This is a genomic window from Methanomethylovorans hollandica DSM 15978, assembly GCF_000328665.1.
GTDB classification, from domain to species: Archaea; Halobacteriota; Methanosarcinia; order Methanosarcinales; family Methanosarcinaceae; genus Methanomethylovorans; species Methanomethylovorans hollandica.
On sequence record NC_019972.1, the window covers coordinates 115,343 to 173,013 of the forward strand.

General features: G+C 36.9%; 35 protein-coding genes (2 of these 35 running past the window's edge). 22 read left to right on the forward strand and 13 right to left on the reverse strand.

Going from position 1 to position 57,671, the window contains the following annotated elements; all coding sequences use genetic code 11:
• The 8 genes from METHO_RS12365 to METHO_RS12400 form a co-directional block, all read left to right on the forward strand.
• On the forward strand, positions 1 to 449 hold the end of the coding sequence (locus METHO_RS12365; RefSeq protein ID WP_015313849.1) for a helicase-related protein. Its footprint begins 2,782 nt before the window's first position; only the last 449 of its 3,231 coding nucleotides appear in the window; its start codon lies off the left edge, out of view; the stop codon is at positions 447 to 449.
• Complete coding sequence (locus METHO_RS12370) at positions 446 to 1,264, forward strand: DUF4391 domain-containing protein (RefSeq protein ID WP_015313850.1); 819 nt, start codon at positions 446 to 448, stop codon at positions 1,262 to 1,264. The genes METHO_RS12365 and METHO_RS12370 overlap by 4 nt, the downstream gene beginning before the upstream one ends.
• Before the next feature lie 257 nt (positions 1,265 to 1,521).
• Positions 1,522 to 2,259 carry a hypothetical protein gene (locus METHO_RS12375; protein ID WP_015313851.1) on the forward strand — a complete coding sequence of 246 codons (738 nt, stop codon included), beginning with the start codon at positions 1,522 to 1,524 and terminating at the stop codon, positions 2,257 to 2,259.
• An 80-nt stretch (positions 2,260 to 2,339) separates the two neighbouring features.
• Positions 2,340 to 4,232 carry a site-specific DNA-methyltransferase gene (locus tag METHO_RS12380; protein ID WP_015313852.1) on the forward strand — a complete coding sequence of 631 codons (1,893 nt, stop codon included), beginning with the start codon at positions 2,340 to 2,342 and terminating at the stop codon, positions 4,230 to 4,232.
• Positions 4,233 to 4,241: 9 nt separating this feature from the next.
• A complete protein-coding gene (locus METHO_RS12385) occupies positions 4,242 to 7,244 on the forward strand; it encodes a type III restriction-modification system endonuclease (RefSeq protein ID WP_015313853.1) in 3,003 nt (1,000 codons plus the stop codon).
• 153 nt (positions 7,245 to 7,397) lie between these two features.
• Positions 7,398 to 8,720 carry a restriction endonuclease gene (locus METHO_RS12390; RefSeq protein WP_015313854.1) on the forward strand — a complete coding sequence of 441 codons (1,323 nt, stop codon included), beginning with the start codon at positions 7,398 to 7,400 and terminating at the stop codon, positions 8,718 to 8,720.
• Positions 8,721 to 8,828: 108 nt separating this feature from the next.
• Positions 8,829 to 9,026, forward strand: coding sequence for a hypothetical protein (locus METHO_RS12395; RefSeq protein ID WP_048831368.1), 198 nt, complete (start codon positions 8,829 to 8,831; stop codon positions 9,024 to 9,026).
• Positions 9,023 to 9,286 (forward strand): type II toxin-antitoxin system RelE family toxin, encoded by a 264-nt coding sequence (locus tag METHO_RS12400; protein WP_015313856.1) that lies wholly within the window; start codon positions 9,023 to 9,025, stop codon positions 9,284 to 9,286. Before METHO_RS12395 ends, METHO_RS12400 begins: the two co-directional genes overlap by 4 nt.
• A gap of 66 nt (positions 9,287 to 9,352) precedes the next feature.
• Here METHO_RS12400 and METHO_RS12405 read toward each other — a convergent pair whose 3' ends face one another.
• The 7 genes from METHO_RS12405 to METHO_RS12440 all read right to left on the reverse strand — a co-directional run bounded on the left by METHO_RS12405 (position 9,353) and on the right by METHO_RS12440 (position 23,871).
• On the reverse strand, positions 9,353 to 10,483 hold the full coding sequence (locus tag METHO_RS12405; protein WP_015313857.1) for a hypothetical protein: 1,131 nt from the start codon (positions 10,481 to 10,483) through the stop codon (positions 9,353 to 9,355).
• Positions 10,484 to 10,704: 221 nt separating this feature from the next.
• Complete coding sequence (locus tag METHO_RS12410; RefSeq protein ID WP_015313858.1) at positions 10,705 to 14,046, reverse strand: sacsin N-terminal ATP-binding-like domain-containing protein; 3,342 nt, start codon at positions 14,044 to 14,046, stop codon at positions 10,705 to 10,707.
• Positions 14,047 to 14,051: 5 nt separating this feature from the next.
• A complete protein-coding gene (locus tag METHO_RS12415) occupies positions 14,052 to 17,189 on the reverse strand; it encodes a DEAD/DEAH box helicase (RefSeq protein WP_015313859.1) in 3,138 nt (1,045 codons plus the stop codon).
• 355 nt (positions 17,190 to 17,544) lie between these two features.
• The gene (locus METHO_RS12425; RefSeq protein ID WP_015313860.1) at positions 17,545 to 18,165 is read right to left on the reverse strand and encodes a hypothetical protein; all 621 of its coding nucleotides are present in this window, start codon (positions 18,163 to 18,165) and stop codon (positions 17,545 to 17,547) included.
• 122 nt (positions 18,166 to 18,287) lie between these two features.
• A complete protein-coding gene (locus METHO_RS12430; protein WP_015313861.1) occupies positions 18,288 to 21,335 on the reverse strand; it encodes an ATP-dependent helicase in 3,048 nt (1,015 codons plus the stop codon).
• A gap of 20 nt (positions 21,336 to 21,355) precedes the next feature.
• Complete coding sequence (locus METHO_RS12435; RefSeq protein ID WP_015313862.1) at positions 21,356 to 22,330, reverse strand: tetratricopeptide repeat protein; 975 nt, start codon at positions 22,328 to 22,330, stop codon at positions 21,356 to 21,358.
• A 110-nt stretch (positions 22,331 to 22,440) separates the two neighbouring features.
• Positions 22,441 to 23,871, reverse strand: a complete 1,431-nt coding sequence (locus METHO_RS12440) for a cold-shock protein (RefSeq protein ID WP_015313863.1) — start codon at positions 23,869 to 23,871, stop codon at positions 22,441 to 22,443.
• Positions 23,872 to 24,217: 346 nt separating this feature from the next.
• Between METHO_RS12440 and csa3 the strand changes: the two genes are divergently transcribed.
• A complete protein-coding gene (csa3, locus tag METHO_RS12445) occupies positions 24,218 to 24,817 on the forward strand; it encodes a CRISPR-associated CARF protein Csa3 (protein ID WP_015313864.1) in 600 nt (199 codons plus the stop codon).
• Between the two features lie 299 nt (positions 24,818 to 25,116).
• On the opposite strand, the gene METHO_RS12450 is transcribed toward csa3, so the two are convergent.
• Together METHO_RS12450 and METHO_RS12455 are read right to left on the reverse strand one after the other, a co-directional pair.
• The gene (locus METHO_RS12450; protein ID WP_015313865.1) at positions 25,117 to 27,669 is read right to left on the reverse strand and encodes a disaggregatase related repeat-containing protein; all 2,553 of its coding nucleotides are present in this window, start codon (positions 27,667 to 27,669) and stop codon (positions 25,117 to 25,119) included.
• 266 nt (positions 27,670 to 27,935) lie between these two features.
• A complete protein-coding gene (locus METHO_RS12455; RefSeq protein WP_015313866.1) occupies positions 27,936 to 28,589 on the reverse strand; it encodes a BPSL0067 family protein in 654 nt (217 codons plus the stop codon).
• Between the two features lie 549 nt (positions 28,590 to 29,138).
• Between METHO_RS12455 and METHO_RS12460 the strand changes: the two genes are divergently transcribed.
• The 3 genes from METHO_RS12460 to METHO_RS14185 are packed head-to-tail and all read left to right on the forward strand — an operon-like array spanning position 29,139 to position 31,663.
• A complete protein-coding gene (locus METHO_RS12460; protein WP_015313867.1) occupies positions 29,139 to 29,642 on the forward strand; it encodes a hypothetical protein in 504 nt (167 codons plus the stop codon).
• 30 nt (positions 29,643 to 29,672) lie between these two features.
• Positions 29,673 to 30,230, forward strand: coding sequence for a hypothetical protein (locus METHO_RS12465; protein ID WP_015313868.1), 558 nt, complete (start codon positions 29,673 to 29,675; stop codon positions 30,228 to 30,230).
• Between the two features lie 44 nt (positions 30,231 to 30,274).
• Positions 30,275 to 31,663: a formylglycine-generating enzyme family protein gene (locus tag METHO_RS14185; protein ID WP_015313869.1), complete on the forward strand. Its 1,389-nt coding sequence runs from the start codon at positions 30,275 to 30,277 to the stop codon at positions 31,661 to 31,663.
• A 137-nt stretch (positions 31,664 to 31,800) separates the two neighbouring features.
• Here the strand turns inward: METHO_RS14185 and METHO_RS12475 are convergent, their stop codons facing one another.
• Positions 31,801 to 37,569: a disaggregatase related repeat-containing protein gene (locus METHO_RS12475; protein ID WP_172635213.1), complete on the reverse strand. Its 5,769-nt coding sequence runs from the start codon at positions 37,567 to 37,569 to the stop codon at positions 31,801 to 31,803.
• 475 nt (positions 37,570 to 38,044) lie between these two features.
• Here METHO_RS12475 and METHO_RS12480 point away from each other — a divergent pair, with 475 nt between their 5' ends.
• Together METHO_RS12480 and METHO_RS12485 are read left to right on the forward strand one after the other, a co-directional pair.
• The gene (locus METHO_RS12480; RefSeq protein ID WP_015313871.1) at positions 38,045 to 38,383 is read left to right on the forward strand and encodes an LVIVD repeat protein; all 339 of its coding nucleotides are present in this window, start codon (positions 38,045 to 38,047) and stop codon (positions 38,381 to 38,383) included.
• A gap of 49 nt (positions 38,384 to 38,432) precedes the next feature.
• Complete coding sequence (locus tag METHO_RS12485; RefSeq protein ID WP_015313872.1) at positions 38,433 to 41,105, forward strand: disaggregatase related repeat-containing protein; 2,673 nt, start codon at positions 38,433 to 38,435, stop codon at positions 41,103 to 41,105.
• 116 nt (positions 41,106 to 41,221) lie between these two features.
• On the opposite strand, the gene tnpA is transcribed toward METHO_RS12485, so the two are convergent.
• Positions 41,222 to 41,638, reverse strand: a complete 417-nt coding sequence (tnpA, locus tag METHO_RS12490; RefSeq protein ID WP_015313873.1) for an IS200/IS605 family transposase — start codon at positions 41,636 to 41,638, stop codon at positions 41,222 to 41,224.
• A gap of 53 nt (positions 41,639 to 41,691) precedes the next feature.
• Here tnpA and METHO_RS12495 point away from each other — a divergent pair, with 53 nt between their 5' ends.
• Positions 41,692 to 42,837 carry an RNA-guided endonuclease InsQ/TnpB family protein gene (locus METHO_RS12495; RefSeq protein WP_015313874.1) on the forward strand — a complete coding sequence of 382 codons (1,146 nt, stop codon included), beginning with the start codon at positions 41,692 to 41,694 and terminating at the stop codon, positions 42,835 to 42,837.
• Positions 42,838 to 43,080: 243 nt separating this feature from the next.
• On the opposite strand, the gene METHO_RS13465 is transcribed toward METHO_RS12495, so the two are convergent.
• Positions 43,081 to 43,281, reverse strand: coding sequence for a DUF4357 domain-containing protein (locus METHO_RS13465; protein WP_083885822.1), 201 nt, complete (start codon positions 43,279 to 43,281; stop codon positions 43,081 to 43,083).
• A gap of 8 nt (positions 43,282 to 43,289) precedes the next feature.
• Between METHO_RS13465 and METHO_RS12500 the strand changes: the two genes are divergently transcribed.
• The 6 genes from METHO_RS12500 to METHO_RS12530 all read left to right on the forward strand — a co-directional run bounded on the left by METHO_RS12500 (position 43,290) and on the right by METHO_RS12530 (position 53,667).
• Positions 43,290 to 44,234: an IS5 family transposase gene (locus METHO_RS12500; protein WP_015313875.1), complete on the forward strand. Its 945-nt coding sequence runs from the start codon at positions 43,290 to 43,292 to the stop codon at positions 44,232 to 44,234.
• A gap of 51 nt (positions 44,235 to 44,285) precedes the next feature.
• The gene (locus METHO_RS12505) at positions 44,286 to 45,131 is read left to right on the forward strand and encodes a formylglycine-generating enzyme family protein (protein WP_245546402.1); all 846 of its coding nucleotides are present in this window, start codon (positions 44,286 to 44,288) and stop codon (positions 45,129 to 45,131) included.
• A 674-nt stretch (positions 45,132 to 45,805) separates the two neighbouring features.
• Positions 45,806 to 46,519, forward strand: coding sequence for a hypothetical protein (locus METHO_RS12515; protein WP_015313878.1), 714 nt, complete (start codon positions 45,806 to 45,808; stop codon positions 46,517 to 46,519).
• 446 nt (positions 46,520 to 46,965) lie between these two features.
• Positions 46,966 to 51,666, forward strand: a complete 4,701-nt coding sequence (locus METHO_RS12520; RefSeq protein ID WP_015313879.1) for a PGF-pre-PGF domain-containing protein — start codon at positions 46,966 to 46,968, stop codon at positions 51,664 to 51,666.
• Positions 51,667 to 51,780: 114 nt separating this feature from the next.
• Complete coding sequence (locus METHO_RS12525) at positions 51,781 to 52,398, forward strand: tetratricopeptide repeat protein (RefSeq protein WP_015313880.1); 618 nt, start codon at positions 51,781 to 51,783, stop codon at positions 52,396 to 52,398.
• Positions 52,399 to 52,761: 363 nt separating this feature from the next.
• Positions 52,762 to 53,667, forward strand: a complete 906-nt coding sequence (locus METHO_RS12530; protein WP_156811306.1) for a hypothetical protein — start codon at positions 52,762 to 52,764, stop codon at positions 53,665 to 53,667.
• A gap of 94 nt (positions 53,668 to 53,761) precedes the next feature.
• Here METHO_RS12530 and METHO_RS12535 read toward each other — a convergent pair whose 3' ends face one another.
• Positions 53,762 to 55,843, reverse strand: coding sequence for an ATP-dependent nuclease (locus METHO_RS12535; RefSeq protein WP_015313882.1), 2,082 nt, complete (start codon positions 55,841 to 55,843; stop codon positions 53,762 to 53,764).
• 170 nt (positions 55,844 to 56,013) lie between these two features.
• Here METHO_RS12535 and METHO_RS12540 point away from each other — a divergent pair, with 170 nt between their 5' ends.
• Positions 56,014 to 57,671, forward strand: the 5' portion of a protein-coding gene (locus METHO_RS12540; protein WP_015313883.1) for a HEAT repeat domain-containing protein. It continues 724 nt past the right edge of the window; the window shows 1,658 of its 2,382 coding nt (coding positions 1-1,658); it begins with the start codon at positions 56,014 to 56,016; its stop codon lies beyond the right edge, outside the window.

A 57,671-nucleotide genomic window follows, 5' to 3' on the forward strand; every position in this document is an offset into this window, starting at 1 on the left:
GCTTGGATGATATAGGTGAGGAAGGGCTGAAGCCTGGTGTGATATTTTGTATGCGTAATGAGAACAATGCAATTAAAACTGACAGTACTTATGCATTATCACCTATTTACCTCGTATATGTTTCTGATAATGGTGAAGTGTTATTGAACTTCACACATGCAAAAAGGATACTGGACCTTTTCAAGAAGATCTCTATTAACAGATCGATACCAGATAGAACTGCTGTTTCATTGTTCAATGGCTATACACACAATGGAACCAATATGAGCCATTATAGGAATTTATTTGGGAAGGCTGTTGCAGCAATCACTGGCAAAGCAGAGGAGTATGGTGTTGAGAGTCTTTTCCACAGGGGAGGGACCGTGATCAACAAGGATTCTTTCAAGGGTATTGATGATTTTGAGGTAATTGCTTATTTGATAATACTTGATAAGGAGGTTTTAAAATGAATGATATACTGGTTAGTATGATTGACCTTCCTGAATCTGCTTATCTGGGTAAGCGGGTATCAAAGAAACTTTTTTTTGATAATGGTGCACTTACAACAGCTGATAAAAAGCTCTTTCAGGATGATGTAGAATCGATTGTGTGGCAATATGGTCTTAAACCTAATAACATTCAAGTAAAACCATATACTGATGAACAAAGAGAATATCTTGAAGTGGCTATACTGGATATAGTGCTACGTTCACCGAAAAGCTATAAACGATTGGCTGAGGTGATCCATCGAACAATACCCTATCCTTTATTATTGGTATTTTCTCTAAATCAGGTTGCTTCTACACAAGATTTGCAAGTGGAAGATGATCTGGAGTCACGTTTTATAAGCAATGGATCAAAAATATCGTTAAGTGTAGCTCCTAAAAGATTCAGTTTGGCAGAAAAAGGAGCAATAGTGGCTGAAGAGTTCTTCACAACTGAATGGATGGACATGGAATCACTAACTGACATCGAACGGTTGTTCCTTGAGAATCTGAACATCAAAGATCTTCCACATACTGATTTCTTTGACTTGTATGATGCACTTATCGACCGTTTCATTGCATTTGATTGTGCTTCTTTCAGCGGTGAATTCCGGCTTAATGGCAAACATGACCCTGAAATGCTACGGGAGCAACTTGCTATGTGTCACGAACTCAAAGGAAAGATATCTGACATGCGTAAAAAGTTGAGTTCTGAAACGCAATTCAATAACAAACTTGAAATTAACATGAAAATAAAACAAATGGAGACGCAATTAAAGGCTATATCAATAGGACTTTGATGGAGGAAATAGAGGATGCAAAAACTTGACGCAAAAACAGATGGTAAAAGCATGGATGTTGTTGAAGGTATTGTCAAATGAAGGAAGAATTGCAGCCTGAGACAGTGCGGGTCGTGTTCAAGGATTCGGGATTCAAAGGAGACATGCAAGACTAACTTCACAGTAGTACTGCTCAAATATGAATATTAGATAAAACTTGAGCATAACAGAGAATTTTTTCAAAAGCAGTACCATACATTAACACCTAGAGTGATTTGATGGAGATAAAAGAATATAGAGTCCCTTTCAATGGGAAGATATTTCGCAGTATTGAATTTAATTTTAGAAATAATCCATCCGATAAGTTGACATTGGATAGTTTAATTGAAAAGGGTATAATTTTGGCTAAAAAAGTAAATCCAATACTTGCACGCGATTCAAGCTTAGCTAGAGATAATAATATGAAAATAAAGGATTGTATAGGAGGAGCTATTGCTGAATATTGTTGGAGAACTTGGCTAAATCAGTATTTCGAATTAAATAGGATAGATATGAAAGCACAAGAAACTTCTTTTGAAAATGCTAAAAACCAAATTGATATCCAAATTATTAATAACAGAGGAGATATTAAAACCGTTGAAGTACGTTCATCTTTTGCCTATAAAGGTGTGGATGCTGCAATTAGTCATAATTTTAAAATTTTGGGACCATATTATAACGAAATTAAAAAATATGAATATACAAAAGACTATCATGTTATGGTTGTTTATTCATTTTCTAAAGATTTATTAAAATCACAATTGGAATCTGGTGATTTCAAAGTATACCTGGTAGGAGGCGCAACTCGAATTTTATTGCAAAATTCACCTTTTGCTTTCAATCGCGATTTAGCTCCTCAGGACGACATTACGGAAAGATTAAACCAGCGTGCTACTTACAGGGTCATCGAACCAATTGCGAATGGCTATGACACTATTAAAATTTCTGAATTAATCGCAAGTATGAGTCAATTATAATTCTATTTTGTAGAACTCAAAAAGAATACTCGGAGAACTAATTATAGGATATATCTACAGCATATGAATGGAGGATACTAATGATTCAAAAACTTGATTTAAAAATAGACAATAAAAGCATGAACATTGTTTCTGCAAATATAGAACAATTAAAGTATATCTTTCCGGAGGTGTTCACTGACGGAAAAATAGACTTTGATGTACTTAAAGCGCTACTTGGTGAATACATAGAAGACCGTGACGAGCGTTATGGTTTCAACTGGAATGGAAAGAGCAAAGCTCGTATGATCTCCCAGACTCCAAGCATAGGAACACTGCGCCCATGTCCTGCCGAGTCTATTGAATGGGATACCACTCAAAACCTCTTCATAGAAGGTGATAATCTCGAAATTCTTAAACTTCTCCAGAAGTCCTACTACAAAAAGGTCAAGATGATATTTATAGATCCTCCTTACAATACCGGTAACGAGTTTATTTATCCTGACAAGTATCAAGATAATCTCTCTACTTATCTCCACTACACCGGTCAGATAGACAATGAAGGTTTCAAATTCTCTACCAACTCCGAGACTTCAGGACGCTATCATACTAACTGGCTGAATATGATGTACCCACGTATGAAACTAGCAAAGAATTTGCTGAAGGATGATGGTGTGATTTTCATTTCTATTGATGATAATGAAGTTGCAAATTTGAGAAATATTTGCGATGAGATTTTTGGTGAGGAGAATTTTGTTGCAAAAATCCCATGGAGAAAGAGAACTGCAAAATCTGATGTACCATTTGGTGTTTCACAAGATTATGAATGGATATTATGTTATGCAAAAACCGATCAATTCAAAGCATCAAAAAAAGGATCACCAAGGAAATATTACGAATCGCCCGATTTTCCAAATAAACCGTGGCGCATACATGATATGACAAAACAAACAAGTGCAAGTGAAAGGCCTAATAGTTATTTTACAATGGTAAATCCAAAAACTGGTGAAGAATATCCTGCAAATCCTAATAATGTATGGAGAATTACGAAGGATACATTCCAGAAATATTATGAAGAAAGTAGAATTATATTCCCTGGCGATTATGCATTTTTAAAAATCTCAAACCCCGTACTAAGATATTTTAAAGAAGATGACCAAAAAAACGCTGGTGACTTGTTTGGATTTGTACCTTTAAGTACTCACTTACCAACAACTGTTGGTATGACCCAAGACGGAACAAAAGAAATGAATCAATTATTTCAGAGTAAGAATTTTCCATTTCCAAAACCTGTTAATTTGATTAAATATTTCATTGAATGTGTCAGCGCAATCGATAAATCTGCTATAATCTTTGACTTCTTCGCCGGTTCCTGTACCACAGCCCATGCAGTCCTGGACCTTAACAAAGAGGATGGGGGCAATCGCAAGTTTATCATGGTACAGCTTCCAGAGCCTTGTGATAAGGATTCTGAAGCATCCAAGGCAGGTTATAAGACAATAGCCGAGATTGGAAAAGAGCGTATTCGCCGTGCTATTAAGAAAATCAAAGAGGAATCTCCTGATTACAAAGGGGACCTTGGGTTCAAGGTATTCAAGCTGGATTCTACCAACATCAAGCCGTGGGATGTGGATGAGGATAACCTGCAAACTATACTTGAGGATTATATAAGTAACATCAAGGACGGACGCAGTGAACATGATGTGCTTTATGAGATCTTGCTTAAGTATGGGCTGGACCTAACGCTACCTGTAGAGGAAAGAAAAATTGCAGGAAAGAATGTGTTTGTGATAGGAGCAGGAGCACTTATCATTTGTCTGGATGATGACATTACTTTGGATGTTGTTGAAGGTATTGTCAAGTTGAAGGAAGAATTGCAGCCTGAGATTGTGCGGGTCGTGTTCAAGGACTTGGGATTCAAGGGCGATGTTGTTAAGACTAATACTCTGCAAATACTGAAGCTCGCAGGTATCGATGATGTGAAGAGCATATGAGGTGTTCACATGAAGATACATTTTGATCCGAACCTGGATTTTCAGCATGAAGCTATTAGTGCGATAACAGGTATCTTTGAAGGTCAGGAAATATGCAAGACAAACTTCACAGTAGCACCTTTGAAGTATGACCCTCAGATGAAACTGCCCAACGAACCACAGAAAGATCTTGGAATAGGCAATCGACTTCTATTGTTAGAAGAAGATATCCACAATAATGTAAGATCCATTCAGTTACGTAATGGTCTGGCTCCTTCGGAGTCTCTAAAATCGTTTGATTTTTCAGTGGAAATGGAAACAGGAACCGGGAAGACCTATGTATATCTACGCACGATCTTTGAACTGAACAAACTTTATGGCTTCACAAAATTCATTATCGTGGTCCCATCCGTGGCGATCAAGGAAGGTGTCTACAAATCTCTGCAAATTACTGAAGAACATTTCAAGGCACTCTATGATAACGTAGCCTTTGACTATTTTGTGTATGACTCTCAAAAACTTGGACAAGTACGTAATTTTGCTACCAGTGATACTATACAGATAATGGTCATAAATATCGATGCTTTCAGGAAGAGCTTCAGTGATCCTGAAAAAGAGGATAAGGCAAACATAATTCATCGTCCTCATGACCGCATGACCGGTTCACGTCCTATTGAGTTCATTCAAGCCACAGATCCTATTGTCATAGTTGATGAACCGCAAAGTGTGGACAGAACTCAAAAGAGTAAGGAAGCAATAGCTTCCCTTAACCCACTGTGCACATTGCGTTACTCAGCAACACACGTTGATAAACACCACATGGTCTATAAGCTGGATTCAGTGGATGCTTACGAGAGAAAGCTCGTCAAACAGATAGAGGTAGCCGGAATAGAGGTTCAGGACAGTCACAATAAAGCTTACATCAAACTGCTAAAAGTGGATAACACAAAAGGAAAGATCAATGCCCAGATAGAACTGGATATCCAGCAGAAAGATGGCTCTGTAAAGCGTACAAACAAGACAGTTCATCAGGGGGATGACTTACTTGAGATATCCAATGGGCGCAGTGTCTATGATGGATATATCATCAACGATATCTATTGTGAAAAAGGAAATGAATATATTGACTTCACAAGCAAGCCAGAAATTCTTCGCTTAGAGCAGATAGTCGGTAATGTTAATCCTGATGAATATAAACTCCTGCAGATCAGAAAGACCATAGAAGAGCATCTCGAAAAAGAATTGCGTTTGACATCTAAAGGCATTAAAGTACTGAGTCTTTTCTTTATAGACCGCGTGGCTAACTATCGATCCTACGATGAACACGGTAACCCTGAAAAGGGTAAATTTGCTAAGATGTTCGAAGAAGAATACATCAAGACGATCAGTAAACCTAAATTTAGAGCTCTTCTTAATGGAAATGATCCGGAAGTAGCCTGTCAGGGCGTACATAATGGTTATTTTGCCATTGATAAGAAGAAAGATTCTTCTGGAAATGAAATACTCAAGGATTCGTCAGGTGAAGGAAAGACCCAGGCCGATGAAAATGCATATCAATTGATAATGCGTGATAAGGAAAAACTACTTAGCTTTGATTCTAAATTAAAATTCATCTTTTCACATTCAGCTCTTAAGGAAGGATGGGATAATCCGAACGTCTTCCAGATATGCACCCTCAACGAAACGCAGTCTGCCATGAAAAAGCGACAGGAGATAGGACGTGGGTTACGCATTGCAGTGAATCAGAATGGTGAGCGTGTCCATGGTTTTGAAGTTAATACACTCACAATCATGGCTAATGAGTCCTATGAAAAGTTTGCTGAAGCCCTCCAGAAAGAAATAGAAGAGGAAGAAGGAATCAAATTTGGAGTAGTTGAAAAACATTTGTTTGCAAACATAATAATCCCAGCTGAGACCAATACAGTAACTCATCTTGGATTCGAGGCATCTGAACAGATATGGCAACATTTGAAATCCAAAGGTTACATTGATGTGAAAGGCAAGGTGCAGAATAAGCTGATTTCGGATCTGAAAACCGGTAGTCTTGATATACCGGAGAAATTCAAGGACAATGCAGACAAGATAGGTACAGCATTGAAGAAAGTAGCCGGGAATTTGAACATCAAGAATGCAGCTGATAAGAAAAAGATTAGTCTGAAACGTGCTGTCCTTGACAGCCAGGAATTCAAGGAATTGTGGGACCGCATTAAGTACAAAACCACTTTTAGGGTAGATTTTGATTCTGACAAGCTCATTCAAATATGTGCTGAGGAAATAAAAAAATCTCTCAGTGTTGGAAAAGCACGCTTCAAATTTAGAAAAGCAAAAACAGAGATTGATAGAGGAGGAGTTCATGCAAATCTGATATCTGAAACATCTCATACGTATGAATCTAAAGATTTTGTCCTTCCAGATATCATCACGTATCTGCAGAATGAAACGAATCTGACCCGAAAAACATTGGTTCAGATACTCTTGCAAAGTGAACGGCTTTCTGAATTCAGTAACAATCCACAAAAGTTCATTGAACAAGTATCTGCTATTATAAAAAATCAAATGAGATTGTTCATTGTTGATGGTATCAAATATGAAAAGATAGGCGATGAACATTACTATGCTCAAGAGCTGTTCGAAGAGAAGGAATTGTGTGGCTATTTAAACAAGAACATGCTTCAAAGTAAAAAGTCAGTCTATGATCATGTAGTTTATGATTCAGATGTGGAAGCTGAATTTGCAAAGTCCCTTGAACTTAATCAAGATGTAAAGGTATATGCAAAACTTCCAGACTGGTTCAAGATTGATACACCTTTAGGTAGCTATATTCCAGATTGGGCTGTACTTGTAGATAAAGATGGACAAATGAAGCTGTATTTTGTGGTTGAAACAAAAGGAAGTATTCTTAATAATGCTCTGAGGCCCACAGAGCAAGGTAAGATTGATTGCGGTCGTGAGCACTTCAAAGCATTAGGTACAAATGTAGGGTTCACTGTTGCTAGCAATTATGAGTCTTTTGAAAATGAACTTTCTAAGTGAAAGAATTGAAGTGAAAAACACTTCAATTCTCCCTCTGCTCTCATTTTCTATTTATGACTTAAATTTATCCAATTAAAAGTAATTATATAAATATATTAATATTTATCTACTATTGTTCCTATACTTCACTTATAATTCTACGGAGACACCCCAATGCCCATAACACTTGACAATTCTTCCAAAGAGATCCTGATCGAGAATATGACCATTTCAAATCCTGATGTCTTTAATTTTCTATGTGATAAGGATAACAGGGAAGAATGGATCGAGAGAGCCTTGATAGTCGGGTGTGCGGGACTCAAGCAGATGATCCTGACCGATAATGTGGACTATGTGGAAAAGAAGTTCAATGACTTTTTGCAGCAGGCCAGGGATGTTTTTAAGGAGCAGTCTGAAGAGGTCACGCAGAAGATCGATGATACTTTCAGCCTGGAGAAGAACACGAGTCCTCTCTACAAGCTTCAAAGCCTGATCCTGGATTATTTTGATGAGGATAACGGCAAGTTCAAGGTCCTGGTGGATGGATATTTCAATAAGGATGGTGGCGAGGTCCGCAAGCTTCTGGACCAGTCCTTTGACCTTAAGAACACTGACAGTCCTTTCTACCAGCTGATCAAGAACATTGAAGAGGCCACAGGCAAAGATGAGAATGCCATAAAAGAGCTCCTGGACCCTCACAAGACAGATTCCCCGGCTGAAAAGCTCAAAAGGGAGATATTCCTGAAATTCAAGGAACTCAAAGAGCAGGAAATGCAACAGCTGAATGAAAGGATCAAGGAGATGAGAGAGCAGGAGCTTAAAGATATCCGGGACGTAGTGCTCAAGGCAGAGGCGGTTGCAGAGGAAAAAGAAAGAGGAACTGCTAAAGGTTTTGACTTTGAAGAGCTTGTCTACAACTCGCTCCTGGAGATGAGTTCAAGCTTTGAGGATGAAGTAGAAGCGGTTGGCAGATCTGCAGGTAGGTCAGCCAAGAAAGGAGATATTGTCATTGATATCGATGGTGATGAAAAGTGCAGGATAGTTGTCGAATGTAAAGACGCCGGAGGCTATACTGCAAAAAAGACCATGGAAGAGATCAATGAGGCCATAGACAACAGGAACGCTGCCTATGGAATATTCCTCTTTGCCAAGCAAGAGCAAATGCCCAGCCAATTCAACTGTGTCAAGATCACAGATTCATACCTAATAACATACATGGATAATGAGAACCTGCACTTTGCCTACAGGCTTGCAAGAACGCTGCTAAAACATCAGCAAACACATACATATTCAGTTGAGACAGCCAAGATCTCCTCAGAGGTCCAGAAGATAGAGGAACTTATCAAGAATATCAACACTATGCAAGGCAAGGTTACCCAGATCATCAACTCAGGCGAGTACCTCAAGGTGGAGCTTAAGAAATTGTATGAGGGCGTGGACTTCAGTCTGAACAGGATAGATTCATATCTGGGGAGTGAGAAGGCTGTTGCGGAGTAAAAATATCATTAACAACTGATTTAGGTTACTTTATTTTATTCTTGAAAAACAAGTATTCATACAAAACATCAATATGTTTATATGCATAAGACTCGAAACTACTATAGTATGAAAAGTGCTCATATTTTCAAAAATCCTCGCAGATCAGGAAGTAAAAAGGATGCGCCAAAAACAATATATCCTTCAGAGGATTCTTTGGATCCGGCATTTGTTAAAGAGGTCGAGCACAGAAGACAAGAAGTCCAGAATGGAAAAGGTATTAGATTTGATACCGCAGAAGACCTTTTTACAAACCTTGAAAAATGACTTATCAGATCATCTTATCTCCTGATTTTGAGAAAGATACAAAAGTCTTATTTAAAAAGGATCCTGCTCTATATGATCGTTTTAAGAAAACGGTTTATAATATATTGGAAAATCCGTTTTGTGGAAAGCCACTACGCAATGTGCTAAAAGGGCTTCGCAGAGTTCATGTTGGGCACTTTGTACTCATATACGAACTCGATGAAACCCATAGGACTATCACACTTTTGAGCTTCACACATCACGATAAAGCATATAAATAACAAAAAACGCTATGCTTAAGTATGTTTTCACAAATTCGTATCTTCTCTATTTTTGATGGTGTAAAATCACATTATATTGTAAAACTTTGTATTATAGATCTCAGCTATTTCCTTTTCTGCTTCAGGTACCAGCAGTTTGGTCACCATGGAGATAGAGCAAGAATCCAGGTCCATGAAAATCTTTGCGTTTTCCACTGCGGTAGATTTTGCAGAAAAAGAGCTCATGATATCCGATAGGTTCTCTCTTGTTATTGTTTCGGTCTGATCAGAATAAGTCTTTGTTTCCAAAAGGACAACGCACGGTTTCTGCACAATGTGCACTGCGATTATTTCTGGTCTCAACCACCGGGAATGCCTTTGTCGCAGTTCATGTACGATATTGGATGACATGGGATAATCTTTCACAAAAGCAACAATCTTATTGACCTCATCCATGATGTTGTGGATAATTTGCATGCGCAGATTCACACTGCCCTCATATTCCAGAGCTTTTTCTATGGAAACTGCCCTGAAAACTGCATTATCCATCTCCTCAGATGCACTTTCGACGTGGGTGAAGAACAGTCTCCACAATGCAAGCAAAGAAAGTTCCGAGTTGTACGGGACGATCTCCATTACAGAAAGAGCGAATTTCAGGTATGCCTCCAGATCTTTAAGCGTTTTTGTAACTTCAACGATATCCGAGGAAATACCCAGGTTCATTTTGTTGCTCATCCTGTAATTCATCTCTTTGCCATACTCCTGCTCCATGCGAAGAAGGAGATTCTCAGTATCTGCTCCGTAGAATGCATTGAATACCTGTATTGCAGCTTTCCTGTAAGCTTCTGCCCACTCCTTAGCAGGAGTATCAAAATACCCCGGATAATGAGGATTAGGCACAAAGAACCATCCGGCGTGGACATGCATCTTTTTGAAATCATCAATGGTAAAGTCGCATTGCAGATCATTCTTCTGCAGATATTCAGCGAAGAATTCGAGCTTTTGCTCATGACTGCTCAGGTAAGTTTCATAGTTGTTGTCATATTGGATGTACTTTTCATCAGGCGAGTAGTCTTGCTGCAGGTAAGTGGTTATCGAGAACTCGATGGAATTGTCGAATGCTATACAGGCCATTGCCCTGTCAAAAGCAGTATCTTTTTTGAAATGCCATTCAGCCTGTGCTAATATTTCCAGAGAATCATATGGATATCTGTTCATTTTTAACCCTCCAGCCCTGAAAGAAAGACAATGTATGTTTTTCATCGTTTTTTTGGTAATGATTTATATTTATGAGTTAATAGATAGTATATTATAGTGAATAGTAAGTATATAATTTTATCTATTTGTGTTTACAATTTAAGAGTATATCTAAAACGAATGTATATGAAGACTACTCTAACATCAATAAAATTATACTGCAATAGGTTTAGTAATAAATCTTAATTATTTGTTTTTTCAACAAAAGCAGCTATTTTTTGCATATGTATGGGTTTATAATATAGATATTGCTTTTTGCCTCCAACAACAACATCGATTATATAATAATCTCCCTTTCTTTCTTTAACTTCTTCAGGTGCAACTTCATAATTCAGTATTTTTTTTGCAATTTTTAAAATATTGTCCAGATTTCTGTTTGGATGATTTTTCATTAAAGCATGGCAATTTGGACATAAACATATAACATTAAACTCCATATTAGTCCATTCATGAGCATTTTCGGTCTCAACGATTCTATAAATGGAAAAATACGGTTGATTGCTACCTATATTTAATTTTGTGTTACATAACTGGCAATGTCCTCTATATTGTTCAAATAAAAACTGTTTTGGATCGATGCTATCATATATTTCAGTTTTAATTAAGTGACTATTTTTTCTTTTGATTTTAATTCCATCAAGCCGTTTATGGAATTTATCACTATATTTTTGACGGATTTTCTCTTCCTCTTCTGGAGAAACACTATTATCCCACCCGGAGTTATTTGTATTTTTGAAATAAGTTTTTCCATGTTTACTAAGAGATTTTTCGAACTTCTTCCGAATATCGGATGGTGATGATTTCTTTGGTAAATTTTCTTGTTTCTCCAATGTGCTTTCATTTTGAGTTCCAGACAGATGAGAAAATGAGGATTTCTTTGATAATTGTTTATGTTCTTCTAGTGTGCTCTCAGTTTCGTTTCCAAGTAGACTATATATTGATGATTTCTTTTGGGACTGCTTTGTTTTTTTCAAAGATGCGATTAGTTCTGGAAGTTTCATTCTATCTTCTTCGTCAAGTGACTGGATTTCATTAATAATTCCCTCAAGTTCTGGACATTTTTCTTTTAAGTATTCAGCTACTTCTAACATAAATTGAGCCTTTAGTTTAAGTTTTTCTGCGAGAGTCTTAGCTTTTGGGCTTTTTATATTGAATTCATCTGGCAAATCTGATAACATTAAGTCTGATGGAAGATGGAAGTTATTTTCTTTGTCGGGAATCCATTGGTGTTCAGTTAGTAACTTACCTGCTTTTGAATACTCTTCTGATTTTGTAGAGTTCGAATAGTCTTGGCGACTTGAAGATTCAACTGTTCCAGAAATTATTTTGGAATTATTCTCTAAAATACTCCATAAGATATGTGCTTTCTGGACAGTGATATTTTTTAAAGCATGTTCTAATCCTTCAATCTCACTATCTGGATCAAATCCATTTAAACTTCGTTTATGCCAGCCATGCATACTAGAAATTGTAACATTTCCCCATTCGCTACATTTACAGGTAATATTTATTTGAGATTTACACCCCAACTTTTTAAATATAATTCTGTCTAAATTCAAATTGGAATATAAACTATCTAGAAGGTAAATATTAGAATTTTCTTCAAAAAAAGTCTCTATATCCCTGTGACCTGTATATTTTTCACCAAGATAGATTTCTAAAGGCTTCTTTAATAAAATTTCTCCTGTACAGATATTTTTTGCATATAATATTGGCGTTGTTCTTAATATCTCCAACAACTCTCTTTTTCGGTCTGAATTTATTGATGATAGTATCGTTTTTGAAATCCACTCTATATGTTGTAAATGTACTTCTTTGTCAATTGGCAAGTTTTTATCTTCTTTATAGAAAGGCAATATTATATCAATTATTTCTGCTATATCATCAGGTTTTTGTAATTCCAATTCTTCGAGAAATTCTTTTGCTTTTGGGTCGTTGGCAATGTTATCCTTTATAGTTGGAAAACGTTCTCTGAATTCGGATGGGAAATAAGCATTAGGTTTTCCTTCCTCACTAAAGGGAATAACATGGGAATTGTTGTCTAACCTTATGATTTCCTTTGATAGAAGAGGGCCTTTTTGATAATATTTCTTCCACAATGCTTTTTGATCTAAAAGAAAAATATAGAACTTTTTTACCCATTCATCTGACTGCTTCTCAATAAAGTCAACAGAAAAATCCCTCGCAAACTTGTCTGGGTCGATTTCAGGAACAGAAAGTTCAGTAATTAAATAAGATCGAAGTTCAGGAGTTTTATCTTTTGTAATAGTTCCATCAAGCCATTGAAGATTTTCACGATGCAACAAATCACTTATCTGTTTTGAAGATAATAATTCCCTTAATGATTGTGAGTTGGCTAATATTGCTTGTTTTGCAGTTACATATCCACCATTATATGTCGGAAGGAGAGCATTATCACCGAGGAATTTTTCTTTTATTTTCTTGGATATAGGCAAAAAAGTAGAATTATACCTAAGTGCGTTGATATCTATTGAAAGAGTTTGTAAAAAAGAGACGTCAAGTAATTCCATTTCTTTAATTCTATCGAGACTCTCTGCAGTAAGAATAGCAATTTCTTCAATTAATAATTTATTCCAGTCATTACTAAATATATTATCACGGGAAGTGGTTGTTTGAAAATTACCTTGAATGAGGAAACTAAGGCCAGTTTTTTTATCTGTAGGGAAAAAAACCACTAACTGAGTGTTATCTGCAGAAATAATCTGTTCTTTTTTTGAGTTCTCGTCATTTTGAACTAAATATGCAATTTCTACACTCGATTTATTATTACACTCATTTGAAATTGTTCGGCTAAATTTAAGCCAGTTTTCAATAGATATTACACTTACATTAGACTCTGAGTAAAGTATGGCTCTTGAGTATGTTGTTTCGTGGTTCGATTTTTTATAATATTTTCCATATGTTCCATCAATCTTCCACGTAATCTCCTCTATGTTTTTTAGGAATAAAAGTGTCCTTGCTCCAAGACCAATTAATTTAGATTTAATTTCCAAATAGGAATCTTTTTGGTTAATTTTATCGTTGTTCAGAGGTATTACAAAGAGAGTTTGGCCTTTAATTATGTCATTTCTCTGATTTATTGAATACGGATGCACGTAGTTTTTAATGCAGAAACAATAATGTCCACTGTATATCTCAGGTGATTTGGTATATGCATAAACAGATTTAAAACCAATTCCAAACTTCCCAATTTGAGATATATCTTGTTTTTTAGTTCCACTGGCCAATCTGCAGATGCCTTTTATGTCTTCTTCATCAAAGGGTATTCCATTATGTCTTATCTCTAATCGATCATTATATAACTCGAAATGAACTGATTTTATACGTGTGTCTTCCTTATTTAATCTCTCATAAGCATCCTCAGCATTCTGTAAAAGTTCATATATAAAGTGAGTTTTTTCACTATAAAGTTCTGTCAGTAATGTAGGTCCATACTCATTTACAGCCGTACCATAAAGTCCAATATTTTCTTCTCTGATAACATCATAAATAACATTAGTCATAATTATTACCAAACCTTAATATGAACAATTGCTTCCAAATTATAATCTAGTGACAATTCTTGACGATGTTGTAGTTCATTGATTTTAGTTTTATGTTTTGCCTTTTTGCTATCAATTCGACCTTTCATTAAACGTACAAATCTTTCATCAGGTGTTTTCCCCTCAGATCTTTGCTTTTCAATATACCGATTGAGACTTTCTTGTAGTTTTTCGACTTGTAGCTTACAGGACTGTGTTAAAGCAGTTATTCTACTATCAATTTTAAAACGATTTTCTTCTGAGGCAACACGCCTCTTTTCTTCCACAATTTCATTAAGATAATCCATTGCAATCTCTAAGAGCTCATTAACATCAATATAATCAGATTCAATTGTTGTAGTACCATCAATAGAATCACATGCCAGCAAGCGAGGGATTTTTCCAAATAAAGTTCTATAAACTGTTTTTGTATTGATGTCGACAGGTAAGCCTAAAAATTCAATTTCTGTTCTCAAGCCTTCCATGCGCACTTCAAAAAGAAATACAATATATTCTCCATTTAAAATATATGATTCCGATGGATGAAGGTAAAATCTAAATATTTTATGCAATAGTTTTTCTTTTTCTAGCTGATATGTCAAAAAGCGTGACCAATGTCCTGTAGGTGAGAGGAAAATATAATCCTGATAGGTTTCTGCGAGCTGCCCGTCAAAAATAACTTTTACTGGACTAGACCCAAATAATGCTTTAAGCTCATTAAATGCACCTTCATTTCCAGGTTTCCTTGAAAAGGCTTCTAGTTGAGTGACAAGGCTTGGAGATAATTCTATAATACCACCGCTGTCATCAAGACTACTGAAAGTGCAACCTTCATGCATAGACAAATAGTTTTGTGTTAATTCTATGGCATCTGAAGGACTGATAAAATTTCCTTCAGAGATTCTATTTATTGGTTTAGTAAAGTAATCATCACTTAAAAGCTCTGTCCTGTATTTCTCAAATTGTTCGTATTCTGCTTTTGCTGCTTCGATAGCTTCCTGCAAACGTCGAGATATTTCATTTTTTTGTTCATCAGAAAGGCCTCCTGAAATTATTGCGGTTTGAATATCAGCAATCTCTGTGCCCATTATTGGTTCAAATGCGCCGATGCCTTCTTCTACTAAATTGATCCTGCGATATAGGCGGTCATAGATTTCCTCGTCAACTGAATTTTTAATAAACATATTTCCAACAATTATCTTATCGGCAGTCTGTCCAAATCTATCAATTCTTCCAATTCTCTGTTCTATCCTCATTGGATTATATGGAAGATCATAATTGATTATTGCATGACAGTATTGGAAATCAAGACCTTCTCCCCCAACTTCACTGGAAAGAAGAATATCAAAATCTCCATTTTTGAAAGAATCCATTGTCTTATACCTGTCTACAACATCCTGACCATTAGAATTTGAGGGAATGCTACCATGGATAATTCCAACACTATATCCATCCCTTTCAAGACTCTTTTTTAGGTACTCTAATGTCCTTACAAAAAAAGAAAATACTATTACTTGATGAGTTTCAGGATTTGAAATTACTTTATCAAGCATATGTTTAAACTGAGAATATTTGCTATCAATATTGCATCTTTTTTCCAGATCATCTAATAACACCTGAAAACTCTCTTTTAAAGTCGTGGGCAGTGCAGTATTACTGATTTCCAAATCATCTTCATAGTCATCGAGCTCAGAGGGATTTGGTAGATCGAATACTTTGTTTTCTTTTATGGAGGATTCAAGATAGTCCTTCATAGCTGGTATACAACTACTTATCATACGACGATAAGTGTTTGTAATAAATCCGAGTATTTGAGGATCTTTACCTATAGACAAATAATAATTTTGGATTACTTTTAATGCATGATCTTGAAACTTCAGTTCTTCCTTCGAAAGAGTTACCGGTAATTCTAAAACTTCTCTCTGAACTTGGTGTTCCAAAGCTTCTCTTTTTCTGGTTCGTGTGAATGAGTAGCTGAGCGGATTTAATGACAATAACAAACGGTCATATCTAACGAATTCATCTGGAGACAGATTCTTATCCTGATTTAGTCTGTTGATTAGTTCTTTAATCTCTTCATGTTGCAATATGATTTTGCCTAAGGGATCCATTTCCAGTTCCATTATATGAGTAAATATCTCTTTTCTCTTTTCAACCAAGTTTTGAGACAATGAATGCCTTATGCGATTTATTTTAACAACTGGATTGTATAGGGCTTCAAATGTTGTTCTATCAGGAAAAGCAATGTTATTTAGAATATGCATCTGATTATACAAATCACCACTACTGAGATTCATAGGTGTAGCAGAAAGCATGAGCATCATTTCAGTCATATTTCCCAATAAGCTACCTAATTCATTACTGTCGGTATCAGTATTTCGCAGATGATGTGCTTCGTCGATTACCACCATACCAAATGTTGCTTCTTCTCTTTTTGAATCTAATTCAATTAAAAGATCAAGATATTCTCTTCTTCTGAATAACTGTAAACCAACTACAAAAAAAGCATATTTTTTAGGAAAAATACCATCTTGTATAGTACTATTCAAAACATAATTGAGTTTTTTACCATCAAGTACTTCAAAATCAAGACGAAAACGTTCCTTCATCTCTCTTACCCATTTTCTTATGAGTGCATTGGGACATACTATTAAGATAGGAGTACTGTGTGTCAATTTTTCTCTTGCAAGCATTTCAGTTAAAATTATCCCCGTTTCAATAGTCTTTCCAACACCAACTTCATCAGCGATAAAAAGTCTCTCATCAGAATTTGGAGATATAAATTTCAATAAAGGCTTAAATTGATGTGGATTGAAAATAGTTTTACTACCAAGATAACTATAGAGGTTGCTTTCAAGAGGTTTCGAGAGTCGGAACCATGTTTGAAATATTTTATATTGAGAACAACCTCCAAGATTTTCCGTATAGAAATTTTCCACTAGATTATCTTCTTGAACTGAATATGGTTCTAGATATTTCTCTGCAAAAGTGCGCGTTTTTCCTTCAACGGTTACTTGATAAGAATAACTTCGTGAGCCTTTAATTACTTTATTAATTGTCCCAATTTTGCCTGTACTAATAACTTTTACATTATTACCTGCAATAAAAAGTGGCTCATTGGACATCAAAACACCTCATAAAATTATCAGTGTCCTGATATTTCCAGAACTTATCCACAGTTAGGAGATTGAATAGATTATTTCTCAATACTATTCTTAGTGCCAAATCCAACGTTCTCGCAGAAATTAGATTTGATTCTTTTAATTCAAATGAAAATTTCAACATAGCTGATCTAAAATGAAAATATAAGTCAACTTTATGAGAAATTAGTAATTCTAAGGCTTGCTTAATCCCCATTTACGTGAAGCTGGCTCAAATTTATTGTAATCAATCATTGAATTAGTATATTTATCCATCTCTTTTATTTGTTCACGAATTTTATGATTTTGATCTTCTATTTCTGATATTTTACTTTTTATGTCATTGACTCTCTCTAAGGTCAATCAGCCGTCTTAACTTTATTGTCCTCTCATTTGCTTCTTTTTTAATCTCTTTTGCTTCATTTTCTATAAACCACAATGGATCATTTTTTTCCAATCTTGAACATTCAACGTGTAAATCATGTAATTTCAATTTTAAATCTTCTAGATTATGTGAGTATAATTTGTGTATTTCTGACTCGGCAGAGTAGTATGTTGTTGTTTCTGTTCTTTTCTGCTGCCTTCTAACCCATTCAGAAAACATTTGTTCAGACAATGTCCTTTCTTTTACAACTTTTTCTTTACGAGCATTTGCAGCTTTTAAGACTAACAATTTGCGTTCATATTCTTCATTAATCTCAGACTTCTTTTTTTCTACGGCTTGCATCTCTTCTTTTATCTCCCGCATCCTTTCTTCTTTTATTTTGTATTTAGAAGACTTTACATTTTTTTCTTTGCAAACATTGCTTATCTCTTCGTTCAACTTTTCAATCTCTTCTTCAGTCCTTTTGAGTTTAATTTTCAACTTCATAATTTTCATTTCATTATCCTTTATCAGTCCAAGTAATTCCTCCGTTGAAAGCCAGTGATGAATTTTTTCATTTTTAACCTGCTTACGCATACCAATCATCCTTTACTATTCTTTTTTGAGAATGTTATGACAAGTTAAACTATTGAACTTGCTACTTATATAGTATCAATGTTTATTATCGGTGTTATGTCTTTAACCTTTAGAATGTTCTCTTACTTCCACTCGCATATCCCCTTATAATCACAGAAATAGCAGTTCGGCTGGACCTTCAGCTCAAAGTCCTCATCCAGTATCCCTTCAACAGCCCCTTTTACCTTTTCAAGGACCGCATCGACATTCTTAGCCTCGATATCTATAAGGGTCAGTTTAGCCACATTGGGATGCACATACAAGTGACCTGCTTTAACAGGCAGTTTTCCGTACTTTTCTTTCACTGCCAGACAATAAAGGGCGATCTGCACGTCTTCCTTAAGTTCGTTCTTTGTGTACGGTGTCTTATTCGTCTTGTAATCGATAACAATATAATCGCCGACAGGTGTCCTGTCCAGCCTGTCTATGAAACCCGTGAATGGCGATCCATTTATGGAAAGGTCAAAACGTTCCTCTATTGCGACAGTTTCATTTGGATTTGTCTGCTCGAACTGGAACCAGAATTCTAACATCTGTTCCATTTTACTATGTTCTTGTTTTTCCTGGGTAGCCGATGGGAAGACCGAGCCATCCCAGGTATCATCAAGCATTTTCATAGCATCAGAGATTAGTGGTGTCTTACCTTGCATCTTCTGCCTTGCCATTTCCTCATAAATAGCATGCATCCCGGTACCCACCTTCAGATGTGTTTTGTGCGGAGTGGGTATATGTAAAATATTGTTGTACTTGAACTTCAGCGGACAATCAATATATTCTTTTATTTTTGATGCCGAGAATCTCATGGCAGGATCGACCAGAGCAGGTAACCTGTCATCAATAAGGTCCTGCAGTTCAGTGGGATCCTTCAAAGTGACCTGCATGAATCTATGCATATCAAAATTTGCAGGATCTCCACTTTGTTCCAGCTCCCTTAACTGCGCCAGTACAAGCAGGGATTCCAGGGCCTGCTTCAGCTGCCCTTGTCTGGCATACATGCTTACCATGGCCTCATACTCGTTCATCTTAAGCTGCAGAGGAGAATTTGCTGTAAGTCCGTATTGTCCCGTACTTGCAGTTGCATCGATCATTTCCACAAGCGTGTTCTGTGTATGATCGATATCTTCCAGGAACTGGCTTGGCTTTGAAGCATTAGAATTTACCAGATACTTTTCAGGGAAGACCAGATACAACTTCTCTTTTGCCCGGGTCATGGCCACATAAGCAAGCCTTCTTTCTTCTTCAAGGTGCAGCACTTTCTCTTCTACACCCCGCTGTACTCCTTTTGCTAGCTTCAACGGTACAGTAAATGTTTTCTTCTGATGCTGTAATGGTAAATGCCGTGCAGCCATATCACATACGAAAACTGCTTTTGCTTCTTTACCTTTGGACTGATGGATGGTCATTATCTTTACAGTGTTCTCGTCTCCTGCTTCCCCATCCTCGATATCCATGTCAAAGACCAGTGCCATGTGTTCCATGACCTCTTCAAATTCTGAACCTCCACCGATCAGTTCAAGGTCTTCAACCATTCTTACAAGAGCGTTCAATACTTCGATGTTCTTTCGGGATATTCTGGTATCTTCCTGTAATGCAGAACGATACAGGTCTGTCTTTTCTATGAGTAGATGCTTCAGGGTATCAGAAGGCACATGATTCTTTTTATGCACTATCAGTTCCTGAATTCTGGTGATGATAGAAGATACAAGGTCCTTTTGGTCGATGTTGATATTATCGAGATGGTTCAGGAGAACTTCGTATATCCCGTCACCTATAGCATTATTATTCCGGGCAAGCTGCCTTGCCGTAATGTTGATCTTCTGCAGATTTTGCTCTTTTACTCCTTCCCTTGATAACACCTTTGCAAATGAAATCCCGTTATTGAAAGGGTCAGATACTATTCTCATATATGCAAGTGCTTCCTGGATGACAGGGAAATAGGTCAGCTGTAACCTTCCAACATCCTCTACTGGTATCATCTGCAGCCTCAGGGCTTCACTGAACTTTCTGCCATCATCTCTTTTGCGTGTAAGGATGTAAATGTCCCGAGGCTCAATGCCTTCTTTTTCCACAAGCCTTTTTACTTCTCCTGCAACCCACTCAGCTTCACTTTCGTCATCAGGAGCTTTGACTACCTTTATCAGTTCACCGACACCATTACTGGAGACAAGGTTCTTTTGTTCTCTCTCCGGATTTATCTCGATGAGCTGCTGAGAAATATCCACGATCTGTTCAGTAGATCTATAATTCACATCCAGGGTAACCTTCTCGAGAGAAGGATAGAAAGTTTTTAGCTGGCTGATATTTGAGAGATATGCACCTCTGAACCTGTAGATGCACTGGTCATCGTCTGCCACACAGGTAAGATTTCCCCCGTTGGCCATGAGATGAATAAGATGCAGCTGTGCATAATTAGTATCCTGGAATTCATCTACCAGGATGTGGTCATAACGGCTTCCTATTTTGTTTTTTACAAAAAGGTTGTTCTCCAGCAGATTACAGGCAAGGTGTATCATATCATCATAGTCGATGAAATTATTCTTCCATTTGTATTGCTGATAATGATAGTAGAATTTTGCAAGATCTCCGAGTTTAAGCAGTTGGTCAGTTTCATCGTCTGTAAGAGTAGCACCGGATGTAAGAGAAGTGGAAACGTATGTTTCAAGTTCTTCAGGAGGGATAAGATGATCATGGAACTGTGAAACACCTTCCAGAAGACTTGTGATAAGGTCTGTGGGTTTGGAAGGAAGGGTAATATGGTCAAACCCAAATAGATCAATGTTCTTTGTACCCCATACATGGGAATGTTCCTTTGAAATGAGCCTTGTCCCTCGATTGATACCCAGATCCAGTGAGAACTCTCGAATAAGATCATTGCAGAAAGAATGGAATGTTGAGACCGTAATACCAGTGCCAACTCCAATGTCGTTTTCTATTCGGTTCTGCATTTCTCCAGCTGCTTTTTCTGAAAACGTGAGAGCAAGTATCCTGTCCGGAGATATTCCATCATTGATCAGTTTCAGTACTTTCTGTGTTATTGTTAATGTTTTCCCGGATCCGGGGCCTGCAAGAATAAGCAGGGGACCAGAAGTATAAGATACTGCTTTTGATTGACCGGTATTTAGTTGAGACATTATTATTTCTCCTGTAAATATTATTCTAGAATTTTAATCTCACACTCATAGGTTTCCATCAGATCATCGTAGAGAATTGTATCCTCTATGTTAGCATCTATTTTTGCATCTGATTCTTTCCCAAGCTTTGACATTACGCATGATCTTGAACGCATTACTCTTGGCACACCGGGTTTGATTTCCAGAGAAGTGTTAAAAGCTTCAACAGCTTTCTCATGCTCTCCGGCGTTAAGATGTGCTATTCCTTTGTAGTACCAGCTCTTGGAATTTCCCCAGTTAAGAGAAATTGCTTTCTCAATTGATTCCATAGCTTCTTTGTGTCTTGAAAGATGAGATAGTACGAAGCCTCTCTTTGTCAGTGCTTTTACATTAGTTGGGTCTAAGTTCAGTGCTTGATCGAAATATTCCAAAGCCTCTTCACAACGATGTTCTTTTGAAAGGATATATCCTTTGCAGAACAATGAATCAGAATGCATCGGATTAATGGATAAAGCTCTTTCAATTGAATAATTGGCTTCTTTTGGCTGATCATTTTTGAGATGGGCTGCTCCTTTCCATGACCATGCAACGTAATTTCCCTGATCCAGTAAAAGCACCTTATTGAGGAAATCTATTGATTCCTCGTATTTTTCTAAAAGGAAAAATGCATTTGCTGTATTCATTCTATATTGTGGGATATCTGGTCTCAGTACGGTAGCCTTGCTTGAATACTCTATAGACTTTTCAAGGTTGCCTGCCCTCAAATAAGCAGAGCTTAGTGCAAAAAGAGCCCTGTGGTTAAAGGGTATAATACATATTGATTTCTCTAAGCAGTTAATAGCCTCGTCGTACCTGTGAGAGTTAAAGTAGGCAATACCTTTTCCGTAAAGTGTAGTTGATGAATCTGATTCTGAACTTTTGGATTTGTCAAAGGCCTGAATAGCTTCTTCATATTGTTTGAGTTTCAGAAGTAAACATGCTTTTTCATGCCATTCCTCAGCACTTTTAGGCTGCATGTTCACTATTTGCTTTTTACCTTTAATCTGCTTTGAGCTGTATTCTTCGTCCCACTTTTTGCAGAGATCTTTACATCTGTGGTTCTCTGGTTCAAATGATAAAGCCTCTTTTATATCAAAAATAGCATTTGGTAAACTGCCTTCTTTATAGAAGGATTCGGCCAGTCTAATAATATATCCATTATCTCGTATGGCAATATCTTACAAGCTGTGTATTGCCCCTCAGAACCTGTTGAAGGTTCAAAGAGAACTTTAATTTCATTTCCCCATTGGACGGTATTTGTCTGAGATCTAATTCCATCATCCAAGATATCCTTATAATAGAAATATCGCTCAGTTCCATTAGTATCTCTTATGAACCCAAATCCTCTGTCATGTTTATATGAATAAATACTACCACATTTCAGATCAAGTTCTTTGAATACAACTTCCGTTTCATAAGGTTGAGTTTCATTATCATGTGTCTCAATTACATATTTAGAGTGAAGCAGTTCATTCAATGCATTGGTATCAGCATCATATTCTAGATTTGGATGTAAAGGCAAACCTTCTAGTATTGATTCCAGCAGATCGATAACGGAGAAATTATCAAAGGATTGTATCCCAAGAAGATCTTTTAGTTTCAAGGCTTTTTTATGCATTTTATTTTCTATTAGTACAAGCATCAAGGAACCAATCATCAGATCGTACTTTTCTTTATTTGACTCGTTGAAATTGTTCTCTAGAAAACCGAAAGTTGTTGCCACCACATTTTTAAATATGTAATAATTCTCGGAATTTATGGCCGACACACAGAATTGTTTCCAGGAGATTATGTCCTCCCATGGTGAAACGACATTGAAATAGAGCCCCAGATCGTAATATACTTCTTCGTTAGTATTAGATTTAAATGCTTCACAGGCTGCATTGTATATGAATTCAGACTTTGGTTCTTTTAGAAATGCTTTTTTAAATTCGCAGGAAGCTTTTTCATGCTCGTTGACTAGTGAATAGAACATTCCTGCCTTGTAATTGAAAGCACTATGTTGAGGATATTTTTGTGCCAGTTCCAATAGTTCAGAAGCTAGGTACGATAACTGTGATAAATTGTTCTTTTTAAGTGAGGAATGATACTGGTCGTTTATCCTGTTCCATTTTCTTTTATCATCCTGTACATTGTTAGTTATAATGCCTGAAGGAAATTCCATTTTTATGTCTTTAAATCTGAGTTCATTTTCTTTTAGATCACCCAGGATCTTACTGATATCCTGCATTAAAGAAAATTGTTCGAATAAATATTCATCTTCATTTGATTTGTTCAAGCTGTCGTTTTTTTCTATAATTACATCTGAAGTGATATTCTGGACTTCGGCAGGGGAGAAACATTCAACTTCCCACATGCCTATGATACGATGAGCTACACCATATACATGTGTTTCATTCTTTATTATGATGTAATCGTTACCGGTAATCTTGACCGATCCCTTTATTTTATCTCCGTTTTGCAAAAGAATAGTTATCTTCTCACTGTTTTTCAGGTAATTATCCAGTTCTTTGAACATCCTAACCACCATTATATTAAGTAGTTACTAAATATAATAATTTTGCTATTTTTAATTGTTATTCTATTCTTTTTTCTGAACAGATGCATGCCGGATCACGATCCACAGAGGTTTTATGTACATGATCCGGTAGCATCAAACTCATTTGTTTCAGAGTAGTTATATTTCGCACTACCATCCACTATTCACAGTTAGATGATTAATATCAAACTGTGAATGTTTACTATGTACAGTATATGTATGATATATAACTTTTGATTTAATTCCTGAATTGTGGCTGTTATTTTTGGATTGGTTAGTCTGAACATCCATAGAAATATATAGTATCTATAATAATATTTGATCAATGACAGACCATACTCTTATCACTACATTATATACTCTTGAACCAGTACTCATCTGTGTTACAAGGCTTTCTCCATCTAAAATAATTATCTTGACAGAAGAAGACACAGCTGAAAAAAAAGCTCAGGCGGAACAGATCCTGGAGGCTACTTTTGGTAAGGTCATAGAGATTAAAAAGGCAGTTACTTCTCTTTATGATCCTGTAAGAGTTGCTCAAGATGTAGCAGCTTTGATCGAAAAGGAACATGCTCAGGGAAGAAAAGTGCAGATAAATGTTTCCGGAGGCAGGAAGCCCCAGGCTTTTGGTGCTCTATTTGGTGCCTATGCACGTAGTGACATGGTAGCACGGATAGTGTATGTTACTGAGGAAGATAATTTCATCATCGATTTCCCTGTACTTAGTTTTAATATCTCTCCAACAAAGAAGATGATTTTAGAACTTGTCCAGAATGGCACAGTTGCAGTCGAGTCTATAGCAATGAGTGTAGGCATCTCTAAAGGAATGGCTTATAATCACCTAAGGGAACTGAAATCCATGGGATATATCACTGACGGGGATGGATATAAGATAACTGATTCCGGTAGACTTGCTGTGATATGAGGGGCCTTTTAGTTTTTGTAGGCAAAGTTCTGGAACAAAGTAAGTGTTGAGTCAGAGAATTTTGAAAAACTTGTTTGACACGAAGCTGCTGAATGAAATATAACTGGTAAAGATGTGGATGGCAGAGGACCGGAAGCCTGCGGAAGTGTTGCTTGAAAATAATAGGGAAAAATAGCGATTGAAAGGCATAATTGGAAGTAATTATCATGATGGAGATTGAAATTAGAAATTGTTATAATACGTAGTTCACTTAAATCTACATGAAAAAAAGACAGAGCGAATGTATATTCGCTCATATGTTAACGTGTTATAGTTAACTTTGGTTTCTGTGCATCATTTGATACCTCAGAACTGTAGAACGCAATGTAATTTCCACTTTCTGTCTTTGCTTTCAGGAAGAAGCCAGTGTTCTTGTATTTACCACTTACATATTCTTTGACAAGCTGGGTTACATCAAATTCATAATATTTGTTATCAGGTGCTTTACTACCTGCAAATGTTAGTGAAGCATATGGAGTAGTACCTTGTGACACACCGTTCTTATCGAACCAATTTCCTCCTGCATTACTCCACGGAGTACCAGAAGCCCGGTTGTTCCAGGTAACATATTTGGGATCCCATTCCACTGGCCTGTAAACTTCTACTACAGTATCAGAAGTGCGGGTAGCTGCTGCAGGATAATACCAGTAAAGCGAGAGAGTTGCTTTAGATATTGTATCTGTTGTCTTGTACGCACTAAGATCGAACAACAATACATCTCTGGAGCTACTTGTGCTTCTTCCAACATCAAGGTAGGTAGTAGTCGAAAGAACAGTAGTTGGAGAAGATTGTCTCAGTCGGTTGTCGTAAGTAGGTATATAAGAGACAGAACTTGGTGTATTACTAACAACTACTTTTAATGTATCTGTGGATTTCTGTCCTGCTGTATCTGTAACAGTTAGAGTTACAGTGTAAGTGCCTGCTATAGTATACGTTTTTGAAGTAGTCTTTGTAGTTGCATCAGCGTTTATTCCATTTGACACATCGAAATCCCATGAATACGAAGCTATACCTTTGTCATCAGTTGAAGCACTTGCATCAAAACTTACAGCTGAACCAACCGTTGCAGTCTTGTCAGCGCCTGCATTTGCAACAGGAGCATAATCTATAGAAGTTGAACCTGAAGATGGTGTAATGGTTAATTTAGGTCTCATTACAGCATTTGAATATTCTGAACTGTAGAATGCAATATAGTTTCCACTTTCAGTCTTTGCTTTGATGAAGAAACCAGTGTTCTTGTATTTGCCACTTACATACTCCTTTACTAACTGAGTGACATCAAACTCATGGTACTTGTTATCAGGCACAGTGCCAGCAGAGAATGTTACTGATGCATAAGGTGTAGTACCTTGAGATACTGCATTCTTATCATACCAGTTTCCACCTGCTATACTCCAAAGAGTTCCTGATGCCCTTGAGTTCCAGCTCACATATTTTGGGTCCCATTCAACAGGCCTGTATACTTCAACTACAGTATCAGAAGTATGGGTAGCACCTGCAGGGTAATACCAATATAGTGAGAGAGTTGCCTTTGATATTATATCAGTTGTCTTGTAAGCACTAAGGTCGAAAAACATCAAATCCCTGCTACACGATGTACTTTTTCCAACATCGAGGTAGGTAGTAGTGGAAAGAACACTCGTTGGAGAAGATTGTCTCAGTCGGTTGTCGTACTTAGGAATGTAAGAAACAGAAACAGCTGGACTTGTTGTATTTAATGCCTGCTTGATGACCCAGTATGCTGGTTTTTTGGTACCGTTGTCGTGAATTAGACCAAAGTAGTATTCTGTGTTAAGTTTTTCAGTAGTAGATATTTTCTTATCAAAAAGGTTGAATGGGAAAAACGCACCTAAAAACTCTTTTTTGTTATAGAATTCTATTGCTTGTCTGAACATTTCTTCCTGAGCTTCTTCGCTCATATAGTCAGACCCATAGTTAAAAACACCCTCTGTGATGATTTCAAACTTAGAGCCGGGTCCATATGTTGGAGCACCATATTCAGTGATCCATATTTTTTTGTCACTGTCCCCATTTTTCACCATTATTTCACGAACTGAATCAATAGACTTCCATCCATTCCACTCAACTTCACTATTTGGAGCTGCAGGATAGGTATATGGATGTAAAGCTATGGCATCAAAATAGCCTTTTGCTCCTGCTTCATAAAGCGAGTTTATAAAATCTACAGGAGAAATATTATTGTCCTTAGTAACTGCCATTGCCAACCCACCTGATATAACCCTAGCATTTGGGTTTCCTTCTTTAATTGCAGTGTATGATAGCTTTAACAATTCAGCATAACTTTCTGCATTTGAGGCAGGGTACCATCCACCTTCAAGATTTGGCTCATTCCAGATTTCAAAGTATTCTATTGGTCCATAGGCAGATTCTTTATATCTTATGGCTACTTGCTTGGCAAAGTAGGCAAAATCTTCGAACTCTTTAGGGGGAGATTGGCGATTCTCATTATAAAGGCCTTCCTGAATAGCCCATTCTGGGGGCAGATGTATTATTATAAGAGATTTGATGCCATATTTTTGAGCAGTTTTTGCTACTTTATCAGATGTCTCCCAGTTATAGATTCCACGTTCCTTTTCGACAGCTCTCCATTCAATGTCCCATCTGACCCAAGTTACTCCTAGTTGTGTTAGGTTTTGGAAATATTTATCCAGATTTTGTTGATCCAGATACGTCAAATCACCACCTGCAGCAATTCCAACATTCGATGACAATGTACTTGCACTTGAACTTGCAGAAAGCAGTATTGCAACCAATACAGCCAAGAGAACACTTTCGATTAGTTTTAATGTCATGATCCACTCCTCTTATTATACCATGTAACCCATAATTATTAAATCGATGTTAATAGAAAACTGGTCTGTAGAAATCCTGCTAATTCAAACAATAATTCATGGCAATAAAATATTGAATGTAGTTTCAATATCGATGTTTTTGACGAATTCTAGCTAAAGCTATTAATTTCAATTGTTTTCTACAAAGCCAAAAAATACCTATTTTAAAAGAACGGTGCCAAAAGTAACAGAAAAGCACCAAACTTTAAATAGGGCACACATCTACTTTATTGAATATTAACAACGTAATAGTTCTTGATATTGGATTCCCTGGTAGTTCCAGTATATGATATGCAATGCCTTGCTACTGCTTTGTCATTTAGATAATTTTGATCCCACACGTTTAGTCCAGTACTAGAAGGATTGCCATATAGTGCTGTATGACCACTATATACATAGCGACCTTTTGTCGAATCATATATAAAAGTGGCTATCGCTGTTCCAATTGGTATAGTTGGGTCTACCTTTCCATTTTTCACAACTGCCCTTCCTCTATACCATGAACCTGTTGCTATATTTGGGGTTTTAGTGACAGCTTTTACAAAAGCTACACATTGTCCATCGAAATTTGCTTGTGATGCTGGTCGGCTTGTTACTTCATTCACCTTTATAACATTGGAATATTGCTTGGCTAAAGGGAAATATTTAGATATTGCTGTCCGCTTGACAACATCAAAATTAGAAGTGGAGTCATACATGAGGTATTCATGTAAGGGATTTGTTTGGTATGTTTTCCATTGTGCCTGAGAACCAGCCAAGAAATTAATATTGGCTGTTGTTGCCTTTAATTCTGCTGCCTGGACTGGTGCAATTGCAATCGCAAATACACACAATAACAAAACACCTATTCTGGTTATTCCTTCCAACCTTTTTACATTCATATTTAGTCCTCCTATTCATGCAAGCGCTTCATTAAGTGGATCAGCAGATTTTCATTACAATATACTACCTTTCCATGATACGCTTGTACTACATTTTGTCTTAGTTCTAATCTCCTCTTTATCGAATACCTATAATAAGGAGAATAGTTGAACAATATCTAGTTATCTCCATATAGGTATAATTTTAGAATATACTTTATAGTAAATAATCATTTCCCTCCATTTTGGAGGATAATAGAACATTATATTTCTAATTTTACTTTGGTTGATAAAAACAAAGACAACAAATCAGACGAAAAACAAACTGTTCACCAGTTAAAAAAGATATAGAATAGGATAGTTTTCTAATCATCTAAATATATGAATTCAAAGTGCTCATAATTCACCCTCATCATACGATAAAGAAACCACCACAATAACAAAATAAAAAAAACATTCGAGACTATGCTAAAATTTTATCCGTTTAATTTAAATAGCATTGAAATGGAGCAAATATCCTCCATTTAGGAGGAGTAGTTTTATTTACTAATATTACTGTCTGTTTTCTAAATGTATTTAGTAATTTGTAATTACGATTCTGATTCAGAAAGAAAGAGAATCGAATATGTATTTAGTAAGTCTTCATCAGAAGCAGATGATGTCAGAAAAATTCAAGGTATTACACGAATAATAAATGATAATGATATTGAAAATCTTTTATCAGATCTATACCTACGTACATCCGCACATAACGTTTCAGTATATAAGATCTCCAAAGTTGAAGTGGATAACTTACCTGAAACAAGGAAAATCAAATTTCAACTGAACAAATCTAAGGAAGCTGTAGATTCATTTATCAATTATTTATTAGCTCAAAAAAAAGCTATATATAAAAACTCTATTGGTAATACAAAATATTATGAATCTGCCACAAGAAGAGGGTATGCACAAATAAGAGTGAATATAAATGAAACACTTGAGTCTGTAGAAGTTCAAGTTGAAATTAATTCCGAGGAACCAAATAGATCCCATTTAATCAATTTTTTTACTGAAGAAATTGAACTGTTTAGATAAAGTGTCTAAGGATTGATAAGAGGTGCCAATGTGAAATATGGTAAAGATGCTAGTTCTGAAAATAGAGAGATTTATATAAGTATTCTAAGTCCTGTCAATGTAGTGTTGAGAAAAGGGTATCAAGATTTGTTACATGAAGATGATTTTAAAAGAATACTACTCTGGAATAAGTTAGAAGAATCAAGGCAGGTTTTAGAAGAAACTACAAGTATTAGTTTGGATGAATATCATCATTTTGAAAATAAAATTGCTTTGGCACGGTTAAAGTTAGCTACTACTTTTCATAATAATAGCGATTTTTCTAATATAACAAAAAATTTTACTGAACATGAATTTGAATTTTTTTTGATAATTGAAGAGTTTCGTATTTTTGATAGTTATTCAATTGAGGAAATTAAAAAAAATATTAAATCTAAAGACAGTAAAATATACGAATCAATCAAGAGCCATGTTGAGAAAATGAAAATTTCTAGCTACAAAATATTTGAGAACTATGAAATAAGAGAATCAATTGCTCACGCCATCAATGATTCTTATAAGGAAAGAACAGAAAAAATAGAGACGGCTTTAGTTGAATATCTATACTAAAAATATCTTGATTTTATTTAATTTATAAATATATGGGTGGGAAGATGGATAAAATGGGTCAAGGAAACAATCGAAATCGGGAACTAGCCGCCTTAGATATTATACAAACCCTCAATATACTGAAAGAGAAATGTTCTACGAATCAGAACGTTTTTTCTATATGCCTTACTCTTGATATACTATCTTCTAAGTTAACCAATAAGACTAGTTTAAAGAATATTGATGTATTAAAAAGTATGTTAGTGTCGACTTATGATGATTCTGATGTTCCAAAAGAATACGATAAAAAAAAGATAGTTGAGGTATGTAATTTCATAGAAGAGACATATAAATCCAATCTCATTCATGAGGTAATTGATAATATTGATAATAAATACAATTCAAACTTCATTGAAGAAAAAGAAATGAAACACAATACCCAGTGTGTAGAGTGTAAAAATACGATAGATTCAGCAAATAGATTACTAATTTGTAAGGACTGTGGCGCACATTTTTGTGAAACATGTGAAACTTGGTTCAGAGGATCGAGAAAAGCTGGTGAATCGCCATTATGTAAAAAATGTTTCAACCCAAATGAAAGTCAAATATCTCAAATTAAAAAAATATTTAATAGGAAGAAACCATTCAGCATTATATTAACTGTAATAATAATGTTGTGTATTATTGGGATTATACTAAATGGTATAGGGTTTTTGCAGATTAATATAAAAGAAAATCAAACACAAAATTTGAGCTCACAGCATGAACTGGTAAATAAGTTCGGAATGCACTTTATATTAGTTCCGAAAGGAAGCTTTTTAATGGGTTCCGAGTTAGATAGCAGCGAAAAGCCAGTCAGAGAGGTCACTTTTACAAAACAATTCTACATCGGCAAATATGAAATTACTCAACAACAATGGACTAATATAACTGGTACTAAAAATCCTTCTTATTTCCAACTACCTAACATTGGACAGATGGAAACTAATAGGCCTGTAGAAAATGTAACATGGAGTATGGCTCAAGAGTTCATTGCTAAATTGAATGAAAAAGATCCAACTCATAAATATCGTTTACCTACCGAGGCAGAATGGGAATATGCTTGTAGAGCTGGAACAAATGAAGAAAACGAATTTGACTTAGCTGATTATGGTTGGTACAAAGAGAATTCAGGTTTTGAAACACATATAGTAGGCAGTAAACTGCCAAATGCTTGGGGTATCTATGATATGCATGGGAATGTAATCGAATGGGTACAAGATAAGTGGCATTGGAATTACGATGGTGCTCCGATCGATGGTAGTGCTTGGGAAGATGGTAATAGTTCCGCTAGGGTAGGAAGGGGTGGGAGCAATAGCTGTGAGTCCATATGGTGTAGGTCGGCTTTTCGTAATGGATACGAACCCAACGTCACCGATGGAAGCTATGGTTTTCGTTTAGTAATGGAAATCTAATAACTAATGATAATATAACCATGCTGATTTCAGCAATGATGTTTAAAATACCTCGCAAAAACTCAAAAAAATACCATCCCAAATTTAACTATATCTACATGAAAAAAAGGCAGAGCGAATGTATATTCGCTCATATGTTAATGTGATATAGTTAACTTAGGTCTCTGTGCAGCATTTGATGCCTCAGAACTGTAGAATGCAATGTAATTTCCGCTTTCTGTCTTTGCCTTGAGGAAGAATCCAGTGTTCTTGTATTTACCACTTACATATTCCTGCACGAGCTGAGTTACATCAAAATCATAGTACTTGTTACCAGGTACTGTTCCAGCTGGGAATGTTATTGATGCGTAAGGTGCAGTACCCTGAGCAACTGCGTTCTTATCATACCAGCTTCCTCCTGCATTGTTCCATGAAGTTCCAGAAATTCTAGAATTCCAGGTCACATACTTTGGATCCCATTCCACTGGTCTGTAGACCTCAACTACAGTGTCAGAAGTACGTGTCTTACCTGCCGGGTAATACCAATAGAGAGACAGAGCTGCTTTGGATATGGTATCTGTGGTTTTGTAGCTGCTCAGATCGAACATCATTACCTCTCTTGCAGTAGATGAACTACGTCCAATATCAAGATAGGTGGTTGTAGAAAGTACAGTGGTTGGAGTATCTGAACGCAATCTGTTGTCATATAGAGGTGCATAAGAAACTGAGCTTACTGGATTACTGACAGTTACCTGCAGTGTGTCTGTAGACTTTTGTCCGGAAGTATCTGTAACTGTAAGTGTTACAATGTAAGTGCCTATAGCCGTGTATGTTTTCGAAGCTGTCTTTGTAGTCGCATCAGCAGTTATGCCATTTGATTGATCAAAGTCCCATGAATAAGAAGTTATACCTTTGTCATCAGTTGAAGCACTGGCATCAAATGTCACAGCTGAACCTACTGTCGCAGTCTTATCGTCACCTGCATTTGCGATTGGCGGGTTATCGACTGAACTACTGACAACTACTTTCATTGTATCCGTAGCTTTCTGTCCAGCAGTGTCTGTGACTGTAAGCGTGACAGTATATGTTCCTGTGCCAGTGTATACGTGGGTAGCTGTGATTCCACTGGCTTCTGAAGCGATACCATTTGATACATCGAAATCCCACGAATAAGATGCAATTCCCTTATCATCAGTAGACAGGCCTGCATCAAAATTAACCATAGAGTTTGTTGTGGCAGTTTTATCAGCCCCTGCATTTGCAACCGGCGGATTATCTACCGCAGTTGATCCTGAAACTGAAGTTACTGTTAACTTTGGCCTCATCGCAGAGTTTGAATATTCTGAGCTATAGAACGCAATGTAATTGCCACCCTCAGTTTTTGCTTTCAGGAAGAAACCTGTGTTCTTGTATTTGCCACTTGCATATTCCTGTACAAGCTGTGTAACATCAAATTCGTAGTATTTGTTATCAGGCATTGAACTACCTGCAAAGGTCATTGATGCATAAGGTGTAGTTCCCTGAGCAATTGCATTTTTATCGAACCAGTTTCCACCTGCAGTGGCCCAGGGAGTGCCAGACATTCTGGAATTCCAGGTCACATATTTTGGGTCCCATTCCACTGGTCTATATATTTCAACGACTGTATCTGATGTACGAGTAGCACCTGCAGGATAATACCAATAGAGTGACAGAGTAGCTTTTGATATTGTGTCGGTTGTTTTATAGCTACTTAGATCGAACATCATCACATCTCTATAACTGGAAGTAGTTTTTCCAATGTCTACATAGGTGGTAGTGGAAAGCACAGTAGTTGGAGATGACTCACGTATTCTATTGTCATATGTCGGCGCATATGTAACTGTGCTTGCTGGTGTTGTTGCAGCACTTACAATTACCTGTACCGTATCCGTAGACTTCTGACCAATTGTATCAGTGACAGTAAGTGTTACAGTGTAAGTTCCAGCTGCAGTATATGTCTTTATAGCACTCACTGTGTTTGATTCGGAAGTTATGCCATTTGATGAATCGAAATCCCATGAATAAGATGCTATGCCCTTATCATCAGTAGACAGGCTTGCATCAAATGTGACAACAGAGCCCGCAACTGCAGTTTTATCGGCTCCTGCATTTGCAACAGGAACAGTATCTGTGGAAGTAGAGCCTGAAGTAGATGTTATAGTTAACTTTGGTTTCATTGCAGCGTTTGAATATTCTGAGCTATAGAACGCAATATAATTGCCGCTTTCTGTTTTTGCCTTTATAAAAAAACCAGTGTTCTTATACTTGCCACTGACATACTCCTGTACAAGCTGAGTGACATCAAAATCATAGTATTTATTGTCAGGAACTTTGCTACCTGCAAATGTCAATGAAGCATATGGTGTAGCACCCTGAGAAACTCCATTTTTATCAAACCAGTTACCTCCTCTGTTTGTCCATGCCACACCTGACATTCTGGAGTTCCATGTCACATATTTCGGATCCCATTCAACTGGCCTGTAAATCTCAACTACAGTATCAGATGCACGAGTAGCACCTGCTGGATAATACCAGTAGAGTGAAAGAGTTGCTTTGGAGATCGTATCTGTTGTCTTGTACTTGCTGAGGTCGAATAGCATTACATCTCTGCAAGTAGCTGATGTCTTTCCAACATCAAGATATGTAGTAGTGGAAAGAACAGAAGTTGCTGATAGATCCCGTAGTCGGTTGTCATAGAGAGGTGTGTAAGAGAGAGTGGTTGGAGTTGCTGCGGGTTTAACAACTACCTGTAATGTGTCTGAGGAAATCTGTCCACTTGTGTCAGTCACAGTAAGTGTGACAGTATAGGTTCCTGCAGTTGTATATGTCTTTGTTGCAGTTATGCCACTTGCTTCGGAAGTTATACCATTTGACTCATCAAAATCCCAAGAATAAGATGTGATACCTATATCGTCAGTTGATGTACTGGCATCGAAAGTTACAGCAGAACCAGTTGTGGTATTCTTATCAGTTCCTGCATTCGCAACTGGTGGGTTATCAACAGAACTTGAAGGGAGATCCGCACGAATAATGTAAAGGTCACCAGCAGCTAGATATACATAATTTCCCGATACTTCAACATCCGTTGAAAAACTTCCAATATCATAAATACCCATAATTTTTGGTGATGATGGATCACTGATATTTATAATCCTAAGACCGCTATACTGCCCGGTGACGTAGACATAATTTCCATCTACAGCAATATCCTGTAAAGTATCCTGTGAATAATCAGTAATGTAGCTGCCTACAAGTGTTGGTGATGAAGGATTATTCACATCCACAATCTCAAGATTATTGTAGCTACCGATATAATTGTTTACAGCTATATAGGCATAATTGTTTGCTATAGCAACATCTTTTACAGAGCCACCAGCAGGGTATATACCAACAAGTTTTGGAGAGGCAGGATTTCTAATATCCACAATTTCAAGATAACCAGAACCACTGTTATAATTATTTACAGCTATGTATGCATAATTACCTTCTATAGCAATGTCTCCTCCAGAACCACCAGCATTAGTATAGCTTCCTACACGTCTTGGTGATGATGGGTTGGTGATGTCAACAATATCAAGATAACCACGGTTAACATCATTGAAGTAAAAGTTATTGGTTACGTATGCATAGTTGCCTGATACTGCAACACCTGTTATATCCAAATCAGTATCATAAGTGCCTATAAGTGTCGGTGATGATGGATTACTTACATCCACAATTTCAAGACCGTCGTCATCGCCTATATATGCATAATTACCTACTATGACGATATCCCATGCAACAGTGCTATAAGTGCTGCTCATAAGCTTTGGAGAGGATAGGTCTTTTATATCTACAATGGAAAGATAATGATTGCTAGCTACGTTATCGTTCAGTAAGTAGGCATAGTTTCCTGATACAGCGACAGAGTGTGCTGAACCATACCTGTTATAATAATTCCCAGCAATAGTTGGAGAGGATGGATTGCTAATGTCAACAATGGAAAAACCAGTATATGCTTCATCATCATCATCACCAATTACATATGCATATTTGCCTGCTACAACAATATGATTATTGGATTCAGCACCAGCACCACTACTGCCTACTATTTCTGGTGATGACGGATTATTGACATCATAAATAAATATGTCACCCCCTCCATTGTAAACTACATATGCATAATTTCCTACTACAGCAATATCAGATGCACTAAGATACTCTTGATAATAACTGCTCTTAAGAGTTGGTGATGATGGATTACTTATATCAACAATTGAAAATCCAGCATTATAATTATTAGAATCAAAGGTAATTAAATACGCGTAATTGCCTGCTACAGTAACCTTCTCTACAGAACCATCAGCATTAGTATAGATGCCCACAAGTCTTGAAGATGATGGAGTTCTGACATCTATAATATCGAGATTATTGCCATTAGTTAAATATACATAATTTCCTGCTACAGCAATATCTCCAATACTGCCAGAAGCATCATAACTGCCTGCAAGCTTTGGTGATGAAGGATTTGTAATATCTATAATCAAAAGAGAACTGCTGTAGCTACTATCTGAATAGATGCTATTGATTATATAGGCATAATTGCCAGATAAAACAACATCTTCTGCATCATCAGTATCATAATTCCCTACTATTTTTGGTGACGTTGGAGTGCTTATATCTACAATAAGAATACCCTTGTCAGAATCGGCAATGTAAGCATAATTTCCCGCTACAGCAATATCTTTGATAGAAGATGGTGTAAGAACCCTACCCACTTCTGATGGATTTGAAACATTAGTAATATCTACTACAGCAAGAGTTCTCCCTTCGCCAATGTATGCATAATTTCCTGACACTGCCATATATTTAATATATCCACCAAACAGGCCAACTAAGTCTATGTTAATCTCATCTGTTGTTGTTGATGTTACTGCTTGATCACTTACAGTTGTAGGATTGACGTTCCCGTTGTTATCTACAGTTTGGATACCTATTCTGTGTACCGTTCCTTCTGCAAAACCTGTTGCGTTATATGACTGGCCGGTCGTGGTTGTAATAAATGTTCCATCGATGTAAATCATTACAAAGCTAAAATCTGTAGTTGGGTTAGTCCATGTCCAGTTTATCCAGCTTGTTCCAGTAGCACTTTCTTTAAGATTAGTAGCAGAATCAACTCCGGTTTCTATAGCTGAATCGAATGTTATTTCAGCTGCTTGGAGGGTAATTAATGCCTGGTTTACTTGAGTTTGTGTTGCAGTTGTACTGTAAGCAACTGTCTGTGCAGTTGCAATTGCTGCCCGAAAAGCATCTATTGCTGTTTGTGGATACTGCCCAATTCCAGTTCCTGCTACTGCAGCAGCTATTTTTGTATCTGCAGATGTAATGGATGCTGTCAATGCAGCTTTATCAATGGATGTGATTCTTGAAACATCAAATATTGTTTGAGCTGCTTGCAGAGTAGTAACAGCCTGATTAATCTGTGTTTGCGTTGCGGTTGTACTATCAGCAACAGTTTGTGCGGTATTTATTGCTGTCTGGAATGTAGTTATTGCAGATTGTGGGTATTGTCCTATCTCTGTCCCTGCAACGGCAGTACTTACTTTTGTGTTAGCTGTAGTAATTGCTGCATTCAGAGCAGTTTTGTCCAATGCAATAACGTTGATATTTATAGTCTTACTTATAGTTTCGCCATTAGCTTCTGCATGAAATATTACGCTGTAAGGACTTTCAGCTGCAGTACCAGTAGCTGGTGCCCAGCTGAAAGTGTTTGAAGCAAAATTAGCTCCTGTTGGAAGTGTTGCTTGATCAACTGTTATTATGGCATTAATGTCATCAGTAGCCACAGTAAAACTCAGTAGACTGTTCTCAGTAACTGTTTGATCACCAGTTGTAATTGTAAGTGCAGAGCCGATTCCTGCTGTCATCAAAAGGGAAAATAATATAATGCCTAAAAAGAGCAGGCGATTCAGTCTTATTTGCATTTGTACCACCAATCTATTGTAAACAAATATGATCCTCTTTTTTTGTTGAATAATCGTCGATAATTACAGTTGAGTATTATTTAAACTTTGTTTAAAAGTTCGAGTAAAGATAATATATTAACTTAGTGATGCATCGTTGATTACGTGTGAACTACCACTCAGCTAAAGACTGAGCAGCTTCCTGTTTCATTCCTTGAATCATCGTTTACAAAATCCAGCATATTAACGCTTTGTCAATCGAAAGAAACTAAACCATATTGCCCTTGGAAAGAAATTAATGCAAAAAATTACATAATAAAAATATATTTTGATTGGCAATTTTTATTAAGTATGTTTAAATAGTACCTTACCCCATATAATTTTATGGGTATTCGCTAAGGTAGCTGTAAGTTCCCTATAAATGGTGGAGAGGGAGTGTATGCAAATCAGATCGATTAGATCGATCTATTCTGGAATAGTATTGATGTTCCTGCTACTGACTGCAGGAATCAATTCCGAAAATTATGTTAATGTGGATTTCATCAGTTTTTTTGACGGAGATGTCTTCGGTGTTGATGTAGATGGGGACTATGCATATATTGGCGAAGGCCAGGACCATGTAGTGCTGGATCTCACTGATTTATCCAAACCATCAGAAGTAATGGGAACAATTACTCCACCAGAAGTGCTTGATTTTGCCGTAGAAAGTGATTGTGTCTATGTGTCCGGCGATGGTCTTTTGATCGTGGATATCACTGCTCCCCCCCAACATATTTGATTTTTTATATAAGTATGGAATGAGTTATAGGTAAAGGAATGGTAGTAAAATGAGTAACTATACAAATAATTTCAGTATAAACTCCGTGAAAAGCAGTAAAATAGCAATATTAGTAGCTGCTTTAGTTATTTTTGCGGTTATGCCAGCATTAGTACAGGCAGCAGTTCCTGCAGAACAGTGGAATAAGACATTTGGTGGAATCTTGGACGACAGTGCAAATTCAGTCCAGAAAACTTCGGATGGAGGATACATAATAGCAGGAACAACTTCTTCGTATGGAGCCGGTGGATTTGATGCTTGGTTGATAAAAGTTGACAGTAGTGGTAACCAGATATGGAATAAGACATTTGGTGGGACCTTGGATGATAAAGCAAATTCAGTCCAGAAGACTTCAGATGAAGGATACATAATAGCAGGAACAACTTCTTCGTATGGAGCCGGTGGATCTGATGCTTGGCTGATAAAAGTTGACAGTAGTGGTAACCAGTCATGGAATAAGACATTTGGTGGAACCTTGGATGACAGTGCAAATTCAGTCCAGAAGACTGCGGATGGGGGGTACATAATAGCAGCTACGAACTCTTCCTACGACAGTATTATGGGTGCTGCTTGGTTGATCAAAGTTGATAGTAATGGTAACCAGCAGTGGAATAATACTTTTTTTAAAACTGATGATAGTAACACCGATTATCAAGCGTCTTCCGTCAGTCAGACTTCAGAAGGAGGATACATCATAGCAGGTTGGGTTGAGATGCCAGCTGCTAATGATAATTTTTGGTTAAGCAAAGTTGATAGTAGTGGTAATCAGATATGGAGTAAGACTTATAATGGATTTGCAGGTGGTTATGATCAGGCACATTCAGTTCAGCAGACCTCTGAAGGAGGCTATATACTCGCAGGAGTTGCTGGGGGAGATATGGGAGATCCGGATGCTGCTTGGTTAGTAAAAACTGATAGCAATGGTAACATAACGTGGGATAAGAGATTTGGTGGAGGAAATGAGACTGATGTTTCTGGTTGTGCATATTCGGTCCAGCTGACAGGGGATGGGGGATACATAATAGCAGGGACGACTCGGTCGTACGGAGCCGGTTCCGAAGATAATGCTTGGTTGATCAAAGTTGATAGTAATGGTAACCAGCAGTGGAATAAGACTTTTGGTGAAACCTTAGATGATAGTGCAAATTCCGTTCAGCAGACTTCGGATGGAGGATATATAATTGCAGGAGAGACCATGTCGTACGGAGCTGGTTCCGAAGATGCTTGGTTGATCAAAGTTGCACCTGATATATCTACAATTTCTTCTATGACTCCTACCCATGACAACAGGCTACGTCAGTCATCTCCGAACACTGTCCTTTCCAGTACTGCCTATCTTGATATTGGGAAAAGTGCATATCGTTGCAGGGATGTGATGTTGTTTGATCTTAGCATGTACAATAATACGACAATATCTAAGGCAACCCTCTCGCTCTACTGGTACTATCCTGCAGGTGCAACACGTACATCCGATACTGTAGTAGAGGTATACAGGCCAATGCAGTGGGATCCACAGTATGTTACCTGGAACTCCAGGATGTCTGGAACTCCGTGGGATACGGCAGGAGGGAACTGGTTCGATAAGAATGGTGTTGATCAGGGTACCACACCATATGCATCGGTGACATTCCCCGCGAGTGTAGTGCCTGATAACAGATATTATGAGTTTGATGTCACAGAACTTGTACAGGAATATGTAAGTGGTGATTATGACAACACTGGTTTCTTCCTCAAGGCAAAAACAGAGAGCAGTAATTACATAGCCTTCTACAGTTCGGATTGGTCCAACGCTGATCAGAGACCGAAATTGACCATAACTACAACATCGGTTACTGTGGATAATCCACCAGTTGCCGAAGCAGGTCCTAACCAGATTGCTACTACAGGCTCAGTAGTTACGTTCAATGGCAGTGCTTCAACTGATGATAAGGGCATAGTCTCATACTCATGGGACTTCGATGCTGCAGATGGTATAACCACTGAAGCAACCGAAGTGATGGTTACTAAAACCTACGCAACTGCAGGGAATTACACTGTGACACTCACTGTCACTGATAATGGTGGCCAAAACGATTCAGACACAATGCAGGCAGTTGTCGGTAGCCAGGTAACAACTATCGCTTATACACCAGAGTATGATAACAGGCTACGTCAGTCATCTCCGAACACTGTCCTTTCCAGTACTGACTATCTTGATATTGGGAAAAGTGCATATCGTTGCAGGGATGTGATGTTGTTCGATCTTAGCATGTATAATAATACGACAATATCTAAGGCAACCCTCTCGCTCTACTGGTACTATCCTGCAGGTGCAACACGTACATCCGATACTGTAGTAGAGGTATACAGGCCAATGCAGTGGGATCCACAGTATGTTACCTGGAACTCCAGGATGTCTGGAACTCCGTGGGATACGGCAGGAGGGAACTGGTTCGATAAGAATGGTGTTGATCAGGGTACCACACCATATGCATCGGTGACATTCCCTGCGAGTGTAGTGCCTGATAACAGATATTATGAGTTTGATGTCACAGAACTTGTACAGGAATATGTAAGTGGTGATTATGACAACACTGGTTTCTTCCTCAAGGCAAAGGCAGAGGGCGGTAATTACATAGCCTTCTATAGCTCGGAGTGGCCAAACGTCGACCAGAGACCGAAGTTGACCATAACATCGTCCTGAGGACGGAAGATACAAGCAGCCAGAAAAGCGGAACTATTGATTGGGAGCGAAAATAATTCGCTTCACTTCATTTTTTAGTTCCACTTTATAACATTGAAGCAAGAAGACCACTGGTTTCAACCAGTGGATGAATTGCGACCTCTATTCGATGTTCCTTCAATGTATTTTTTAATCGTTTCTGCAGAGACATTTCCATGAGTTCCAATATAATAACTAGGTGACCACATGTGATTTCCCCAAAACTTTCTTCTACGGAGCTGGGGGAATTTCTCAAATACTCTCTTGGCAGTTACACCTTTCATGACTTTAACAATGTCTGTGGGTGCTACAAACGGCGGTGCTGATAAGAAGAGATGAATATGTTCTGGCATTACTTCCAGTTCGATCACAGTCCACTCTTTTGAATCGGCTATGGTTCTTATCTGGTCATCCATAAATTGTTTTACTTCGTCTGTCATCACCTGATTTCTGTATTTTGTACACCATACTATATGGTAGTTAATTTCATAGACTGCTGAACTGGAATATGTCATATTTACCTATAGGTGCAAAACGTATATGAGCATTGTGAGCATATTAGTATGTAATGCTGAAAACATACAAGTTCAGATTATATCCTACAACCCAGCAAGTGTTCGTTCTGAACAAAACACTTGATGTATGTAGACATATCTATAATGAGTTTTTAGCAGACCGTCGAAATGCATACGATAGATGCAATCAAAGTCTGTCTACCATGGATCAGTTATATCAGGTCCAGTATCTTGAATTTGACACTGATGTGCATTCTCAGGTTAAACAAGATGTCATTAGACGGTTGGGTAAATCGTTTGATGCGTTTTTTAGAAGATGTAAAAAAGGGGAAACAAAACCAGGATATCCAAGGTTCCGGGGAAAAAATAGGTATAGCAGTTTCAGTTATCCACAATCTGGTTTCAAGATATCTGGAAAGAAACTGAAACTCTCGAAGATTGGTGATATCAAAATCGTTCTACATCGTAAAATAGAGGGAAAGATTAAAACTTGCTCTATTATAAAGGATGGAAAATCGTGGTATGCCTGTTTCTCTGTAGAAGTTAAACCTAAAAGATCAATTGAGCCTGCTAAATCTATTGGTGTTGATGTTGGGCTGAATGCTGTTGTCACATTAAGTGATGGTACAAAGATCGAAGCTCCCGGATACTATCGGAAAATAGAAGATAAGCTTAAAAGACAACAGCGTTCTCTTAGTCGCAAGAAATTATATTCCAATAACTGGAAAAAGCAGTCCGATAAAGTATCTCATGCTCACAAAGTGATTTTCAATAAGAGGAGTGATTTTAACCACAAACTTAGCAGGATTCTTGTTGACAACTATGACCTGGTGGTCTTTGAAGATTTGAATATCAGGAATATGGTCCAGAACTCTAAGTTGTCGAAGTCAATACATGATGCAGCATGGGGTAAACTAATTCAGTATACGATGTACAAAGCGGAAGAAGCTGGTAAGATCGTTGAGTTAGTTGCACCTCACAATACATCTCAAAACTGTAGTTCTTGTGGCATAAAAGTGAGTAAAACACTTGCTACACGAATACACAGATGTCCAAACTGTGGATTAGTGTTGGATAGAGATCATAACGCTGCTATTAATATTCTCAATTTAGCCGTAGGGACTACGGTAAAAGCCTGTGGAGTTGAGCCGTTAGGCTCAGCAATGAAACAGGAAGCCACCTGTTTCAACAGGTGGTAGTTCACATTTAACCAGATTTCTTGGCAGCGCATCTAAAACACTGTAAAATCACCTTTCAAGCCACAGCCACCCATTCCTGTGACAGCACTTCTGCCTGCATCAGCACTGTTCGAGTAGCTTTCTCCTGCTTGTCCGGTAACGTAGGATACGCTTCACAAGCACATGCATTTGTGCACGTACATTCTCACAAACGGTCCAGTGGAGTGGCTTCATTTAAGAGTTATTCGGTGAATGTACGCTCTGTCATGTTCCTCCAGCTTCAGCCTCTTGCATTTCTTTTAGTGTTTTTCCTTTGTTATTCTTCCATTCGATAAGACCGTTAGCACTGCGCCCAAGATGGACGCCTGCAGCTGTGGAAGGTGAGGAAAAAGTATAGAGAATTTCGATAAACCTTCTCTCTCCTTTATAACATCCTGCTAAAATATAAATAATTGCTAAGTAAATTAATAATTATGGATGATTTAACTGATTTTGCTCTTAACGAAGAATACAAACGTCTTCAATCTGTTGGAGATAAGCTTGCTGAAATCGAATCATTGATTGACTGGAAACCATTTCGTCCCATTCTTGAATCGATGTATTCTAATAAAACAGCTTCAGGCGGATGGCCTGAAGATGACGTTATTGTGATGTTTAAAATGCTAGTACTACAACAATGGCATGGTCTTTCTGATGCTGAACTTGAGAGACAGTGCATCGATAGAATATCCTTCAGGAAATTTCTTTCATTTCCTGAATATGTACCAGACAGTACAACTGTCTGGTCATTCCGCAAGAGAATCATCGATAATGGAAAAGAAGAACAAATATGGACTGAAATGCAGAAGCAGCTTGATGCTCTTGGATTGAAGATCAAAAAAGGAATGATCCAGGATGCTACTTTTATCCATTCAACTCCAGGACATGCTAAAGCAGATGAACCGAGAGGAAAAGAAGCAAAAACAAGAAGAAGTAAGGATGGAACCTGGACAAAGAAAGGCGGTAAATCCTTTTTTGGTTACAAGCTCCACACGATCATCGATAAGGATCATGAATTGATCAGAAGATTCAAAACAACAACTGCATCGGTTCATGATTCTCAGATAGATCTCTCTGAGTTGAATGAAGTTGTGTACAGAGATAGAGGATACTTCGGAGCAATTGCAAAAGGTTTTGCAGCAACCATGCAAAGAGCTGTGAGAGGACATCCATTAGAAATAGGTGATATCCTGAGGAACAAAAGGATCAGTATCCAAAGAGTTCCAGCAGAACGAGTATATTCTGTGGTCAAAGAAGTATTCAATGCAGGAAAAGTTCTTGTTACAACTGTGGAAAGAGTAAATGTAAAGATGCTTATGACAGCTTTTTGCTTTAACTTACATCAACTGAAGACGCTCAAACATAAAAGAATTATTTAGGATAGCGGTAGCTATCCTAAAATCAAGGAAAAAACGTTAATTTTTCCAGTATTGGTCGTTATTGTACTTGCAGGCTACTGGATGTTATCACCACTGCTGGTGGACGATTCTTACAATCAGACTACTGTTGTGTCCCAGAACACCAAGGTTGTTACTTCTTCACTAGCTGCCACAGACAACAAGACCATCACTAATACTGGATATCAGGAAAACATGGAAACTTACACCAATTCTATCGGTATGGAGTTCGTGCTCATCCCTTCAGGTGAGTTTGAGATGGGTTCAGATGATAGATATCCTGGTGAAATGCCCGTTCATGAAGTGACCATCAAAAATGCCTACTACCTTGGCAAGTATGAAGTTACCCAAGAGCAGTGGGTTGAGATAATGGGTGATAACCCTTCGAAATTCGAAGGTGATAGTAATCCCGTTGAGTGTGTGTCATGGGATGATGTGCAGGAATTTGTTAAGAAGCTGAACGCAAAGGAAGGTACTGACAAATACCGTCTCCCCACCGAAGCAGAGTGGGAGTACGCCTGCAGAGCAGGCACGGCCACGACTTATTCCTTTGGAGACGACGAATCAAAGTTGAGTGACTATGTCTGGTATTATGAAAATGCAGGGAGTAAAACTACTCATCCGGTGGGCCAAAAGAATCCGAATCCTTGGGGATTGTATGATATGCATGGAAATGTCTGGGAATGGTGTCAAGACAGATGGCATCATTCTTACAACGGTGCTCCGACTGATGGTAGTGCTTGGGAAGCTGATGGTACATCCTCTCGGGTCATTCGCGGCGGCAGCTGGAACCGCCTTGTCGGGAGCTGCTATCGTTACGGATACGTCCAGGACAGCAGCATAAACGACCTCGGTTTCCGTATTGTTAGGGAAGTGTAGCTACTTAAGGCCTTACAACCTTGCGATTTTATTGCAAGATCCTGTACGAGAAAGAAACGCGGTGTGCAAGATGCACTGGAAAATACAGGAACTTTGCATAAACTTACAAATTTAAAAATTTGCAAATTGACTCTATGCTAAATAATCCACAAGTGGTAGGTAATATCTGGCGAATGATAGAAGACAGCTGCTCTTCTGTAGCTACTACAGTTTATAGAGGTCTCACTAAGATATACTGGAACATTGTAAAACCTATTCATGAGGAGATACTTATGTGAGCGCGAGCCGAGTATTGAAAAGAGCTTCTCTTATTAATGATAAGAGAATTGAGTTGGACACCTTTTCTGGATCTAATTCCGATGTTTTTCTAATTAACACAAATGTATTTATGCCAATGCCTGATATAACGACACATGACAAATTTGCTAAACGGGGGAATCTATAGTGCGATTAGCAAATAATATACGAAAACGTGAAAAAAGAGAGACTAAAGACATTGCGAGAATCGCAAAAAAAGCCTCCAGCAATGCGATAAGGAATGCATTTAGCCATGGAAGATCGGTAACAGTTCAACAAGGCAAAAAGATAGTTAAACTGTATCCAAACGGACATACTGAAGTCATTATGACAATCGAGAATATATCAGTAATGCCGGAAAAAAGGCGATACCAGCTATGAAACGTATGAGAGTATTTGCAGGACCAAATGGGTCAGGCAAAACAACGTTGGTTAGCCAGTTTATCAAAGAAAGACCTAAACTGATTAATCCACATCACCATATTAATCCTGATGATCTTAATTCCATTGATGTACTTGATTTTGATAAATTTGGGTTAAAAGTTGATGAGAACGATTTTCGGGATTTCGTCTTCCACTCCCCCTTTTTTGACCATAGTAGCATTGACATCAAAGATATCAAAATCGAAGACAACTGTTTTAATGTAATTAACAAAAATTCCTATACTGGTGCACTGCTAGCTGATTTTCTAAGACATTGCTTCATAAAAACAGATGAACCATTGTTTTCATATGAAACGGTATTGTCACACCCATCTAAAGTAGATTTCCTTGAAACTGCAAAGAACAATGGATGGTTAGTATATTTATATTTTATAAGCACGGTAGATTTCCATATTAATTGCGATCGTGTGAAAGAAAGAGCATTGGGTGGAAAACATGACGTTCCTCCTGAGAAAATCCAAAGTAGGTATCCACGGTCACTTGATAATCTATTCATGGCTTTGCCACATTGCAGAAGGGCATATATTTTTGACAATTCAAGTGAGATGCGGTTGATAGCTGAGAAAAAGCCAGACAATTCATTAATATTAAATGAAGACAAAATTCCAAAATGGCTATACGAATATGTTCTATCAAAAATTGAATGATTTATGTCCGGAAAAGTCTCTGCATGTTTACGGATGATTTCTATAAAAACCCATTTTTAACCTATCATTTATAAATAGTAAGGACAATTTTCAAATACCGGATTTTTCGAAATCTTCTATATTATTAGGCATACAACTGTGTGTATATTTAACGACTTCAGTTGAAGACTAAACTGCTTCTTCTGCCCAATTGATAAGAGGTTTTCAAAATTTAATTTTTGGGTATGTGAATGCAAACATTAGCATTTAATAATATATTAATGAGTTAAAAACTTTTTAGATATGTATATATACTAGACGCATTCCATTATAAAATATAACATGAAGATGTTAAAGTTTTTGAACATACAATATACTTTCACACCTTGATGTAGTCTAAATTGGAAGTAGGAGTTGGGGATAGGGTAACTCTAAATTTTCTATTGATTGTGTAGCTGGTGGTACAAATGCGAATCAAGTTGATCAGATTAATTCTTTTTGGGATAGTATTACTTTTAGTAATGATGACTGTGGGAATAGGTTCATCTGAAAAAATAAATGTACAACAAGTAGGCAGTTTTGGCAGTGATCGAGAAATTGGAGACATAGAGGTAGTTGGAAATTATGCTTATGTCTTACAGCTCGGTGATCTTGTTGTATTAAGTGTAACTGATCCAACAAACCCAGTAGAAGTAAGTCGTATAACTCCACCAACAAATACAGGTTTTGGTAGTATTACTTCATCTGATAAATATATCTATGTCGCTGCTTCTGACTATTCAATTGGTACCACTCTTATGATATACGATATTAATAATCCGACTACACCAAAACTTGTAGGCCAATACACTAATCCTGATTCTACAGAAATTATAGAGGTATCTAATGATTATGCATATTTACTAAGTTATGGAAAAGGTTGTTTTATTCTGGATGTTAGTAATCCTGTATCACCACAACTAGTAGGACAGTATATTCTTAATGATATTACGAATCTTGACGTATCTGATCAATATCTACATTTAGTAGCTGGTCATTATTTAAACGGTAATTCCCAGACTGGCTCTTTCATGGTTCTAGATATAAGTAATCAAGCAGAACCAAAGCTTGTAGGACAGTATACTAACAGTTATATTTTTAATGATGTTGCGGTTTCTGGCCAATATGTATATTTGGCCAATGGTGCGAATGGCCTTATAGTTCTAGACATTAGTAATCCGACAATACCTCAACTTGTAGGAAAGCTGAGTGTAACTGGTAGTGATACAGAACAAGTTGTTATATCGGCTAAATATGCCTATGTGCTTAACTCGGATAGTGATGTATATTCTCTTGAAATTGCAAATATTGCTAATCCTAAAGTACCAACACTTGTAGATCAGGATTATTATACTAGTTATCCTGAAGATCCAGTAGAACATTATTCTGCATTTGATGGATGTGGCATTGGTGCTGTATCTGGTAATTATATATATATGATTCCCGAGTACGGTGGCCTATCTATTTTGAAAACTGAAATTCAGGATGATGGACCAACTGAAGGATCTTTAGTCCAAGTGCAAGGCAGTTCTGATGTCTACCTTATAGAAAATGGAATGAAATGCCATTTTACGTCTCCCGAAGCTCTTGAGTGGAACGGGTACAGTTTCAGTAATGTAATTCAGGTTTCAAGTGAGATGTTAATTTCCATTCCAGATGGCGCTGATATAAGCATCACTCAGGCTATAATAGACAAATATCATGCACTTGGTGGTTCTCCAATATTTGGACAACCAGTAGGTACAGGTGAGTTGGATGGAGAGAGTGATAGTGTAGGGAATTATTGTTCATACGTGAATTTCCAGAACGGTGCTATAGATTGTTTTAAGAACGGCCCACATACTGGAGAAGCGTATGCTATATTTAATCCATTGTTCACAAAATGGGGACAACTTGGATATGGAGCAGGTACTCTCGGTTATCCAATAGAAGCGATGTCTGAGCCTCAGATCTCTAAATATGGAACATTGTTTAGATATCAGACTTTTTCAAACGGAGGTCAGAGCGGTGCTCTTGAATATAACATCAATTCAGGGGAAGTAGTGGAGATACACGGTGCAATCTTTGCAAAATGGGGTACCTTGGGTTATGCAAACAGTGTTCTGGGTCTTGTTACAAGTGATGAAAGAGATGCTGTAACGTCCTTTAAGGGCACAACTGGCAAAGTGAGTGACTTTGAGAATGGACACCTTCACTGGCATGGTAGTGGCGATCATTATATGGCCACTTATATGACTTACGGAGAACTGGATGAACTATATGCAATTGTAGGTGGTACTGCAAGTGGATTGGGTTTCCCAATAATGGACCAAGAAGAAAGAGAGGGACATGAATACTGTGAATTTGAAGGTGGCAAGATTGAGTGGGATGATTCAACAAGTGCTTATGTTGTAAAATTAAACAATGTTGATTCTACTATAAAAGTGGGTGAAGGCGCTACTCCCACAGAGATTACACAAAAGTTTCTTGAAGCCTATGAACGAAATGGAGGATTAAGTGTATTGGGCGAACCAACTACAGTGGTTCATGAAGCTTTCGGATATCAAGTACAAGACTTCCCAGGAGCATCTGGCATTCCGGGGGGGGTGATCATGTACAATCCCATAAGAAATAACGCTTCTTATATCCATGGTGCAATTTGGGAAAAGTACTATAATTATCCAGATAAAGCTCAATTAGGACCTGTGGCAGAAGATGAAAAGGAAGCTGCAAAATCCCCCCAGGGAACAACAGGAAGGTACTCAAAGTTTGAGACAGGCACTATACATTGGATAAGTAATCAAAATGATGAAAACACAGGTCATCCTCAGAGGGGCCAAGCATTTGTTACTTATGGTAAACTTGATGAAGTATATACCAATTTGCATGGAACATATAGCGATTTAGGATTCCCCGTGATGAATCAATTAGATAGAAGTGGTCATGGGTACTGTGATTTTGAAGCTGGATATATTGAATGGGATAAGACCGAAAATATGTATAAATCATTTATATATTCATTCGGTAAAATTAATGTCTATACAGATCAGGATGCTTCAAAATTTGCATTATTAAAAGAAGGAAATTTTCTTTTATCAGGAAGTGGTAAAAGTTGGAATGATGAGCTACCAGTTGGGAAATATATGATTTATTTTTATGGTGTAGATAACTATTACTCTAAACCACAAGCTTTTACTCTTACCACTAGCGGCATTGACATACACGCAACTTATTTTAAATTATTGGGAGAAGAAATATCACAATATCACAAAAATGATTATTATGGTGCATTAGTGATACCTAAAGAATTGTTCCCTGAAGGGGATGGTAATGCTATACCTATATACGTTCCTGAAGTTGTGGATAATACGAATGTTGTTCGAGAGGAAGGAGATTGGAAAAATGTACGTACAATATCCCAAAAATTATCTGATTTTGATTGGAGTGCATTTGCAACTGGTGCTATAACCGGCATGTCACCATATGAAGAGTCTCCATACTATAATGATGCTGCATATATGAATTTCAAACACAATTCAGTTGCATCAAGTGCTGAGCTATTTTCATCAATAGCATATAGTGCAAATTCAGCTACCCAAACATTTGAGATAGATATTACCATTCAGAGTAATTCAAGAAATGATTTTAGAGCCGTAATCAGTTTAAGAAACAGAGCTTATGGGGACTTTATAGATCAATGGGTAGATAAAGGTTACGTATATAAAGATGGTAAGAAGTGGACTATAGACCCTCGTCACAAGGATGATAATAAAGTGGTATATGTTTCTTTGGATAGAGATACTAATAATATTCTTTACACGCCAATTGTATATTCAGGTGACAGAATAGATTTTCGTTACTATTTTGATGGATCTGGTGATGGTATTAGTGTCAATGGTGAGAACTATGTGAGATTTATGTCTTTTGTGGTTTCACCTAGTGAATCAAAATATGTAAGGGAAACAATTTCTCCAATGTATTTTGTATCTAACTCTCGAGATGTGTTTTACGTCCATAGTCCTTGTGATATTGCTGTCTATAATCCCCAGTCGAAATGTACAGGAATAGTAGATGGAAATGTAAAAGAAGAGATTCCAAATTCTTTTTGCATTGTTGATGAGAAACGGGTAGTAATTTATAATTCTACGGATAAATATAGTTGCACTTTAATAGGAACAGATAATGGAACATATGGATTAGATATTGTTTCTTTTAAGGACTTTAATACCAGTATTATTCAAGCTCTCGATATTCCAGTAACAGTAGGAAATGTTCATCAATATACTGTTGACTGGTACAATCTTTCTAAAGGAGAGATGGGTGTTTTCATTAACATTGATAATGATAATGATGGAGTATTCGAGAAAACAATTAAAACAGATAATACCATGATAACTGCAACTACTTTTTCCGATTCTAAAAGTGGCGGCGGTGGTGGCGGAAGCAGTGGGAGCAGCACCAGCAGTAAGAGTAGTAGCAGTGGTGGCGGAGGAGGCGGTGCAGGCTCTGCCGAAGACTATGCAAATGTAGCAATGAAAGATGTTGACACCCAGTACCTGAAAATGAATGCAAATGTAACCTATGAGTTCACAAGAGAAGGTAATCCCATCCAATCAGTTAGCTTCTATTCTCTCAAGAACTCAGGAGAGATTACATCCACTATAGAAGTGCTGAACAACAGATCAAAGCTGGTGAACAGCACCCCTGAAGGCTCCATCTATAAATATGTCAATATCTGGGTGGGTAAATCAGGGTTTGCCACTGCAGCTAACATTAAGGATGCTAAGGTAAGGTTCAAGGTCAACGACTCTTGGCTCCAGGATATGGCACTAAGTCCAGAAGACGTTAAGCTGCAGAGACATAATGGAACTGGATGGGAAATATTGCCAACTACCATCCAAAACAATACCTCCGGTTATGTGATATTCGAGTCTCGGACACCTGGCTTTTCGCCATTTGCTATTACTGCTGAAAAATTGCTTGCTTCTTCTACAGGTGACAATATGGATGTAAAGTCTACTGAGACAGAGGATGTTGGTATGAATGGAACGCAACCCAAAAAGACTCCAGGATTTGGATTCAGTATGGCCATTCTTATAATCGGAGTATTTGCAGGTGGATATGTGTACTTGAAGAGACGACAAAATTGATCAGTATACCCCTGTACAGAAGTACAGGGGAATTTACGGTTTAATTTGAACACTGCAAAAAAGCAGATATTGGCTCATTGGACATTAATTACAATACTGTAGGAGAGGATAATTGTGAGAACTAAAAGACTTATAATTCTGGCTATAGTGGTTATTGCTATTTTTAGTGCAGGATGCAATGACAAAGTAAATGAAGAGGCTCTAAGTTGGAATCAAAAAGGAAATGAATATTATAGCTATGGTTTAGATGAAGAGGCAATAGGAGCTTACGAGAAAGCCACTGAGATCGATCCAGAGTATGCTGATGCTTGGTACAATATGGGTGAAATCCATCTTGAGCACGGTGATTACGAAGAAGCACTTGTGGCATTTGATAATGTCGTTGAACTTGAGCCAAAGAATTCATCTGCATGGTATTACAAAAGTTTATCGCTTGCCAATATAGGCGAAAATCAAGGTTCGAGACAAAGTTTCGAAGGGGCAATAGTTGCATTAGATAAAGCTATTGAACTTGATTCGCAAAATGAAACATTATGGGATACAAAAACTTGGGTCTTAACAGAACTTGGCAGCTATGAAGAAGCAATAGAATCTTGTGATAAGGTAATAGATATTAATCCAGAAAATGCAGATGCATGGAATATGAAGGGTAGTTTACTTCATGAACTTGGTCGAACTGAAGAAGCTCAAATATGTAAAGATAAGGCTAAAAAATTGGGATATGGTAGCTAAATATCCAAATTCTATTTTTTACGACTTCCTTCTTTCACATTCCATACCAATACAACACCTTCAGTTTACTGTTGCCTATTCCTGTGACAACACTTCTGCTTGTGTCGCACTGTTTGAATGGCCTTGTCCAGTGATGCAATATTCTCTGCAAAAGCTCGCATATAGAACAGGTTTGTTCTGGAAACCCCTTTCATATCAGGTATTTCCGACTCAGCTTATTGACTTCTCTATAAAAAAACGTATTTAGTAATAAAAAACAAATTGCTCCGGAAGTTGAAAATAGATAAGTCCTATAGAATCAAAAAGTAAAATTTTTAAATCATACAGTAATACGTCTAAGGGGTTTAAAGTATGGGGGATTGCTTGGAACAATATGAAGTGAATAGATTTTTTGTGAAGCCTACCAAGAGTGAAGATAGAAAAGAAGCAAAAGACAATTATGTTGTATGCGTAAATTCTAACACAAAAAAAAGATTAGATCTTGGAAAGTTTGCAGTTGTTAGTACTTGTTGCGAGGAAATTAAACAAACACTCCATGTTCACTGTCAAGTTATACTCGATAGTACATTATTAAACAATGAAGTAAAACTTGATGAGACATTAAGAACCGCTCTAGCTTTTCCATGTGAATATGTGGATTATGCGAAACATACTGTAGAAATCTATCCATTGGACCTAACGTTACTTCAACTACTAAACGAATATATTTCTCGTTTACTTGGTAGAAGATATTTATTTTTCCGTGTTTGTAGAGCTGATAGTCTTGACATGGATAAAACATATGCAAGAGTCAATTTGGAATCAATCAAGTTACTTGGTACAACAGAAGGTAATAATCTTATTCTCGAAAATGCTATAAAGAACGAAAATAACCGTTATACTTTGAAAAAGATCTCTCTCCAAGTTTATGAATTAACTCCAGAGATTCAGAAAGTAAGAGATGGTTTACAGAGAAGATACCCTTATAGATTTCCATCTTTGGAAAAGGTGTTGCCAGTTGAACAAGATATTTGGCCTATTTTATTTGATTTATATGTAAGAGAAGAACTGAATCTAGAAGTATTAGATCCGTTGAAAGTAAGAAGAGATTTGTTAAGTATATTCCTTAGGGAATTCAGAGAATTTGGTATACTTTTTTTCCTAACATCACTTACAATAACAACACTTTTGCCCAATAATCAGATGACATGGAAATTATTAGCTTTAATTTCTTCTTTTATAGTCTCATTGTCATTAACATTGATTAATATCAAAGAGAGAGTAAAATAAATCGACAGCAAACTGAATTTTAAATCCGTTACATTTATATTCTGCACTGAGTTTTTAAGTTTGTAAATTTACAAATTTTAAAACAATTATTATTCTAATTTTCTATTGCACAGCGCACATATTCTTCAAATTCTTGAACGTCTAGATATTTGGAAAGATCTTCTTTGTTATCAATTACCCTTGTCACAATTTCAAATATTCGTATTTCTTTTGAGCCCCTTATACTATTACCATCAGATGTTAAATAATCCTCTAGTTCACCCTTTTCTAAAACGAAAACATTGTTAGATTTTAGGGTTTTTATAAATGCTTTCATTTTTGCATATATTTCCTGATCTTCTTTTAATACCAAGTAGTTTGCTTTGTTCCTTAAATTTGGCTTTAGGTGCATCCAAAGATCAAGGAGTTCATCTCTTACTGTCTCATCGGTTTCCCATTTTTCCATCAGATTACAAAAGGCTTTTGCATCCAGGGATTCTGCAGGTTTAAGTAACCTAGAGTTGATTTTTTCAGTTTTCTTCCATTTATTTTCTTCATTTTCTAGTAATGTACGTACTTTACTTCTGATTATAGACAATTCATTACTATTGAAATAAACAATGTCTCTTAGGTTTTCCAAATCTTTCAATATAAAATCAAGATCTGCAAGTGCAAACCATTTAATATTAAGGCTTTTGGCAATCTGGATGTATTTTGCTATGTTGCCTTTACCATTTGCCCGAATTACAGAAATATTGTTTTTATCCAAATATGAACTTTGATCCATTATTTTATCAGCTATTAAAGGTATAAATCGTTCCTCTGCTCCTTCGACAATTAGTATTTTTTCTGAAAAGAACAATTCGTTATTTTGTTTCCAATTAAAAATCTGCTTTTTCTTAAATTCAGTTCCATCATCAATGTTGACTTTATATTGACATGTACATCCATTTTCTTTTCGTATCACTGTTATATTGTTTATATATTCTGGCTTAATGAAATCAGAAGAATGTGTTGTTATTATAACTTGATTCTGTGCATCATTAAATGTTATAAAATCTTCAAACACCTGAAGTATAGATCTTCGTCCTTGAGGATGTAGATATAATTCGGGTTCTTCAACTACAAGCAATGAGCTATTTTTATGAAATGTCGAGCAATAATAACAAAAAGCACTTATTATAAACGCACTCTGAATTCCAGATCCTTTGTTGGATATAAGTGACTTATATCCATCATCAACAAATACATTGATTGACTTGTATATGTCATCTTTTGTGTCTGTAGAAAATTGGAATGAAAAATCACAGTCCTGAAAAGTCATATCCATGTTTTGTTTAATATTAACCGTAATGTCTTCAAACAACTCATTACCAACAGTATTAACTGATTGGAATAACCGGTTCATTGTTTCAGAATATGACAAAGTCTGAGCATTATCCTGATTTTGTATTTTTTTGTCTTTGTTTTCATCCCATATCCGCTTGATAAGTTTTCCATACCATGACCAGTTGTTAATTTTTAATTGCTTCTCTGGGTCTCGAAATGATGGAATAACAGCACTATTTATTAAAGAATCTCTAAACTCACTGTTAAGTCCCCAACACCTATATGCTGCATTATCTGTTTTCATTATAAAAGAAAAATCTTTTTGGATTATTTCTCCGGAGTTATCTTTTTTAACATACAATAGTATCCAGGCTTCTTTTATTTGTTTGAAATAGGAATTTAAATTATAGTTGGTATCATTGGGCTTTGCATATACCTTTTTACTATATTTGTATCCCCACGGAATAAAATCTGTACAATCATCCAGATCAGTTTCTATATTGATTTTGAGAGCATTGTTAATATCAAGTTTATTTTCAGATACTAGAAATGGTTCGCAGTTTAGTTTTGCCATCCACAATCCTTTGATTTCAGCAATTTGATTTGAGAAACTACCATCTAATTTTGCAAGTACCCAAAAGTATCCATCATCGACTTCTTTTTCCTGTTCCTTGTATTTAAAAAAATCTTTATCCTCAAAAACAAGGTAGGTTGGATATTTGTCTCCAAAAAGTAAGTTTAATGCGCTGATTATATTACTTTTACCAGCATTGTTTTTACCCACAATCAGATTCATGCCATTTTGGAAATCAATATCAACATGGTTTATGCTTCTGTAGTTTTTAATTATTAATTTTGATATGTACACCCGAAATACACCAGCTATCAGTCTCTATTTTTTACAATTATTTCTTTGGAACTTGAAACTATTTAACTGTACTTCATACCATAAGATTTGAAATGCAATTTGAAGATGTACTTCTCTGCAAGGATAGAAACAATAAATTTATAAACAGTTAACTATCACTTTATACGTGAATGCCAGCGGATCAGGAAGAAATACACAGGTTAAGTTTGAGTGAAGATAAAGAAGATAGGGCAAAGGCTATAGTGCTAATTGAAAACGAATTTGAAAATTTACCTGACAAGTATGACGCATGGAATGATCTCATTAGATTGGTGAATGATGAAATTTGGAGTAATAAAGTAAATGCAATTAACTTTGTATCTAGTGCTTTTAAATATCTTCCTGACAAATCTATTGCTTGGTCTGATTTCATTAGACTCGTGGGAGATGAGGATAAGGATATATATATAAATTTTCAAGTTTCTTATCTTCTATTTTCCGCTTTCAAATATACTCCTAATAAATATGTTGCTTTATCTGATTTACATCGTCTAACGATTGCTAGTCATTATTCTGTTAGAGAAATTGCTGCTTGTATCCTTGGTAGAGTGTTTCCTTCCATATCTGAAGAGTATAAATATGCTGCTTGGTCTGATTTACATATTCTAACATGTGATCTGCATTATGAGGTTAGACGAAAAGTTATTCATAGCCTTGCTTATGCTTTTGAACATATTCCTGAAGAACAGAAGTCTGAGGCTTGGGAGGATTTACATAGGCTAACAAGTGATGAAGATGACTTCGTTAGAAGCAATACTCCTGATCTCCTAAGTATTATTTTTTCTTCTTTCCCCGAAGAATGCAAGTTTCTTGCTTGGGAGGATTTACATAGGCTAACAAATGATGAATATTGTTGGGTTAGGACACATGCTTCTTCTTCTCTTGGTGTTTCTTTTAAGTACATTCCTGACAAATCCGTTGCTTTTTCTGACCTACATCGTCTAACAAGTGATGAAAGTCGTTGGGTTAAAGAAAGTGTTGTTTATGCTCTATTTTTTGCTTTTGAAAATGTTCCTGACAAATCTACTGCCTACAGTGATATAGTTAGATTAAAAAGTGATCCGGATTCATGTGTTCGTACAAAAGTTGCTGAGTACATTGGTTCGTATTTTTCTTCGATTCCAGATGAATACAAGTCAGCTGTCTTGTCCGATCTGCATAGTCTACTAATTGATGGGGACACATATGTTAGAATGTATGCATATTATTCTCTTGGGAAAATTTCGATACATGAAGCTTCTAAATCATCAAATGAAGCTGATTCTAGAATCTTGTTGGATAAAGCAATCCAATATTTTGAAAAATCCGTAAAAGAAGGTCCTTGGGAAAGCCCTGCGACATTTTGTAGTTTCTTTTATCGTTCTTTTGACGATGTTTTGTTCAAGAAAGTACATCCAAAAAATGTAGAGAAGGATTATATTGCAGCTGCTAAAATATGGAGCCGCGATTCTGAGACCAAACATAAACTTATAGAAGCTGTTGAACAACTATCTAAAGCTCTAGAAATAGCATACGATGCTCGTGAATCTGGTAGCGATTGGCAAGAAACACTAAAACGTTGCTCAGATATCTGTAATTATGCTGAACAATTGATGAATGATAACAAAGATAAAACACCTGCTGCACATAGTTTGTATAAGATAGCTAAGCCATCTTTTGATAAAAGAATAACAGAACTTATTGATAAATTGAAGGAAACAGCAGATATTGCTTACGATAAATCGCGGAATACTCCTGCTGAACCGATTGCTTCTTTCATTAAAGAGGAAATATACGGGTGGAGAGTTGA

Bases quoted from the DNA above. Each gene is read 5' to 3' on its own strand.
- METHO_RS12370 (WP_015313850.1), top strand. From the start codon at position 446: ATGAATGATATACTGGTTAGTATGATTGACCTTCCTGAATCTGCTTAT.
- METHO_RS12375 (WP_015313851.1), top strand. From the start codon at position 1,522: ATGGAGATAAAAGAATATAGAGTCCCTTTCAATGGGAAGATATTTCGC.
- METHO_RS12380 (WP_015313852.1), top strand. From the start codon at position 2,340: ATGATTCAAAAACTTGATTTAAAAATAGACAATAAAAGCATGAACATT.
- METHO_RS12385 (WP_015313853.1), top strand. From the start codon at position 4,242: ATGAAGATACATTTTGATCCGAACCTGGATTTTCAGCATGAAGCTATT.
- METHO_RS12390 (WP_015313854.1), top strand. From the start codon at position 7,398: ATGCCCATAACACTTGACAATTCTTCCAAAGAGATCCTGATCGAGAAT.
- METHO_RS12395 (WP_048831368.1), top strand. From the start codon at position 8,829: ATGAAAAGTGCTCATATTTTCAAAAATCCTCGCAGATCAGGAAGTAAA.
- METHO_RS12400 (WP_015313856.1), top strand. From the start codon at position 9,023: ATGACTTATCAGATCATCTTATCTCCTGATTTTGAGAAAGATACAAAA.
- METHO_RS12405 (WP_015313857.1), bottom strand. From the start codon at position 10,483: ATGAACAGATATCCATATGATTCTCTGGAAATATTAGCACAGGCTGAA.
- METHO_RS12410 (WP_015313858.1), bottom strand. From the start codon at position 14,046: ATGACTAATGTTATTTATGATGTTATCAGAGAAGAAAATATTGGACTT.
- METHO_RS12415 (WP_015313859.1), bottom strand. From the start codon at position 17,189: ATGTCCAATGAGCCACTTTTTATTGCAGGTAATAATGTAAAAGTTATT.
- METHO_RS12425 (WP_015313860.1), bottom strand. From the start codon at position 18,165: ATGCGTAAGCAGGTTAAAAATGAAAAAATTCATCACTGGCTTTCAACG.
- METHO_RS12430 (WP_015313861.1), bottom strand. From the start codon at position 21,335: ATGTCTCAACTAAATACCGGTCAATCAAAAGCAGTATCTTATACTTCT.
- METHO_RS12435 (WP_015313862.1), bottom strand. From the start codon at position 22,330: ATGCAGCCTAAAAGTGCTGAGGAATGGCATGAAAAAGCATGTTTACTT.
- METHO_RS12440 (WP_015313863.1), bottom strand. From the start codon at position 23,871: ATGTTCAAAGAACTGGATAATTACCTGAAAAACAGTGAGAAGATAACT.
- csa3 (WP_015313864.1), top strand. From the start codon at position 24,218: ATGACAGACCATACTCTTATCACTACATTATATACTCTTGAACCAGTA.
- METHO_RS12450 (WP_015313865.1), bottom strand. From the start codon at position 27,669: ATGACATTAAAACTAATCGAAAGTGTTCTCTTGGCTGTATTGGTTGCA.
- METHO_RS12455 (WP_015313866.1), bottom strand. From the start codon at position 28,589: ATGAATGTAAAAAGGTTGGAAGGAATAACCAGAATAGGTGTTTTGTTA.
- METHO_RS12460 (WP_015313867.1), top strand. From the start codon at position 29,139: ATGTATTTAGTAATTTGTAATTACGATTCTGATTCAGAAAGAAAGAGA.
- METHO_RS14185 (WP_015313869.1), top strand. From the start codon at position 30,275: ATGGATAAAATGGGTCAAGGAAACAATCGAAATCGGGAACTAGCCGCC.
- METHO_RS12475 (WP_172635213.1), bottom strand. From the start codon at position 37,569: ATGACAGCAGGAATCGGCTCTGCACTTACAATTACAACTGGTGATCAA.
- METHO_RS12480 (WP_015313871.1), top strand. From the start codon at position 38,045: ATGCAAATCAGATCGATTAGATCGATCTATTCTGGAATAGTATTGATG.
- METHO_RS12485 (WP_015313872.1), top strand. From the start codon at position 38,433: ATGAGTAACTATACAAATAATTTCAGTATAAACTCCGTGAAAAGCAGT.
- tnpA (WP_015313873.1), bottom strand. From the start codon at position 41,638: ATGACATATTCCAGTTCAGCAGTCTATGAAATTAACTACCATATAGTA.
- METHO_RS12495 (WP_015313874.1), top strand. From the start codon at position 41,692: ATGCTGAAAACATACAAGTTCAGATTATATCCTACAACCCAGCAAGTG.
- METHO_RS12500 (WP_015313875.1), top strand. From the start codon at position 43,290: ATGGATGATTTAACTGATTTTGCTCTTAACGAAGAATACAAACGTCTT.
- METHO_RS12515 (WP_015313878.1), top strand. From the start codon at position 45,806: ATGAAACGTATGAGAGTATTTGCAGGACCAAATGGGTCAGGCAAAACA.
- METHO_RS12520 (WP_015313879.1), top strand. From the start codon at position 46,966: ATGCGAATCAAGTTGATCAGATTAATTCTTTTTGGGATAGTATTACTT.